Below are 57671 nucleotides of genomic sequence, written 5' to 3'. Positions count from 1 at the left end.
TCTTTCAAACCCTCCGCACGAAACATGGCATACTTCCATTCGCCAAGATCATTATCGCTTTCTGCTATAGCCTTGTCGGAATCCAGAATATTCTCATCCAAGAGTTTACGCAGCGAGAGTTCATCCTCAATGTTCATAAAGATACTCATGCTGCCCATGGACATACGCCAAAGCACCGAGAGCCAAAATAGATAAGCAACGCGTGCATCAACATTCTTCTTTTTTGGAGCGGAATAGAACTGCGCATACGCCGATTCCAATACACCAAAGCGCTTTTCGCAAACCGAGCAGAACTCATTGTCAAATTCTACTTGGTTGATATTCTTCTCGATGTCCTCATCCGTCAAGTCTTCAGCATCCTTCTTGCCTTCCCCCATAGCGAAACGCCACGCAGGAACTTCATTGCCATAAAACTGACAATTCTTTTCTGGAGTATTCAGGAAATCATGATTCAAAGCCTCACGGCCACGATTCCCTTTTCCATCCCACGAGAAAGTAGGATGTGACAGAAAGTTCGGAACCATGTGCGAACCCGTTTTGTTGGCAGGTCGTATCCTGCAAAGCGTACAGCGGCAATCCAATCTCGGTACAACGAGGTTCTTGTGTGGTTTCAGAGGGGTAATAATACTTTTTATCTGAGCCTTGAACAGTCTTAGTTCGTCCTTCTCGTCTTTCGAATAATCACTCAGCGAGATCAAGGAATCAATCATTCCTATCGTCTTATTACTCTCTTCGATGGTAGACCCGAACATGTTATTATAAGCTTTGAATTGCAGACATACAATCGTTGACAGACAGTATTCCTTCAAGCACTCAAAGCTGTAATCTTCTGCAGCGAAGACCTTCATATATACCTCCGACAGTTCATCATAGAGACGAGCCATCAGCTCTGCATCCTTAGCTACTATGGCATCTTGTAATTCCTTGCACAACCACCTGAGTTTATCAAATCGTGATGTTTTCATAATTTCAATTTTGACACGTGCTGTTACTTCAGAAAGGGTCAGGGACATTACTGTTTCGTTTCTGTCATGAATTTTGGATTGTGAGCCTTCGCTCATGTGTGCGTGCACGCTTACTCTTACAGTTCTTACAGATTACAGCCGCAGGTCTTCGACCAGCGGTTACCGATGTGACACCCCTTTGGGGTGTAAGAAAGCGATGGGTGGGGAGGGTCAGATGCCTGTCCACTGATCCTCCTTCAGCCATTTCCATAACGGGGTGACAGATATTAACTTTCCGTTTTCCTTGATCGTTTCCTCTTCATCCTTGGTTACAATCATCAGGTGTTGCACATCCTGATAATCCGCCAATGCAAGAAGAGCTGCTGTCTCTCGCTTGCAAGTGTCCCGGTCAGCTATAGAATAGGAAACCTGTATGGCCATACTTTCTTCCGGAATGAAAAAATCCACTTCCGTTTTAGGCGTATTGAAAAAATAGCATCCGTCGCCATACTTGCGTCTAAGGTTGACCGCTACGATATTCTCCAAGAGTGATGTTGCCGGATCCAGGAGGAAAAGGGCAAGCAGACCATTGTCAATGAAGTAATACTTGCGGTTCATCTCCTTGTCTTGAAGTTTCCCGACATAATTCTCAAAGGGCAGCAGCAGCCACGATTCGTCCATATAACGGATGTAGTCGATTGCGGCATCGGTGCTCATCTTCTTTCCAGTGCTGGATACAATACTTGCCATTCGGGAATATGAAATAGGCTGTTTGACGCTCTCAGCCAGTTTCCGTATCAGCACTTTCAAGGCAAAATCGTTGCGAATGCCATGGCGTGCCACAAGGTCGCCAAAGAAGATCTTGCTGAACAAGCTGCTCAACCACTGACGGCTGTTAGGCATCAAGGCTGTTTCCGGCATGCCTCCCTTGCGGAAATACTCATCTGCCAAGCGCACTATCTGCTTTCGGTGCTTAAACTCCGCATTTTTCTGCGTGAGATCAATGTCGTGTGCCTTCAGATATTCCTCAAAGGAATAGGGAAACACCTCTTGCACCAAATATCTGCCACCTAAGGTCGTGGCAATCTCATTGCTGAGCATCTTGGCATTGCTTCCGGTGATATAAACCTGATATTTCTGGTCAGCCAACCTGCGGGCAAACTTCTCCCACCCATTAACGAGTTGAACCTCATCGAGGAAGAACAGAGGCTTGTGATCATACATCTCCTCATAGCAAGTCTTGATGAGTTCCAAGTCGGTGATGTCAAGCGAATCAATACGGTCATCTTCAAAATTGAAGTATAGCACCTCATCTTGCAGATGTCCCTGTGACAGCAATTCTGCTATGCGCTGATACATCAGGTAAGATTTGCCTGCATGTCTCAACCCAACAAGCACATAATTCTGCCCGTCAAGAAACTTCACCTGACGAGGAATGAGCTTCACTCTGGTAACATATTGCTGATACTCTGCAATAAGAGTCTTTATCAGATCTTTAGTCATAACAATATCTTTTTATTTGGTGCAAAGGTAATATTTTTATCGGATATAAACGACAAATATCCAATAATTTTATCGTTTATATACTACAATTTGCTGATTATTGATTACAAATTGATTACTGATGACTGATTACTGATGATTGATTACTGATTATTGATTCATTTGCGGGCGTAATTGTTAACGCGCAAATCGAGATTGATTTGCATTTGATGCGTGCGGGGGAGTCGAACCCATCTGCATCATCAACGTGTGCGGAGCGTTGAAGTATGCATCTCCATCCTTTACTTCGACAAACTCAGTACAAGCTGTCAGCTCAGGAACCGGGAGGGTTGCTGGCAGTCACTCTGAGAGTAAGAGGAGTGGCTGCTATGATTCTTTACTTTGATGTTCCGTAATACTTTGCGTACCATTGTGCAAAAGCACGCAAACCATCGCGTAAGCTGGTAGAAGGCTTAAAACCGAAGTCAGCCTCTAATGCTGATGTATCAGCATAAGTGACTGGAACGTCTCCTGGCTGCATAGGTACCAACTCCTTATGACTCTCAAAATCATAGTCAGCAGGAAGGACTCCAGCTGCCAACAACTCGTCTTGGAGTATCTGGACAAAGTCCAAGAGATTCTCGGGCGAGTTGTTGCCAATGTTGTACACCTTATAAGGTGGTACTGGCAGACCGTCTTCGCCTGTTGCCTTTTCTGGGGCGTGCTGCATCACTCTTACTACGCCTTCCACGATGTCATCGACATAGGTGAAGTCACGTTTGCAGTTACCGTAATTGAAAATCTTGATGGTTTCGCCTTTCACCAGTTTGTTGGTGAAACCAAAGTATGCCATGTCAGGGCGACCGGCTGGACCATAAACGGTGAAGAAGCGGAGACCGGTGGATGGGATGTTATAGAGTTTGCTATAGGCATGAGCCATAAGCTCGTTGCTCTTCTTTGTGGCAGCATATAGGCTTACGGGGTTGTCCACCTTGTCGTCTGTCGAATACGGCACTTTCTTGTTGCTACCATAGACCGATGATGACGAGGCATAGACCAGATGCTCCACCTCGTGGTGGCGGCACGCCTCGAGGATGTTGTAGAACCCGATGAGGTTGCTCTGGATGTAGGCGTCGGGGTTGGTGATGCTGTAGCGCACGCCTGCCTGGGCGGCGAGGTTGACCACTACTGCTATCTTGTGTTCGGTGAAGATTGCCTCCACGGCTGCCTTATCGGCGATGGAGGCGTGGACGAAGGTCCAATCGCGCTGCAGCGACTCTATCTCCTTCAGGCGCTCATACTTGATGTTGACATCATAGTAGTCGGTGATGCTGTCGATTCCGATTACTTTAATGTCCTTCACATCGTGAAAAAGGCGCTTGACGAGGTTGCTGCCGATAAAGCCGGCGGCGCCTGTGACGAGGACGGTCTTGCCCTCGAGGGTTACGTTGTATTCTACCATTGCTGTTTATTTGACGATTCCGGGATATTGTTGTTGTACTTCCTCATAGCTCTGCAGGTTGCCGATGTCATAGCGGCGGCCGGGCATCTCCATGGCATGGACGGCGGTATGGCGGCAGAGCCAGGCGATAAAGCTGCCGGGGGCGTCGGTGCCGCAGCCGTCGGCGATGGCTGCGGGGATGCGGGCGGCATCTTCTGCGGTGTAGTAGTAGAAGGGCGGGCACACCCAGTGGCTCTTGGGGCGCGCGGGCTTCTCTTCCATGGACATGATGCGGTCGCTGTCGTCGATTTCGAGCACGCCGCACTTGTGGAGGCGTTCCACACTGGGCTCTTCGAAGCGCATCACGCACGAAGTCTGCTTCTTGTCTGCATAGCGCACGAAGTGCTGCAGGCTGAAGTCGAGCACATTGTCGCCGGCGATGACGAGCATGTCGCCCGTGAGGCCGAGGCTGTCCACGGCAAACCGGATGTCGCACACGGCGCCGAGGCGGGTCTCGTTGGTCGACGTGCCGTCATCGACCACGGTGATTTTCTGGCGTTTGCCTGCCGCCCACTCCTGGAAGTGGCGGGCAAACTTGTGGTTGCTGATTACGATGTATTCGTCGACAAGGCCGGCGCCGTTGATGTCGTCGACGAGCCAGTCCAGGATGGTCTTGTCCTGCACCTTGAGGAGGGGCTTGGGGAAGTTTTCGGTCAGGGGATAGAGCCGGGTGGCATAGCCTGCCGCAAGAATAAGACACTTCATTGTTGTTTTCTTTAGAGGATTAGGCCGTCGGCACTGTGGCAGACGACGTACTGGTATTTGCCCCGAAGCTGGGGAAAGGCGCGCAGGTACTGTTCTTCCACCTGGCGCCCGATGCTCTCGCTGTAGGCGGGGTCGATGAGGGCCATGCAGCATCCCTTGAAACCGGCGCCGGAGAAGCGGCCGCCGTAGATGCCGTCGGTATGGGTCATGATGTCGTAGAGGGTCTTCAGCTCGGGTGAGCCGGTCTCGTAGTTGTAGATGCTCGAATGGCCGCTCTCAAAGCTCAGGCGGCCGAAGGTGTCGAGGTCGCCGCGGCGCCAGGCTTCGGCGCCCTGTTCCACGCGCGCGAACTCGGTGTACCAGTGTTCGGCTCGCTTGGCCCAGTTCTCGGGCAGGCGGTGGCGGTACTCGCGGAACACTTCGACGGGGACCTCACGCAGGTGGGTATCGCCAAACTTGCCGTACTCCATGCCGGCGAAGGCCTTGAGGGCGTAGGCGGCGCTGCGGCACTCGTCCACGCGCATGTTGAACTTGCTGCCGGCGAGGGTGCGCTCCACACCGCTGAAGAAGATGGCGATGGCGTAGGGCTTCATCGAGGGATGGGTGGGGATGAGTTCATAGTGGTCGTCGAGAGTGTCGAGGTAGAGCAGATGGTCTTTGCGCGAGAAAAGCTCGCAGCTCTGGTCGAGCTTGCCGGAGCTTACGCCCACATAGCGGTTCTCCACAGCCACGGCCATCTCGATCATCTCGAGGTCGGTGAGCCTGATGCCGTTGACACGGCAGAGGGCGCTGAGGTAGACCAGCGTGACGGCCGCCGATGACGACAGGCCGCCGATGGGAAGGGTGCCCTGGATGACACCGCAGAGGCCGACGCTGAGCGGATGGCGCATGCCGAGCTCGAGGGTGGCGCCGCGCAGGTAGTCGGCCCAGTCGTTTTGGCGCACCTCGGGCACGCTGTGGATGTGCCACTGGGCGCGCTTGTCAAACTGAAGCGAGCAGAGCTCGATGACGCCGTTGTGTTTGGGTTTGTAGGCGAGGTGGATGCCGCGGTCGATGGCCAGGCCGGTAATCTTGCCCAACTGGTGGTCGCTGTGGGCACCTATGGGGCACACGCGGTAAGGACAGAAGGCCATGCCTTCGGGATCCTTATGGTAGAGTTCAAAGAACTTCTCTTCACATTGTAGCATAGTCGTTGCGGGGGTTAAGGGGTCAGTCGCGGCCGAAGATGTCGCGGGTGTATACCTTGCCGGCCACGTCGTCGAGGCTCTCGTCGTAGCGGTTAGCGATGATGGCCTTGGAGCGGCGCTTGAACTCGTCGAGGCTGTTGACGACCTGGCTGCCGAAGAAGCTGGTGCCGTCTTCGAGCGTGGGTTCGTAGATGATGACCTCGGCGCCCTTGGCCTTGATGCGCTTCATGATGCCCTGGATGGCTGACTGCCGGAAGTTGTCGGAGTTGGACTTCATCGTGAGGCGGTAGACGCCGATGACGCACTCGTGCTCCTTGGTGGCGTCCCACACGGCGTTCTCGTTGTAGTAGCCGGCCTTGCGCAGCACGGCGTCGGCGATGTAGTCCTTGCGGGTGCGGTTGGACTCCACGATGGCGGTCATCATGTTCTGCGGCACGTCCTGGTAGTTGGCCAGCAGCTGCTTGGTGTCCTTGGGCAGACAGTAGCCGCCGTAGCCGAACGATGGGTTGTTGTAGTGGCTGCCGATGCGGGGGTCCAGACCCACGCCCTCGATGATGGCTTTTGAGTCGAGACCTTTCACTTCTGCGTAAGTATCAAGCTCGTTGAAGTAGCTCACGCGGAGGGCGAGGTAGGTGTTGGCGAAGAGCTTGACGGCCTCGGCCTCCTTCATGCCCATGAAGAGGGTGTCCACATCGGGCTTCAGCGCGCCTTCCTGGAGGAGGGCGGCGAAGGTGCGGGCGGCTTCCTTGAGCATCTCCACATCGGTGACCGACTCGATGGCGCGGTTCTCATCGGCAAAGTCGGGATGCGACATGATCTTGGGGTAGCCCACGATGATGCGGCTGGGATAGAGGTTGTCGTAGAGGGCCTTGCTCTCGCGGAGGAACTCGGGCGAGAAGAGCAGGTTCAGCTTCTGCACGCCGCGCTGCGCGTACTTCAGGTAGAGGCTGCGGGTGTAGCCTACGGGGATGGTGGACTTGATGACCATGACGGCATCGGGATTGACCTCCAGCACCAGGTCGATGACTTCCTCGACATGGCTGGTGTCAAAATAGTTCTTTACGGGGTCGTAGTTGGTCGGGGCGGCGATGACCACGAAGTCGGCGTCGGCATAGGCCCGGCGGCCGTCGAGGGTGGCGGTGAGCTGCAGCGGCTTCTCGGCCAGGTAGCGCTCGATATAGTCATCCTGGATGGGTGAGATACGGTTGTTGATCTTCTCCACCTTCTCGGGTATCACGTCCACTGCCGTGACACGGTGGTGCTGCGAAAGCAGCGTGGCTATACTCAGGCCGACGTAGCCGGTTCCGGCAACGGCGACACGTATGTCTGCAAAATTACGCATATAATAAATTGAGATAAAAGTTGTGCTGAAAGGGGATGGGCTGGCCAAGGCTGTAGCGAGGGTGGCAGTAGCTGTTCTAATGGTTGTCGTCGGTCACCGTGATGACCGTCTTTGTTTACACCTTATTATATATATAGACAGGGGTTGGGTGAGTTCAGCCTTCCACAACCTCAAAATCTTCGTTGTGGACACCGCGGATGGCTACGGCGTAGCCGGCAAACTCCATGACGAGTTGGCGGTCGCGGTCAATGCGTACGATGTAGCCCTCCAATCCCTTGAAGAGACCGGTGAGGACACGCAGCTTGACGTGGTCCTTGGCAAACTTGACAAAGGGGTCGCGCAGGAAGGTCACATTGTCGGGATGACCGGTGATAGCCTGCATGAAGGGTTGCATCATGCGATGAGAGATAACCGCAGGATGTCCTGTGCTACAGTTCTTAATGAGATGAGTTTGAGGATGATAGGTGCTGAGAAACTGCTGCAGTTCAGCCGTATGGCCCTGCAGGAATACCAGACCATTGATAGTGGGCAAGAGTTTCTTGACGACACCCTTGCCATTATTTTTGGGTTTGAATTTGTAAGAATAGTGGACAAAACACTCGTGCCGCGCCTCAGGGTGGGCGGCATTGTAGGCGTCGACCTGACGCTTGAAGAGTTCGACCTGTTTGTTATGGATATGGACATATCCCCAAGGAGCTTCTGACAATGACGCAGAAGCCATGCTGGGGGAGTCGCAAGATGATACATTTTCTATTCCCGACCCCGATGACAACTCGGCTTCGGTAACGTGGATGCCCTTTGGAAAACAGGAGGTTACACCACTGTTTTCGTCGGCTATAGAAAGAGTGATAGAGCAATCCTGCGTCATTTCCTCGTTCTATTTTATGTCATTGATGATGAAAAGCGTGTCGTTCACTACTCTATTGTGGAGCGGCAGACGAGCGCTATCATTGTCGGCAATCCCCGTATCAGAGAATAACGCCGATAGTGCAACGACCTTGTTCACAATAACATAAATATTAAAAAAAATCAGTCCAGTTGAGATATAGCCAGACAATCACAATTGTCATAACCTTACGTTCCAATAAAATATTGCCGTCTTCTCTAACTGTATCGACAAACGCCGCAAGCGGCGCAGTCTCATTTGGCAAAGTTAACACTTTTATTCCACTTAAAGAAAAAATGCTAAAAAAATATTTTCGTTTCCTGCATTTTTATACAGCAGGCAGACAGGGGGATGGCTGCCACGACTGCCTATACATTATTATATATATAGACAGACAGACGAGCATCGGAAAAAAGTGGGGCTTGATGTACAGACTGGCGACACTTCATCAATGACCATCGAGCAGCACCAACCGAGAAAAGCAGCTGATCCGAAAAACGAGGGACCGCTCCCTACCCTTCTGCCAGCAACCGCTGCCACGCCAGGATGGGTCGTCGTCACATCTGCCATCGCCATCAGGATTCTATAAGGTGTCTTGGGCGTCGGCGAAACGCAAGATGATGTTACATTTGTGTTACGGCAACATTACGAATGATAACTTTTACGGCGCAATAAGTACGTTTTTGACACGACAACGATAAAAAATGTAAATGTTTTATATTTTTTCCACCATTTTTCATTGTTATTATAATAATTATCCTTATCTTTGCAAAAAATATGGGATCCATGTGATATGGTGAAAGTATTTACTTTAATTTGTTTTAGTAGATTAGTTTTTAAGTAGTTTGTTTTAAAACCGGTTATCGTGATGATAGTCGGTTTTCTTTGTAATAACAAAAGTGTATAACATGAAAAAGGCTCTGCCTGAGTGGCAAAGCCTGATTTTTGTACTCGGTAAGGGAATCGAACCCTTATGCCAAGATTGAGAATCTTGTATCCTAACCGTTAGATGAACCGAGCGTTAGGTCGTATCATGGAGAACGCTTGCTGCGGAAGGAGGGGGATTCGAACCCCCGGTACGGTAAACCCGTACGTCAGTTTAGCAAACTGGTGGTTTCAGCCACTCACCCATCCTTCCTGGGGGTTCAAGTTTCCTTTAACCGAGCATTGTTCTCAAATGCGATGCAAAGGTACTAACTATTTCTGAAACCTCCAAACATTTTCCATTCTTTTTTTTGAATATTTTTAATGCTTCAGCGGCTTGCAGCCTACAATTGGCTAAGTTTCATAGAGTTGTATTAAACTTATTTTTAACATTGCCATTGGGCGATTTACATTGCCAAAGCTCCGCATCGGATACATACACCCCAGAAGCGTATTTGCAAGCAGAAATGACCATCGACGGAATCATGGAGGGTATCTCTGCGAAATTTATGACCATCTCTGCAAGAATTATGATTACCTCTGCGAGATTTATGACCATCTCTGCGTCCAGCGCATTTATCCTGCGCTTCTTGGAGCATACTCCCCCACCCGCCACGCAGCGCGCGCGGGTGACGGAAGAGACATTCACCGAGGCAGACAAATACTTTGTGCAGACCTCTGCCGTTTTATAGTGTGTGGCGTTACACTTACGACGCCAGTTATAAACTCTAACAACTATGGCAACTATTAAATTGAAATTCAGGACTTCATCGAAAGATGAAAAGGAGGGTACACTGTGTTACCAGGTCATTCACAAGCGCAACGTGAGATGGATTACGACAAGACACGGCATCCGTGCCAGCGAATGGAACCGTCGCACAGCCTCCATCACGCTCACCGGCAATCGAGAAAGAGACTGTCAGCTGCGGCTGATACAATCGTCGGTAATCTGGGAGATGGAACAACGGAAGCGAATCATCAGACAGATGGAAACGGAGACCAAGGACTATACCATCGAGATGCTCTTCCAGGCGTTTGAGCATCTGCCGGAGTGTGTCACCGTGTTCGACTTCATGCTGAAGCAGATAGACAGGAAGCGGGAGATGAAGCGCTTCGGCACCGCGAGGACCTATGCCAACACTCTGCGCAGCTTCCGAGAATTCCGAAGCGACAATGACCTCACGTTCACCGAACTCACGCAAGAAATGATGGAGCTATACGAAGCCTGGATGACCCATCGCGGGCTGAAGCAGAACACTATCAGATTTTATCTGCGCACGCTAAACACACTGACACGCAAGGCTATCGACGAGCATCTGATGGAAGACCGTCAACTCTTTGCCAAAGTGCGTCTGTCGTATGTGAAGACGACAAAGCGTGCCATCACCGAGAGCCAGATAAGGCGCATCGAACGGCTCGACCTATCAGGAAAGCCCGCGCAAGCGCTGGCGCGCGATATGTTTATGTTCAGCTTCTATATGCGTGGCATGTCGTTTGTGGATATGGCTTTCCTGCGCAAGGCAGACCTGAAGTATGGCATGCTGAGCTACTGCCGACGAAAAACCAACCAGCACCTGACCATCGCGTGGCATCGGGCGCTGCAGGACATCATAGACAGATATGCCCACCTCACCCGCAACACGCCTTATCTGCTGCCCATCATCACCCGAACAGACGGCACGGAGTACAAGCAATATCGCAACCGGGAAGAGTGTATCAACAGGGCACTGAAGAGCATCGGTGTGGCTGCGGGACTCAAGATTCCGCTCACCACCTATGTGGCACGACACTCGTGGGCAAGCATTGCGCGCAATATGAATTTCTCCATCGCCATCATCAGCGAGGGCATGGGCCACCAGTCCTACCGCACCACCCAAATCTACCTCGACTCCATCGACACCGCACGCATAGACGATGCCAACAACCGCATCATTCGCAGGATAAGCATGGGGAAATAAACGGACAGATGACAGACCGACGACATACACCCACACCCATGTCGGCAGTTATGAGCAATGCGAAGCACGCAGCCTCATCCTATTGGCAAACAATGGTTTGCAGTACTCTCCAAACCACATATAAAGTAAATGCGAACCATGAATTGCCAAATTCAAAGTTTGATTTCACCGTTTCAGAGTTTGCATTACGCGGTTCAAACCATGAAGTCATGATTAATGTCATCGGCGAAGAATTGCCGCTGCGTATTACCACCAAGCAAGAGATGGGCAGCGCCCGCACATTGACCACCTCCGTCCGCACGTTGACCACCTCCGTCCGCACGTTGACCACCTCCGCCAGCCCCGTGACTACGCCCACGACAAACCACGAAAAAAGCGGCCAAGACACAATGGTCTTGACCGCTTTCTATATATACGTTTATCTATTGGTTTACATCATGCCAGGCTGGGCGGGCATAACCGGAGCCTTCTCATCGGGCTTGTCGACGATAAGGCACTCGGTGGTAAGGAACATACCAGCGATAGAAGCCGCGTTCTCAAGAGCTACACGAGCAACCTTGGCTGGATCGATGACGCCAGCAGCACGCAGGTCTTCATAGATGTCCTTGCGAGCGTTGTAACCGAAGTCGCCCTCGCCCTCACGTACCTTGTTGACTACGACAGCACCCTCGCCACCGGCGTTGGCTACTATCTGGCGCAGAGGCTCCTCGATGGCGCGGCATACGATATTGATACCAGTCTGCTCATCGGCGTTGTCGCCCTTGAGATCCATGAGGTCCTGCTGGGCACGGATATAGGTGGTACCACCACCGACAACGACACCTTCCTCGATGGCTGCACGAGTAGCGCAGAGTGCGTCGTCAACGCGGTCCTTCTTCTCCTTCATCTCTACCTCAGAGTTGGCACCCACATAGAGCACTGCTACACCACCAGCCAACTTGGCCAGACGCTCCTGCAGCTTCTCCTTGTCGTAAGAACTCTTGGTGGCAGCAATCTCGTTCTTGATCTGAGCCACACGGTCCTTGATGTTCTCCTTGGCACCGTGACCGTTGACAATAGTAGTGTTGTCCTTGGTTACATTGACCTTGTCGGCAGAGCCCAGCATTTCGAGAGTAGCCTGCTCGAGCTTGAGTCCCTTCTCCTCGCTGATGACTACACCACCGGTAAGTACGGCGATATCCTCGAGCATGGCCTTGCGACGGTCGCCAAAGCCAGGAGCCTTGACAGCGCATATCTTCAAGCCACCACGCAGACGGTTGACAACCAGAGTGGTGAGAGCCTCAGAGTCTACATCCTCGGCGATAACCAGCAATGGACGGCCGCTCTCAGCAGCAGGCTGCAGGATAGGCAGGAAGTCCTTGAGGTTGGATATCTTCTTGTCGTAGATGAGGATATATGGATTCTCCATAACGCACTCCATCTTGTCGGCATCTGTCATGAAATAAGGTGAGAGATAACCGCGGTCAAACTGCATACCCTCTACGACACCGATATTGGTGTCACGGCTCTTGCTCTCTTCGATAGTGATTACACCGTCCTTGCTGACCTGACGCATAGCATCGGCGAGCAGCTTGCCAATCTCAGGATCGTTGTTGGCAGAAACGGTAGCCACCTGCTCAATCTTGTCGTAGTTGTCGCCAACCACCTCGGCATTGGCCTTGATGTGCTCTACCACCTTGGCAACAGCCTTGTCGATACCGCGCTTCAGATCCATAGGATTGGCACCGGCGGTAACATTCTTCAGACCCTCGTTGACGATAGCCTGAGTAAGGATGGTGGCAGTAGTGGTACCATCACCAGCATCGTCGCCAGTCTTGGAAGCCACGCTCTTAACAAGCTGGGCACCGGTGTTCTGGAACTTGTCCTCGAGCTCCACCTCCTTGGCCACGGTAACACCGTCCTTGGTAATCTGGGGAGCACCAAACTTCTTCTCGATAACTACATTGCGACCCTTAGGACCGAGAGTTACCTTTACTGCATTGGCCAACTGGTCAACACCCTGCTTGAGCAGGTCACGGGCATCTGTATTGAACTTGATATCTTTAGCCATGATTCTATTTCCTTTCTTATTGTTATAAATGAAAACGGTAAATACTAATTATTCCTCAACAACAGCGAGCACGTCGCTCTGGCGCATCATCAGATACTTTTCGCCGTCATACTCGATTTCGGTACCTGCATACTTGCCATAAAGTACCACATCACCTGCCTTGAGTATCATGGCATCATCCTTGGTGCCCTGACCTACGGCTACGACCTTGCCACGCTGTGGCTTCTCTTTAGCTGTATCGGGAATAATGATTCCACCTACTTTTTCCTCGGCTGGTGCGGGAAGAACCAGCACTCTGTCTGCTAATGGTTTAAGTTTCATAATCTAATATTTTTAAGAGATTTATATTTTTTATTTTATCAATCTGCCATCTTGTCTGCCAAAACTGTGCCAATCCTGTCAGTCATGACAAAAAAAATAACAATTCACTGCATTTTTATGGGTAGCTTGTCAGCATTGCTCCTAATTGTGTCACATTTTGGCGTCCGCAATGGCAGTATTCCCAGGCATCACTGCCTGCTCCGCACCGCCTGCCCGCAAAGAAAAAGAGGGAAAAAGTTGGCAAGTCGCGATATTATCCGTAAATTTGCGAATATATATCTTAAGCACCTATACTCTCACGACTATGGCCCAAAACTATAAGAACATCAAAATTTTTATCAGCAGCACGTTCTGCGATATGGATGCCGAGCGCGACGCCATCATGAACCGCGTATACCCAGCAGTGGCACAAGCGTTGGCTCCCAAGCACATCCACGTTGACTTCATCGACCTGCGCTGGGGCGTAAGTACCCAGCAAATAGCCGAAAACGAGCGCGAGAACCATGTGCTGCGCGAGTGCATAGACAGCATCAACGAGTCGAGACCGTTCTTCATAGGACTCTTAGGCGACAGATACGGTTGGGTTCCGTCGCAAGAGAGTTGGGACTGCATCATCGACGGCATGAGTGACCATGAAAAGCAGTTCATCAACCAAGACACTGCCGAAGCCCGCAGTGTGACAGAGCTGGAAATGCTCTTCGGTTCGCTCATAGACAGTGACAATCTGCATCGCAGTCTGTTCTGCTTCCGCAACCCTGCGGTATATGAGCACATGGACAAGGAACACCTATTTATATATATACAGGACGACGAAAACGCGCAAAGCCATCTGGCCAGACTCAAGAAGCACATCATCGAAACCATGTCGAGCCACCAGCTCAAGCGCAATGTGTGCCAGTATGATTGTCAATGGGACGGCAACCGCCTGTGCGGCATGGATGGACTGGTGGACTTCCTCACCCAAGCGATTGTCCAGGAGATAGAACTCTATGAGTGTGAGAGCGAAGAGGGAAACCCCGAGAATGAATACGACTCGACTGCCGCGCGCTTTGATGCCATCATGGACCACCATGACGCCAACTTCTGCGGGCGCGAAGACTTTGTCGCCAACCTTACCGATGTGGCAGCCACCACCCAAGCTAAGGCCATCATGCTGACAAGCCATTATGGTCTGGGCAAGACTGCCCTACTCTCCCACTGGTATCGGCAGCTGTGCAAGGACGACCGATTTCTGCCCTACATCTACTTTGCCGACCGTCAAGGCAATCATGGCAAAGTGGAAATGCCACTGAAATACTGGTTGGCTGATGAGCGTACCGGTGCCACGCAACGTTTCGGCGCTGAATCCCAATACGATTTGGGGTTGCTGGCCAACAAACTGGAAGAAGCCACTGCGGCTGACAGCCGGCGCAAACTGCTCATCATCGACGATATACATCTGCTGGACAACTACCACAAATGGTTTGACCCTCGGCTCTTTGCCGACGACACCCTGATAATATGTACTGCCGACAGCGAACAAGCCCCTCGTTTCGAGCATCTGTGCGACAACATTTATCTCTTGCCTCCGTTGAGCACGGACACTGCGCGACAGCTCGTCGAGACACGACTGCAGCGGGTAGGCAAACAACTGCAACCCGCCGTGATGGAAACTCTGCTGAGCAAACAAGAGGGGAAAGTAAAGCCTGCCGGCATACCGCTATGGAGTGTGATGATGACCAGACAGTTGGTCTTGCTCGACGGCAATTACTTTGCCCAGCAGCGCAAACGCCAAGAAGAAGATGCCGAACTCAAGATACAAAACTCTCTGATAGACATCATCGCACAGGCGCCTGTATATCCCGAGCAGCTATTCATGACTTGCGTAGAGTCGGCTGCCACATTCGTAGACAGGCAGTTCGTCTTGGACGTGCTGCGCTTCATCGCCATCACCGAATTCGGAATCCGCCCGCAAGACCTGAAGGCACTGATGGGCGAGAAATGGGACAACCTGAAATTTGCCGAACTCAAACGACACATGGGAAGCCTGCTGGCAATCGATGAAGAGAGCGGCACGATAGACTTTGCTTACAGTAATTTCAGAAGCGAGATATACATCCAAGCCGGAGAGCAGCTCGCTCCCTACTTCGCTGCACTTATCACTCATCTGGGCGACATCTCTAAAAACGAGATTGACAACAACATCATTGGCAACGAGATACCCTATCTTGCGGTAAAATATGCCACTGCCGCCGTAATGGACTACATTCTTGACAACGACCGCGGTCATCTGCGCGACAAGAGCGTCTATGCGCTGGCAGACCTGACATTCAGAAAGTCACAAGTGGTAAAAGCATGGATGGAACTGGCAGCAGAGCGAAAGCCCAAGGAGACGATAGCGCTTGCCACCCAGATTATAAGAACCCACATGGGCTGCCGGCACTACACCGCTGCGGCCACGGTCGCCTCATGGGTTATACCCAAGATAGACAGTGGCAAACTGGACCAGGAGGCACGCCGCGACTACTATACCTTGGTAGTTCTCTATATGGAGTCGCTCTATCAGACGGGACAATATGAGAATGCCGCATATCTGTCAAACCATCTGCTGTCAGAGTGCTACAACGAGCTGGACAACCCAGACTACTACGAGATATGCGGCATGGCAATTCTGGTAAAGACACGCATCGAAAGCAAGAACCCCAACGAGCATACCCTGGGGTGGGCTGCGAAGGGCAACGACCTGATGGACCGCCTGGTGCTGGAAATGCAACAGGTGCAGATGATTACTTACCTGCGCGAGTTGAGCGAGATATATCTCACCACCCCAGGAGTAAACGAGTCAGAAGCGGAAAACAGGGCACAGTTTGTTGATGATTACCTGTCGGCTCCGCAATGGATGTACCATCTATACTTTATGATTGCGCCGCTGAGGAAACATGCTGAAATGCTGGAGCAGCATGACGATTTCGCCGCTGCTATCCTACGCCAACAGGCTGATGACTACGAGCAGACCCTGCTCAACGCCTATCCCGACAATCCCCTCTTCAATGGAAACTGCACTATCCCCTGTGAACAAGACGGGCACGAGCCCGACAGCCTCTCCCGTAGTTTCCCTGAGAGTCTGAACCACTACTACAGCCAGAAGAACCCGTCGATAGAAGACACGCTCAAGCTGCAGATTGCCTTTTATCGTATGTGCTGCCATACCGAATGGAAACTGAAAGAAAACAGAAATCGTGGAGACAAAGAGCAAGAACTGCATGAGTTACAGAGACTCAGCCTCGACATAAACCATATGCAAGCTACAGGTGTAACATCACCGTTGGTCATGATGGGCTATTCGTTGGCAAACAGCTGCATGGCCTACTACTACGAACAAATGGGCGACAAACAAAACATGATGTATCACAACAAGCAGCATGAATACGCACTGTGCGAAGCCTACAGTCTCTATCCCAACATCGCAGAACTGAAGCGCCGCTATGCTGCCGCGATTGACGAGACCGGTCGCCTCTTCCTGATGCTGTATGACAACTTCAAGGCAGCCGAAAAGTGCTATGCCAAGGCCAACGAGAAGTTTGCCCAGCTCTTTGAGCAATCGCAGGAGGGAACACTCGTGGACGATATGGCGCTGAGTACCTACAATCTTACGACCATCTATCTGATGCAGAAGGACTATAACAAGGTGTGCGATACGTCGGCGAGGCTGCTGTCTATACCGCAAATAGAAAGCCGCATCGGACAGCAGGACTTCTTGGCTGGCATCTACGAAAATCTGTCAATGGCAAAACTCGCCATGGGCGACTCTACCGCGGCCAAGGAATACCAAGTCGCAGCCAAAGGCATCTACAAGCGTCTGCTCGAGGAGCATCCAGACAACGAGAAATACATGAGAGACGTGGCAATAAGTTGTATACGCCAGACCGAGCTGCTGATGTCTATCGGCGGAAAGGTGGATGATGCCATCGCCGAAATCAACGAGGGCGAGGATATGCTGCAACGTGTGCTGACACTCATCCCCAACTCGCCCAAGGCCATCAACAACTATATAGGTCTGCTGTCGTGTAAGACAAAACTGTATATACGACTGCACAACAGCGACAGGATGATAGAGGCATACGACAAGTTTGAGGCACTTACCCTCAGAAATATTATCGAGACACGCAACCCACAGCACATCCCGCTCATGCTCAGCGAGATGGAATCGTTTGTCGTCACTGCACAACAGTCCAAATGGGAGGAGATGGCACATGCCTTCATGGAAGTAAAGCAGCAAGCGCTGAAGCACCTGGTAGAAAACCGTCTGATAAAGCCGCAATAGTCCAAAGGCACCCTGGGGAATAAGAAAAACCGGCACAGCAATGATGAGTTTGGCAAAAAATGAGTAATTTTGCAACATATTATTAGCATTGAGAATATGGAACTGAGACAACTCAAATACTTTCTGAAACTTGCCGAGACTCTGAACTTCTCTTCGGCTGCCAAGGAGCTGTTTATTACCCAAAGCACGCTGTCGCAACAGATTCTCAATCTCGAACGCGAATTTGACCAACCTCTCTTCGTACGCAACAGCCACGAGGTGCAGCTCACTGAGGCTGGGCGGCTGCTTATGCCCCACGCCCAAGAAAGCATCAATGCTGCCGAAAACTGCATAACTCTTGTGCAGGAACTCAAGCACATGCTTGTGGGCGAATTGAATGTAGGAGTGACCTTCTCGTTCAGCAATATCATGGCCGAGACCATGGCTGAGTTTCTGAAGAAATATCCCAATGTCAAGCTCAATGTATGCTATGACTCCATGGCTGTGCTTATGGAGAAACTGCGGCACCATGACCTGGATCTGGTCCTGGCGTTCAAGCCCCTAAAGACCGACAACCGCATCGACAGCGAGGTCTTGTTTCATACGCACGCTTCGGCAATAGTCAATGAGTTTCACCCACTGGCCCGCCAGTCGAAAGTGACGCTGGAAGAATTGCAGAAATATGGATTGGCGCTGCCCGCGATAGGCTTGCAGGCTCGCAACGCTTTTGAGAAGGTGATTGAAGGTAATGACATCACCTTCAAAATCAAATCGGAAATCAACAACGTGAACCTCCTGTTCAAGCTCGTCAAACAGACCAATTATGTGACCGTGCTGGCGGCGTCGACCGTCATCGGCGAGAGCGGCGTCTGCGCCATTCCGATAGACCTGCCCGAAGCCGACATGGAAGGATGTATCCACACCATGAAGAACGGATATACGAAGAATGCCGCACGCGAGTTTATCAATATGCTACACCCCCCCGCAACTCTGTGGAAAGAAATAACCCTGCCCAATGGATAAATCACATTGAGCAGGGTTATACCTTATTATATATATAAGCCTGTATCGGGAAGCAGACTTAATCCATACGATTCCGATAGTCTTCGTAGGTGAACTGGCGCAGCACTTCCAATTCATTGTCGGTATGCAACAGGGCTATCGACGGATGGCTGATGCCATTGAACATACAGGTCTTGACTGTGGTATAATGCAGCATATCCTCAAAGATAACATTCTCGCCTACTTGCAGTTCATGGTCAAACTGCCACATTCCCATAAAATCGCCCGACAGACAACTGTTTCCTCCGATACGATAAACATGAGGAAGGGATGCGTCGGCATCCATGGGCAAGGAATGAGCTCCACGTATTTCAGGTTGGTAAGGCATCTCGAGACAGTCGGGCATATGGCAGGTAAAGCTGACATTGACAATAGCTGTACGAATGCCCTTATTCTCAACCACATCTACCACTTGTGACACCAATGGTCCTGTCTGCCAACCGAAAGCGCTACCCGGCTCAAGTATGACATGAAGATGGGGATAGCGGGCATGGAAGCCTTGAAGCAAACGTATAAGCCTGTCGACATCATAGTCGGCGCGGGTCATAAGATGGCCACCACCGAAGTTAAGCCACTCAATCTGCGGGAACCACTTGGCGAATTTCTCCTCGATATGCACCAAGGTGCGCTCAAAGACATCAGGTCCGCTCTCACAATGGCAATGACAATGGAAGCCACGGATATCGGACGGAAGAGTGGCAGGAAGTGCATCGGCCATAACACCAAACCGGGTGCCTGGCGCACAAGGATTATAGAGGGCAGTACCCACCTCGGAATACTCGGGGTTGACACGAAGTCCCATCTGGATGGTAGAGTCTATCTCCCTGACCCGCTCATGATAACGGGAGTACTGAGAAAGAGAATTGAAGGTAAGATGGCTGGAGCAACGGGCGATATCATCAATTTCATAATCGGTATATGCAGGCGAATAAGTATGCGCGCGCGCGCCGAACTCATGAAAAGCCAGCATAGCTTCGCCCAAAGAACTGGCTGTAGTCGAAGAGATATATTCACGGAATATAGGGAAAGTCTTCCATAGAGCGTAGGCTTTGAACGCCAATATAATCTCCACGTCGGCTTCGGAAGCCACACGCTGTATCAGCGCCAGATTTCTACGCAGTCTCTCTTCCTCCAGAATGTACATTGGGCGATGGATTTCGCCATATGTCAGTCTATTTACCTTCATCACTGTCTTAACCTAAGTCTATATTTTGGTGCAAAGATAATTTTTTATTTGATTATAATTGCAGATTTAATGGTTTTTTCATACATTTGCATCGTAAAAACGAATGCAGATGAAACTAGTCATAATGACCAAGTCCACTTTTTTTGTGGAAGAAGACAAAATACTAGCCAGCCTCTTTGATGAAGGTATGGACAATTTGCACCTTTTCAAGCCAGGTTCATCGCCCATGTATTCTGAGCGTCTGCTCACATTACTCCCTAAAGATTTTTATAAGAAGATAACCGTCCACGAGCATTATTATTTGAATAATGAGTACCGTCTGGGCGGTATACATATAGACAACCCTGCCGACATTGCCCCCAAAGGTTTCAAGGGTCAGCTGGGGCGTACATGTTCAGACCTGAGCATGTTGCGACAGATGAAGAAGGAAAGCAACTACGTCTTTCTGAAGAATGTCTTCGACTGTATGGAATTCCCGGAAGAGAAATCCAACTTCAATCTTAATCAATTGGAGGATGCGGCCAAAGCCGGGTTGATAGACAAGAAAGTATATGCCTTGGGAGGAATGAGTCTGGAAAGGATTCGCATTGCCAAAGCCTTAGGTTTCGGCGGTGTAGTGATATGCGGAGACCTGTGGAACAGATTTGACATACACAACCAGATTGATTTCAAAGAGCTGATTGGTCACTTTCAGCGTTTACGCAAAGCAACGAACTGATAAAAACCACTTGTATAATTAAAATAACGCATAAAAATGAGTGAGAAAAACTCTTTTTTGGTGTTCTCGGGAACAAACACGAGATACCTTGCAGAAAAAATCTGCGCAAGTCTGAATTGCCAGTTGGGTAACCTTATCATTACCAAATTCTCTGACGGCGAGTTTGCTGTATCGTACGAAGAGTCTATCCGTGGTCGTGATGTATTCCTGGTGCAGAGTACATTCCCCAACTCTGACAATCTGATGGAGTTGTTGTTGATGATAGACGCAGCCAAGCGCGCATCGGCAAGACACATCAATGCGGTAATTCCCTACTTCGGATGGGCACGTCAGGACCGCAAAGACAAGCCACGCGTAAGCATTGGCGCCAAACTTGTGGCCGACCTGCTGAGTTGTGCCGGTGTAGACCGCGTCATAACAATGGATTTGCACGCCGACCAGATTCAAGGATTCTTCGACGTACCCGTAGACCACCTCTACGCATCTGGCGTCATCCTCCCCTACCTGCAGAGCTTGAAACTCAAGGACATGGTTATCGCCTCTCCCGACGTAGGTGGCTCAAAGCGCGCCAACTCGTATGCCAAATATCTGGGCTGTCCACTGGTGCTGTGCAACAAGACCCGCGCAAGAGCCAATGTGGTAGAAAGCATGCAAATTATCGGTGATGTGAAAGACAAGAATGTTATCATCGTTGACGATATGGTTGACACCGCTGGTACCATTACCAAGGCTGCCAACATCATGAAGGAAGCCGGCGCAGCCAGCGTGAGAGCCTGTGCTTCACACTGCGTAATGAGCGGCCCCGCCAGCGACCGCGTACAGCAGTCCGAACTGGAAGAGATTGTATTTACAGACTCTATCCCCTACACCAACCGCTGCTCCAAGGTAAAGCAGTTGTCTGTAGCTGATATGTTTGCAGAGACCATACGTCGTGTGGTTGAAAACGAAAGCATCTCTTCACAGTATCTGTTATAATGAAGATAACTTATAAGACACTACTTATTGGAGTGGCAATCGTCTTGTTTATGGGCGGTTGTCACTCCAATGCGTCTAAGGCCCCTGTCGAAAGCAGTGTAGCGAAAGACACGATAGCCAACGTACAACTCTATGACCTGCAGCGCAACACCACCAACCTCTATGACGAGATAAGCAAGAACAAACTTACCGTAATAGACTTCTGGGCATCCTGGTGTGGTCCTTGCCGTATGGAGGCGCCCAACCTGATAGAGATATACAACGACTATAAGGACAAGGGGCTGGGATTTGTCGGCATCTCGCTTGACGGCGAATACAAGAAGTGGACGGAAGGCATCGAACAGTTGCAATTGCCTTGGCCGCAATACTCGGACCTCAGACAATGGGATGACACTCTGGCAAGAATGTATAACATTGAAAGTATTCCACACACTATCATCGTCAACAGCAAAGGCGAGATTCTGGCCCAAGGACTGAGAGGCGACGAGTTGAGACGCTTTATCGACACCCAACTATAAAACGCGGAGTATGGCTGTATCCATGATAATAGCCATAACGCAAAATATACAAAGAGAAAAGGAGACATTCACCACATTCGGCGATTGTCTCCTTTTCTCTTTGTTGTCCAGTACGTGCTATTTGATAATTTCGGCTATGGCTTTAGCCATCTCGGCCGCACCTTTGGCTGATGGATGTACGCCATCGCTCAACATAAACTCCGGCTTAGAAGTCATACGCTCGCGAATGTCTATAATCTCACACTTGTTCTTCTTGGCCAACTTGCGGATAATGGGGATAATCTCGTTTTCAATCACCGTATTATTGATGTCATTCGGATTGACCATCTTGTTGGAAGCAACCAAGGGAAGCATCAGATAAATCTTAGGAGAAGAAGGCAGACGCTTCAGACTGTCTATCATCTGCTGCATATCATGGGCATACTCCTTTCCATATTGCCAGTTATGGGCTTTGGAATCATTGGTACCCAACTTAATGATGGCAATATTGGGATTGAAATCAAGAGCCTCACGCCATGCCTGCTCCTTCATATAAGGATGGTCACCCTTGTTGAGCATGGTACGGGCGCCGACGCCATAATTCTCCACATGATAGCCTTCGCCAAGCAAATTCTGCATTTGGGCAGGATAGCCAAACTGAGAGCGCATATCAATACCCGAACCGTCGGTGATGCTATTACCGATACAAGCTACTCGGACGGCATCGCGGCGATGACTGGGCAACTGGTTGAGCCATGAGGTAAGATTGCCAAGCATCTCATCGTGATACTTGAACTTGGAATTAAATCCAAACCCATGTCCACCAGAGGGATAAATATAAAGTGCGCATTTGCCACCCTTGGAACGCATGGCAGAATAATAAGCCACGGCATTGGTCACAGGAGGAACGCTCACATCGTCATTGGCCAACAAGAGAATGGCGGGCGGGGTAAGATGACGCTGCACATGGAGCTGATTGCTGAATTCCTTGACGAGCTCTGGATTATGCCATTCCTTTCCCAACAGGTTTTTAGCCGAACCGGCATGACCTTTCTTCTCGTCCATCGAGATGACGGGATAGAAAAGGATGGAGAAATTGGGACGATGGGCGAAATCGGCATGGGTAGAGATAGTCGAAGCAAGATGTCCGCCAGCCGAAGAACCCATAATTCCGACATCATAGGGATTGACATGCCATACATCAGCACTATCGCGCACCATCTTCATGGCAGCCATAGCATCGCCGATGGGAAGCTGGCGGTTACCATGTGGCAAACGATACTTCAACACAAAGCAGGCTATTCCCTGCTGATTGAAATACTCTGCCCAGTCGGTGCCTTCATGCTGCATAGCCACAATCCAGTAGGCTCCACCAGGGCAGACTACCACGGCACGACCGGTGGCCTTCTCAGCAGAAGGAAGGAAACAACTGAGGGTGGCCTTGCCATCCTCGCTCACCGGCACTACAAACGAACGGCTCGTAGATTGAGCCTTGACCATTATCGCACATAAAGCGATGAGAATGAATAAATAAACTCTTTTCATTGTTTTGTTAGATTATCTTTTTATTCTTAATTTTCATGGATATTACGCTCCTCGCCCACACCCTAATAACGATGCCCAAGCGGAAGATGCCGCCAAAGGCAATTGGGCACAAGGCGCCAGAAAAACACCAAAAGGCGATAACGCCAATCGATAACCACCACATGGCGCCGACGGTATATGCTGCGGACGATGTGGCGGGCCACCACTTCAGGCTTCATCTTCATGGGAAAGCCAGAACCGGCAATGAGCGCAGTGTCAACAAAACCAGGACGGATGTCAGTAAACCGAATGGGGAGTCGCTGGGAATAAGCCAACTGCTCCAAAGCCTGGATATAGGTATTCTGAAAGGCTTTGGTCGCACTGTAGGAAGGCGCCGGAGCAAGTCCTTTCACACCAGCTATCGAAGAGATAATGGCAATATGCCCTCCCCCATGCGTTTTCATATACTGAAAGGCAACATTGACAAGCCGGCAAAATCCCACCGCATTGGTATTGACGGTATTCATCTCTATCTGCGACTCCAAATCAAGGTTCTGCGAGCCGATACCAGCCGCATGGAAGTACAGGTCGACACCACCGAGGCGGTCTATAAGTGCCAAAAGACGGTCAGGCGCATCAGGCATGGTGACATCGCACAGCGCATAGTCAACACGGTCATCAGCCATTTCGCGAAGAGAGACAAGAGGCTGTTCTCTACGCGCCATAAGCCCCACTTGCCATCCATCACGGATAAGACGGCATGCCACTTCACGGCCAATACCCGATGAAGCTCCTACTATTATTGCCTTTTTCATCGTAACAAAATTACGAAAAATAGATGGAAAACAGAGAAAAACTGCAGATTATTTGTTTTTTCACGCGATTTCTACTATTTTTGCATTATATTTATATATTATAATAGGTATATCACACATAAATATGAATAGTTTTATAAAACAAGTATTGGCTACGGTAGTGGGCATTATGCTTTTCTTCCTCATTACCGGCGTTATTGCCACTATGAGCTTGGTGGGAATGATTGCATCAAGCGAAGCGACAAAGAATGTAAAGGAAAACTCTGTCCTGGTCATCAATCTCTCTGGCGTGATGAAAGAACGCAGCCAAGATAATGTCCTCAACAAGCTGACAAGAAATGCCACCAGCAATCCTGGTCTGGAGAACACCTTAGCCGCCATTAAGAAAGCCAAAGACAACAAAGATGTCAAAGGCATTTATCTGGAAGCCGGCTTGTTCAGCACCGACTTTGCCTCGCTCCAGGAACTTCGACAGGCTCTGGCCGATTTCCGCAAAAGCGGTAAGTGGATTGTTGCTTATGGCGAAACCTATACACAAGGTACATATTATCTGGCATCGGTTGCCAACAAAGTATATCTCAATCCCCAAGGCAGTCTGGACTGGCATGGCATCGCTGCAGAGCCTATGTTTGTCAAAGATCTGCTTGCCAAGTTTGGCGTCAAGATGCAGGTGGTAAAGGTAGGCAAATACAAGAGTGCCACAGAAATGTACACCGAAGACAAGATGAGCGACGCCAACCGCGAACAAGTCAAGAGATATATCGATGGTCTCTGGGGCAATATGTGCAAGGCGGTGTCAACGAGCAGAAGTATAAGCGTGGACAAGCTCAATGAATACGCAGACAACATGTTGCTCTTTGATGACCAGAAAACACTGATTAACCGCAAGCTCATCGACGGCCTGCTCTATACTGACCAAGTGAAGGGCGTAGTCAAGAGCATGCTGAAGATAGACAGCGACGAGTCTATCAACCAGATTTCCGTTGCGGATATGGGCAATGTCAAGGAATCTTCTACCGATGGAGAAGAGATTGCCGTTTATTATGCCTACGGCAACATTGTCAACACCCCACTTGAGGCATCAGGAGGCCTGTTGGGCAACGACGACTACATCGTAGCCACCGACGTGTGCAAAGACCTGCAGAAACTTGCCGACGACGAAGATGTCAAAGCCGTTGTATTGCGCATCAACTCTGGCGGCGGAAGTGCTTATGCCTCTGAGCAGATGTGGCACCAGATAGAGATGCTCAAGAAGAAAAAACCAGTGGTAGTATCTATGGGTGGAATGGCCGCATCGGGTGGCTACTACATGAGCTGCAACGCCAACTGGATTGTGGCTGAGCCGACCACACTCACCGGAAGTATCGGAATCTTCGGCGTCATCCCAGACCGAAGCCAACTGCTCACACAGAAGTTGGGCATAAAGTTTGACGAGGTAAAGACCAACAAGAACTCTACATTCGGCAGCAGCGCCCGCCCGATGAATGCAGACGAGCAGGCCATACTGCAGAGTTATATCAATCGCGGCTATTCCCTCTTCCTCAAACGCGTAGCGGACGGCAGAAAGATGAAGGTCGAGCAAGTGAATGAGATTGCACAGGGCCATGTCTATCTCGGTCAGGATGCAATAGGTCTGAAACTGGTAGACGAATTGGGCGGAATAGACCAAGCCATTGCCAAAGCTGCAAAGCTCGCCAAACTGGACCAATACTATACAAGCAGCTATCCCGGCGAGCCCGACTTCCTTGCGGCTCTGCTTACCGACGTACAGGAAGGCAACTATCTTGACGAGCAGATGCGTGCTGGACTTGGCGAATACTATGAGCCATTCAAGCTCCTCAAGAGCCTGAACAAGATAGATGTCATCCAAGCCCGCATGCCCTTTTACATGAATCTGAGATAACAATGAGAACCGAAGGAGATTTTATCAAAATCAACGAATGGCTTTCACCGCTAAGCTGGCTCTACGGCTTAGGGGTGAAATTCCGCAATCTGCTGTTTGATACCGGCGTATTGAAATCACAGTCGTTTAACACGCCGGTTATCTCCGTAGGCAATATCACCGTAGGCGGTTCCGGTAAGACACCACATGTGGAATACTTGATACGTCTGCTGCAAGACTACGTGCCCGTCACCGTATTGTCACGTGGATACAAGCGCAAGACCAAAGGCTACCAACTGGCCAACGCCCACTCTACCATGAGTGACATCGGCGACGAACCGTATCAGATGAAGATGAAGTTTGACTCTATACACATTGCTGTAGATGCCAAACGCACACGAGGAATAGCACATATCATCAACGACAAGGAGACACGCGACACCGGAGCCATCCTCCTTGACGATGCCTACCAGCACCGCTATGTGAAGCCGGGCATCAACATTCTGTTGGTCGACTACCACCGACTCATCATCTACGACCGTCTGCTTCCTGCAGGCCGACTCAGAGAGCCAGCCACCGAGAAGAAGAGAGCAGACATCGTGATTGTCACCAAATGTCCGAAGGACCTGAAGCCAATGGAATACAGGGTGCTGACCAAGGTTATGAATCTGTTCCCATTCCAGGAACTCTACTTCACCACCATCGACTATGACAACCTGAAGGGAATATACAACGGCAAAAGCCTAAGCCTGAAGGAGATAGCCAACAAGAAGATTGTCTTGCTCACAGGCATTGCATCTCCCAAACAGATTGTCACAGACCTGTCTCCGCTCTGCAACAGCATAATCCCTATTACCTTCGGCGACCACCACGCCTTCACAGACAAGGATATCGAGTATATCAACCAGTGCTATCAGGAGGTAGACGGCGACAAGGTGATTGTAACCACCGAGAAGGATGCAACCCGCCTGACAGAGATAGAGGGACTCAGCGAGGAAATCAAGTCGAATATCTATGTACTCCCTATCCATGTCACTTTTATGCTCGGACAAGGAGAGAAATTCAACCATAAGATTCTGAGTTACGTACGCAAGAGCTCCCGTAATGCCAAGTTGCTCAAGGCCAAAAACGAGCAGCCTGCCAAAAACAGCAGCAAGCCCGTCAACAAGCCACGGACCATAAGTTTTAAGAACAATTGATTCGCGTACGCAATGCCACTTCCCGGCACAGGACTACTATAACTAATGATTAAACGTTCATAAACAATAATGACTGATATTTCAAAACTGGGTGAGTTTGGACTTATCGACAGACTCACCAAAGACATCAAGCCCAAAAACGATTCAACAATCTACGGTGTAGGCGACGACTGCGCCGTACTCAATTATCCCGACACCAGAGTACTGACCACAACAGACATGCTGATGGAAGGCGTCCATTTTGACCTGACCTACATTACCATGCAGCAGTTAGGCTACAAGGCTGCCATGGTCAACCTCAGCGATGTCTTTGCCATGAATGGCAGTCCGCGACAGCTGCTGGTCAGTCTGGCAGTAGACAAGCGTTTCGATGTAGAAAGCATCGACGACTTCTACACCGGCCTCAGACAAGCCTGCGACAAGTGGAATGTAGATATAATAGGTGGAGACACCACCTCTTCGCGCACCGGTCTTGCCATAAGCATCACTTGCATCGGCGAAGCACAGGAAAAGGACATCGTCTATCGCAACGGGGCTTCAGAGACCGACATCATCTGCGTGAGTGGTGACCTGGGGGCCGCCTATATGGGTTTGCAGCTGCTTGAGCGCGAGAAGAACATCTTCTACGAGCAATACGATGCTCTGTCACAGAAGGTAAAGAAAGCCGAAAAGAGCGGTGACAAAGATGCACTAAAAGCCCTCAGCAGCGAGGAAGAGGCACTGCGCATGTATCAGCCCGATTTCGCCGGCAAAGAATACATCATTGACCGACAGTTGCGCCCCGAAGCCCGCGGTGACATCATAGCCCAACTGCACGAAGCCAACATACACCCCACAGCTATGATGGATATCTCCGACGGACTAAGCAGCGAGATACTGCACATCTGCAATCAGAGCCATTGCGGGTGTCGTATCTATGAGAACAAGATACCTATCGACTACCAGACTGCTGTCATGGCTGAAGAACTGAATATGAACGTGACGACCTGCGCACTTAATGGTGGTGAAGACTACGAACTGTTGTTCACTGTTCCCATTGGCGACCACGAGAAGCTGAATGGAATGGACAACATCAAGCAGATAGGCTACATTACTAAAGAAAGCCTGGGAAAAATGCTCATTACAAGAGATGGAAATGAGTTTGAACTTACAGCCCAGGGGTGGAACCCGCTTAAACATTAATTCACATTTAAGCCCTATAATGCCGTTTTTCACACCACAACTGTTAACAAAGTGAAATTCGGCATTATTTTCTTAGGCATTATGCTTGTAGTTCCAGAAAATGTTGTACCTTTGCACACGCAAACAAGAAACAACGATGGTGCCATAGCTCAGTTGGTAGAGCAAAGGACTGAAAATCCTTGTGTCCCCGGTTCGATTCCTGGTGGTACCACGAAAGAAAGCAGTTAAGTTTTACTTAACTGCTTTCTTCTTTTTTCCCGTTACCAGACTCACCATATATTATAGTGCCACACTTAGTGTCTTCATAAGAAAGGAGCACACACTACCAGCCCAGGAGTATTTGACCCCAGGAGGCCGTTTGGACTTTGCCTTTTTCTAGAATTAAGACTGGGCATGCAGATGGTAGCCCGCTTGTCTGGCGCAGTCATTGCTATCAGTCAGGAGTTCATCCCTACCGACTTTCTAAGCCCCTTCAGTGCCGCCGTGACCATCATTGGCGGCTCGTATCGGACGATACTCACATCCGCATCGAACGCCACGCACATCCGTACCGTCCGATACGTGCATCCGTTTCGGACGGTACGCGTCGGCCAAGTCACCGACCATGCCTCCAGAACAGCTCATCCTAACACTGTTGGTCGAATACATGAAATGCGTCACTTATGAACTCGAAGTCACTATCCCTCTCTACAGAAACCAAAAAAGGGATAAGCCATTCTGTTACGGCCTATCCCTTGGATATAATCATCATCCTTGATGCTATTCTGTCTTCAATTGCGCGTCCTTGTTGCTACGATACTTGGCAAAGTACTGGTCGATTACGGCACGTTCCTCGGGAGTGACCGTACCCAGACGACGCATGATGCCATAATAACAGTTGCGCACCTGCTCACTTATCTGCTGACGGCTGTGTGTGCCAATAGAGTCACCCTGATAGGGACGATATATGCTCTCCAGCCTGGCCGCGATAACCTGCTTGACACTATCAACATTGCAGCCCGATGGCACGACGGCAGACAGCGTATCGACTTCGGCTACCTGCTTGGCGGTATCTGCCGCTACCGTGTCGGGCAAGATATAGGAGGTGGCCTCTTCGGGCGTTTCATCCGAACCGAAGCTGATGCCACTCTGGGCGATATAGACGATAGCCCCCACTATCACTGCGGCACCTGCCACCAACGCTGCCCACTTGAGACCTCGAGAGAAATCTACCGACGGACGACTGTCAAGGGCCGTTGCCACGTCTTCGGCATACATATATCTGTCTGTTCTGCCCAGACTGCAACACTTGGCAATAACCGGCGCAAAGTTGTCGGGCAATGTCATCTGCCGCAACACCAGTCCCAATGAGTAGATGTCCGACCGGGTGTCTACCGCCACGGTCTCGTCTTTCTGCTCAGGAGCCTGAAAACGGGTAGATGTAAACGGGGCCTGAATTTCATCGGCAAACGGAGGACGCAGGTCTAACAGTTTGACATTGTCGCCCTGCTTCGTAATAAGGATGTTCGACGGCTTCAGATTGCGGTGGACCATAAAGCGCTGATGGATGCTCTGTAGTGCATCTATCAGTTGTCGCGCCACCCGCTCTTGTTCCTCTTCCGTATGTTGTTCTGCCAAATAATCGGTTATGGAGCGCCCTTCTATATACTCTTCCACGATGCACCGCCCCAAACGGGCGTCATCTATCAGTTCATAATAGACGGGAAGATAGGTACTGTGCAACTTGGCCACAGCCTCATACTCTTTCTTGAGCAAGGCTACATACTGGCGGCGCTCGACATATTCCTCCTTTAAGGTCTTGGCAATATATGTTTTGTCATCTATGGTAAAACGAAGTAAACGGAAGATTCCCTTTGAGGGTATCTCTACATATTTTATATTAGATAAATCAAATTTGCTCATGCTACCAAATTCTAAATACGTTATCTATGGCTACAAATTTACGAAATGTTTTAGAGATAAGCCCCATTTTGTTTTGTATTTTTTTATATTATTCCTAATTTTGCCGTATGATATTCTATTTTTCAGGCACAGGCAATACAAAATGGGCCGCAAAGCATGTTGCAGCACGCTTAAACGAAGAGTTGAAGTTCATCCCCGATGAACTTTCTACCGACATGACCTACACCGTCAATCCGGGTGAAAGCATAGGTTTTATCATTCCTGTCCACGGATGGCGTCCGCCGCTATTGGTGCGACGCTTCCTATCCCAATGCCAGTTCATTCATACCGACAAAGTATATACCTATATTATATATACAGCTGGCGACAGCATCGGCAAGGCTGTCGAGATATTCGAAAACGACCTGAAGCATCACGGGCTGACTGTCGATGCCGCACTCTCGCTCATCATGCCCGAATCGTATGTGGGTCTGCCATTCATGGATGTAGATAAGGTAGAAAAAGAAAAGGCCAAGAAACAGAAAGCAGCCGAAGAGTTGGAAGTCTTTGTCAGCGATGTCATCCTCCCCAAGAAGCAGGACATACGGAAAGTCATCAAAGGTCCCGTGCCGTCATTCTTCAGTGGGCCTATAGGCAGTTTCTTTGTCAATCGCCTGATAACCGACAAGCGTTTCCACGTAGAAGCAGACCGTTGCCTACAGTGCGGAATGTGTGCATCCGTATGCCCGGTCAATGATATCGAAGGCGGAAAAGGCAAGATGCCCTCATGGAAACACAATGGCCAATGTCTTACCTGTTTCTCCTGCTATCACCACTGCCCTACCCACGCTATCGAATTTGGTCGGCAGACACAGAAAAAGGGACAATACTATTACGACAAGAACAAGTAAGTCAGAGGTATTTCTTGAATGAAATGCCAATGCGCCTGGGAATAAGAAACATGATGTCTACGGGTGCCAACGGCAAGAACCCGAGACAATGGCGCATGGCCATCCATGCCGTCTCGATGCTTTTGCGCAGACTGGCTGTCTTGTTCTCACGGCCATACTTGCCGAAAGTACCACCAGCCATTACCTCACGCATAATCTGCCGCCCCCACCGGCTGTCGGCCTTTGTGAGCGTGAATGGAAAACTGTCGCGCGGTAACCCTATGCTGTCGACCATCAATGCGCCGACAGCCCTGAAGCCACGATAATAACCCATCTGCCGGAGGCGGGCGGCAAGTAGGTCTACATCATAATTACCCTTATTCCTATCCAGCATCAGGGCCAAATCGCAGATTTGCCGCAAGCCTACCCCTTCGACCAGCAGATGGTTGAACAGGTGTTTGAAAACAACCAGAATATCCATTACTGCCGACAACGTATGGACATCGACATCATTTATCGGCAATGTATGGGGCGATGTTGCCTCGTCGGCTATCCATCGGTCAAAACGATGCTGATGACCGGCAAAGCCAAAGGTCTCTATACGATGATGAAGTTCGAAGCGGGTCTTCTGATACGAGAATTCTGCATGCTTGTCCAACTGGTCGTCCACCACTGGAACGTTCAACTTGTCTGCCATCAAGCGTTTGGCTGAATCATAATGAGACAGAGGCACATAGAAATCAATGTCGCCCGTACTGCGCAGACTGACCTGAGGATAATAGCGTGCTGCAATTTGACCCTTGAAAACCAGATAAGGTATCTGCGCCTCTGAGAGGATTTGGCCTATCATTGCCACATGAGCATCTCTGGTGGCAGCGTGGCGCTTATGCCCCATGAGGATAGACATAATCTCCATCGCCCCCTCGTCATTGGTACGCACATTATTGGAAAGCAAGGCCTGAGCTACGAGTGCCGACACGGCCTGTTGCCGCGAAGCCCGAAAAACGGGGCTCAGCAGTTCTTCATCATAAGAGACCGGCAGTTCTTCGTTATGCCACAGAGCACTTCGCACAAGCCTCAACAGTTCTTTATGTATCAGTTTTTCTTCCATACGCGGTCTTATCTTTTGAGAAATGCCATAAACTGTGGCAGTTTCCACATCATCTTCATCACCTTCATAACTTTTCCCGACAAGTGAAACGACTGGTAGATGGCCGTATCTTCACGCCACATCTGGCGCCGGCGCGAACTGTCGGTCGACAATCCGCCCATATCCATCTTTACGATATAGCGACGAAGATAAACCGTATGAATACGATTGACATAAAGATTGCGGAACAACCAATCGGTATCAGCAGCAATCTGATAATGTTCGTTGTAGGCACCATAGCGGGCAAAAACATCGCTACGCACATAACAAGTGGGATGCAACGGCAGCCACCCCGCGCGCAACTTCCACCGCCTATTGGTTCCGCTTATCCAGTTGCGTATCACTCTGTCGCCTCTGACAAACAAGCCATCACCATAAACCATATCGGCAGCCGAGACGGCCATCGCCTCGGCCACTTGCGAAATGACAGTGCTGTCATAGAGTACATCATCTGAATGGACCAGTCCTATGACATCGCCCGTAGCCAGGCGCAACCCTTTGTTAATGGCCTCGTACATGCCGTGGTCGGGCTCGCTAATCAGGTGGGAAATATGGTCTCTATACCGGTTGATGACATCGAGTGTACCATCGGTAGAGCCTCCATCGACCACGATATACTCGATGTCGGCATAATCCTGACGGATTACGCTCTCTATCGCCCTGCCTATAGTGTGGACGCGATTGAGACAAGTGGTTAAGATGGTAACTTTCATCCTGACGACTATGGATAGGTTTATACTTTCAATTTGGATATGGATATGCGCTTGATTTCTTCCTCAATGGCTTTGGGGTCATTGCCGCAACGCTTCTTGACCTCATAGACTTTGGCATCGGCAAGAGTACGATACCACCATCCTTGCAGAAAATGCCAGAGAAATCCCTCCTTGCCATCGAGGAAACCCAATCGGAAGAAATAACGATAAACAAACAGGGCAAAAGCACGCCAGAACAATGGGAGACGGGCGTATTTGAGTTTCTTGGCACGCACACCGGCTGAATGGGTGCCAATATTAAGAATCTGTTGGGGGCTATGCTTCTGACACTCTATGGTCAGCAGTTCGATGGCTTCGCGCGTGGCATACCAGTTATGCTTGGCCGTCCACTCGGTAAGCGTCATCAGGCTGGCATTGTAGAAGGGATATGTCATATCGGCCGTCGTACCCTCCGTGAGATAGATATGTTCGTCCATCAGCTTGTCCTCTATTCTCGCCTTGCCATACCTGAACAGACGCAACAGTACCAACGGAATGATGCCATGATTGATTTCACGGCCCATGAAATTATAGAGACATCTCAGGGTATAGCCATTGACTCCCGAAGGGGTGGCAGGCAATCGGCGTTCTATCTCGTCTATCAGTTTGTCAGTGAGATATTCGTCGGCATCCAATCGCAAAACCCACTCAGTGGTAATAGGAAGATTGTCCAACGCCCATTGAAACTGCTTGGCATGTGACTGAAACTCATGCCTCACGGCTACAGCTCCCATCTCCGTGGCCAGTTCTACCGTGCGGTCGGCGCTATAACTGTCAACAACATACACCGTACGGGCAAACTTCTGGGCATTCTGCATTACCCTTGCGATATGCCGCTCTTCGTTGAGCGTAAGGATGATTACGGATATATCTTGCATAGAGTCAGCTGTTTAATACACGTTTCTTGATAAATCGGGCAGGATTGCCACCTACTACGGTCCATGCCTCGACATCTCTGAACACACAGGCCCGAGCTCCCACTACGGCACCCTCGCCAATGGTCACCCCTTTACCGATAAAACACCCCGCAGCCACCCACACAGAGTGTTCTATCCTGATGGGGGCGGTTATCAATGGATTGGTCGATTGGCTAATGTCATGGGATGCGGTAAAGAGTTGGCTTCCCTGGGATATCACGACATTGTCGGCGATGGTCACCACATCCTTATTATATATCTCGACACGAGGGGCCAGACAGCTGTGGTCTCCGACCTGCAGATTCCATGGTGCCCAGATTTTGCACGATGGATAGATGTCGGCCGTACACGACACGCGCGCACCAAAAAGCCTCAACAGCCAAATGCGCAACAGATTGAAGCAAGGCAAAGCCAAGCATCTGAACAAAGTCATATTGACCAAACGCCACAGAAGCTGTTTCTTGTGGTGGGGCTTAACCTCATTGTAATGTGAGAGATCTACATGCTTTATTTCTTCCATCTTCTTCATTGATTATCTTTCTCAATATACCCGTAACGGTAGGCCAAATCCGGATATTGCATCATCTTATAGATATAATAGATACAAGCAAAATAGAGAACAAACTGGAATCTCATCGAAGATATGGGCGAGAACAGGCTATCCCATATCAATCCGATTAGGCTGCTGGTCAGCACAAAACTGAATATGCTCTGGCGACGCAAGGCAATGACGCCACATCGGATGAAGAATGCAATAATCAGGACAGACAGCAGCATGGCCAAGACACCATTGTATACGCCATAACCCACTATGACCGAATGGGTAGGTATGACATCTATATTCAGCTTGCGCTTATCTATGCGGGCGCCCTGTATCTCCAGCAACATCGTATTATAATACATACCTGGGTCGCGCGCCCATGCGCCCCATCCCACCCAAGGAGAGTCGGCAAAGGCATTGAGTCCTACGAAGGGCTCGGTGCGTCCTATCTTGAGCAACTCCAGCACATTGTATGGATTGTCCATCTTGGCTATCTGCGTGTGAGCATTGCCTCCATATATCTTGCCCGACAACACGCTGTCGACATACATCTTGTAGGAATAGGCACCAACAGCAAGGACCAAAGCGGCTCCCACAAATACCTTCTTCTTGTTCCACCTTATGCGCTCGTACAGAAACAGGGGTATCAAGCCACTGACAAGGAGTATAAGTCCATTGCCTCGCGCACCGAGCACAATGGAAATCGCTCCGAGGACGATAAACACGATTGACGCCTTAAGGTTTTTGAATCCCAACCAAACCGACAGCAGGACAGCAGCGCTGTTGATGAGTGGGCTTATCTTGAACTTGAAATAAGCCATGGCTATTCCCTCGCCAGACTTGACATCCTGAAAATCAACATCCATCTCTCCAAGTCCGAAGAAATCGTTGACTCTGAAAAACAAGATATTAGCTATCAACGTGCCCACCAGGAAGAAGACTATGTTGGACCTATTCTTGAAAAACAAGCCCAAGACAAACAAGAACTTCAGATAACACATCGCCGTGACGGCCACTCCCCTGGCAGCATTCTGCAAAGAGTTGTCCACAAGTGTCTCGCTGACAATCTGGACAACCAACAAGGCTGCGAAACACTTGGAGAGTCTCATTATCTCGGCATCATGCTGGAAGACACCTAATCCGCGGTTCTTCATCACATAAAGCCAGAAATAGAAAATCACAAAGATATCAAAGGCAGAGACGTTTCCAACGAATTCAAAACGAATCTGGTCGAGTATACAGAGGATGACTATGGAAACAAAATTCATCATCTCCCACCCTCCTTGTTATGGTTAAACCTGTCGGCAATCATTGCAAACAGCCTGCTACGCTCTTGCCTGTTGACACAGACCAACATAAAAAGCGCGGGGACCACCAGGGCAATAGCCAACACAACGGCTACAAGCCCAAGGAGCGAGTCGCCGACATACAGATGGATGACGCTGACAATGACATAAGACGCTGCTGTCAGCACAACTGCCCCCGTCAGTACCTTAGTGATATAATCGCGATAGCTCACACCCACCATCCGATGCAAGAAGAAGACGCGCACCATCTGGGTCATTCCAAAGACTATCGCCAAAACCAAATAGGCGCTTTGCGGAGCTGCTCCCATATACAACACTATCAGGACAACGGGAATCACCAAAAGCAGGGTTATGGCCTCTGCCACCTGATAGCGCTTCACGGTGCCTGTGGCTTGGATAGCAGTGTTGACTGGCGCGGCAAGTGCATTGACCAGTGTGGCCCAAAGCATCATCTGCAGCAAGGCCGAAGTGGTGGCGGGCACCTCCACCAACCATATTCCAAGCAGATAGTCGGGCATAATCAGAAATGGCAATGAAACCATCAGCATGATACCCACCGAGAGTTTGGAACTGTAATAGACCAGCTGGGCCATCGCTCCACGGTTCTCTTCTGCATAATACTTGGTAATCTGAGGCTTGGCAGCCATCATAAAGTTTGCACCAAAAGTGGAAAGTGAAGCATTGACCTGCTGGACGAGCGCATTGGCCGCATTGACGACAGGGCCGAAAAACAGATTGAAGAGTATGGGGATGCCCTGGGTATGCGCCACATAAGCAAAGGCTCCTGTGAGCGACCAACCGGAAAATCCCAACATCTCGACGAGCAGAGACTTATCCCTCGGCTCACGCGTCATCAATATAGAGAAATGCTTCTTGCAGAAATACCCGTAATACACGCGCACCCCGACCTGTATCAGACATAGCAATACGGCATAGGCTACGAGGCGGTCGCCGCCCCAAGCCAACAGGACAAAAGCCGTCGCAAGGACGGCTAACGACTGCACCACAGAGATATACGCAAAGACGACCATACGCTCGTATGAGATGATGAGCGCATTGTAAGGCAGGCTCAACACGTCGATGACAGCGGCAACTATCGTAAGTTGGCAGACAATATTGGCTGCCAACAATCTGCTCTCGGGGATATAAAGCACATAATTGACAAAAACGACACCGACAATCTCGCCCAACGCAAATATCAATAACGCCAGCAAAGCAAAGATATACCTGCTGGTAGCAAACACACGGCGAAGCATCATGTCATCGCCCTTGCCCATATAAAAGTTGAGGAAACGCTGAGCGGCATTGACCAAAGAAGCATTGATGAAGACAAAGAATGTCACAACGCCTCCCACAACGCTGTAAATGCCATAGTCGACCACGCCCAAGGCTTCAAGAAAGAGTCGGCTGGAATATATCCCCACCGCAATAGTCAAAAACATACGCGCGCTCAATGCGAGTGTATTCTTAGCTATTCGTTGGTTGTTATGTAGGGTTGACTCAGTCATAATCAAGGCATGTTCATGCTTGTGCGACACAAGACAGGCGCTTACATAGATTGCTTGCACAATCCCAACCCCATCTATCTGTCGGCTATCGCATACAAAGGTACAATTTATAAATGACAAAAAATCACATTTCCTTGATTTTTCATAGTCTTTTCGTTAACTATTTAAGTTTAATTTTATAACTTTGCCCTCAAACAAAGGACTACAATGGATAAAAGTACACTCAGAATAGTATTTATGGGTACTCCCGAATTTGCAGTAGAGTCATTGCAGACATTGGTAGAGGGAGGATATAATGTGGTAGCAGTAGTAACCCAGCCCGACAAGCCTGTAGGCCGTCATCAAGACACGCTACAGGCTTCGCCAGTTAAAAGATATGCATTGGAACACAGCATCCCCGTGCTCCAACCGGTCAAAATGAAAGACGAGTCATTCATCGAACAGCTTCGCAGTTTCAACGCCGACATCCAGGCTGTCGTTGCCTTCCGCATGCTGCCCGAAGTGGTATGGGGGATGCCCAGATTTGGCACCTTCAACGTGCATGCTGCCCTCTTGCCGCAATACCGCGGCGCAGCCCCTATCAACTGGGCGGTAATCAATGGAGAGACTCTGACCGGTGTAACAACTTTCTTCTTGGACAAGGACATTGATACAGGTAGAATCATCGACAAGAAGACCTTTGACATACCTGATGATGCTGACGTTGAATATGTCTATGACGGCCTGATGCGTCTTGGTGCCCAACTGTGCAAAGAGACGATAGACAAGGTCATCGAGTGTGACGGAGACGTGCCCTCCGTTGCCCAAGAAGACAACGACTGTCTGAAACCGGCACCCAAGATATTCAAAGAAACATGTGAGATAAATTGGAATCAACCAGCCAAGCAAGTATATGACTTCATCCGAGGACTGTCGCCCTATCCAGGAGCATGGTCATCGTTGGAGCAATCGGTTGAGGCGTCAGCCAAGAACAAACTGGTGCTCAAAGTATTCAAGACAGCGAAGACAGGAAGAAGTACTGGACAAAAGGCGGGAACAATCATGGTCGAAGGCAAACAGATGTTCATCGCCTGCGCCGACGAATGGCTGGAGATTATCAACCTGCAGATTTCCGGCAAGAAGCGTATGAATGCAAACGATTTTCTTAACGGCATGCGTACCATCGAGGACTATCATTGTACAAAGTAAAATAATTATGAAACAAGCAGAAGATATAAAGAATGCAGTTGAGGTGCTGCGCCGTGGAGGTGTAATACTCTATCCTACGGATACCGTGTGGGGCATAGGCTGCGACGCCACCAATGCAGAAGCGGTGGCCAAGGTGTATAAAATCAAGCAACGTGACGACTCCAAGGCCATGATATGCCTTGTCGACTCAGACGCCCGATTGCAACGCTATGTACGTGAAGTGCCGGCTGTGGCATGGGACCTGTTTGAACTGGCAGACAAGCCTACCACCGTAATCCTTGACGGTGCTGTGAACCTGGCTCCCAATCTTATAGCCGAAGACGGTTCCATCGCTATGCGCATCACTCGCGAAGAGTTTTCCAAAGAACTGTGCTTCCGTTTCCAGAAGGCCTTGGTAAGCACCAGCGCCAACATAAGCGGACAGCCAGCCGCCGCAAACTATTGCGACATATCACAAGAGATACTCGACGCCGTCGATTATGTTTGCTTCTCACGCCGACAAGAGCACAAGCCTCATACACCTTCGAGCATCATCAAACTCGCATTGGACGGAGAGGTTAAAATCATAAGAAAATAAGCAATCACGGACGATGACAAACGTAGCTACAGAATCAGACAAAACGATAATATCCAAGTTGGTAAAGTGGAACAAACAGCACTTATCCGATAGACAGAGCACATTGATTCTGTCATTCTTTATCGGTCTCTTTGCTGCCATCGCCGCTTTTATCCTGCATAGTATAATCAAGGAAATCCAGCACTTGCTTACCACTGGATTTACAATTACCAGCTACAACTGGCTATACTTGCTTTTCCCTGTCATAGGTATATACCTTACCTCGCTGTTTATCAAGTACATCGTCAAAGACAATATCTCTCACGGTATCACGCGTGTACTCTACGCCATATCGACCAAGAACAGCCACCTGAAGTCACACAACTGCTGGTCATCGGTGGTGGCGTCGGCTATCACCATCGGCTTTGGCGGTTCGGTAGGAGCCGAGGCGCCTATTGTACTTACCGGTTCTGCCATCGGCAGCAATCTTGGACAGATGTTCCATCTTGAGAAAAAGAACCTTATCCTTCTCGTCGGATGTGGCGCAGCTGCTGCCATTGCCGGAATCTTCAAGGCCCCTATTGCCGGGCTGGTTTTCACTCTTGAAGTATTGATGGTTGACTTGTCTATGGCGTCGTTGCTGCCAATCCTCACCTCATGCGTAACCGCCACTTGCTTCTCCTATATTTTTATGGGAGGCAGTGCCCTCTTCAATTTCCATCTTGACAGCATGTGGGGACTGGACCGCGTTCCCTCCGACATACTCCTTGGCATGTTCTGCGGACTGATAAGTCTCTACTTTATGCGTACAATGACCGCATGCGAGAATTGCTTTGCCCAACTTGCCAAACGGCCATACCTGAGATTGCTTGCTGGTGGAATGGTGCTAAGTCCGCTCATCTTCCTTTTCCCATCACTCTATGGAGAAGGATACAGCGCCATCAACACACTGCTTAACGGAAGTACACCCGAAGAGTGGAATCACGTCATGGACAACTCTCTCTTCTATGGACATGGCGACCTGCTGGTCGTTTATGTCGGATTGGTATTGCTGACCAAAGTCTTTGCCACATCAGCCACCAATGGCGGTGGCGGCTGCGGTGGTACCTTTGCGCCATCCCTGTTTATCGGCGGATTCAGCGGCTTCTTCTTTGCGCGAATATGGAACATGTATCAACTGGGCCCCTACGCTCCCGAGAAGAACTTCACGCTATTGGGTATGGCAGGAGTGATGGCAGGAGTGATGCACGCCCCGCTTACGGGAATATTCCTTATCGCCGAACTTACCGGTGGCTACCAGCTCTTCATGCCACTTATCATTGTGAGTGTAGTTTCCACCCTTACCATCAGCATCTTTGAGCCACACAGCATCTATGCCATGCGATTGGCACGACAGGGAAAACTGCTCACCCACCATACCGACAAATCAATCCTTACCCTGATGAGGCTTGACAGTCTTATCGAACGCGAGTACACATCCGTCACGCCCGACATGCCACTCAGCAAACTGGTGAGAGCATACAGCGACAGCCATACCAGTTTCCTTCCCGTGTTGGACAAAGGCGGAACCCTACTGGGAGAAGTCAACATGACACGCAACCGACATATCATCTTCAGAACAGAGCTGTACAATCGGTTCAGAGTAGAGCAACTTATGTCCGACTGTCCTGCCAAGATTGGCGAAAACGACCCAATGGACGAGGCCATGCATAAATTTGAAAACACCAATGCCCAGTATCTCCCTGTAGTCGATGTCAATAACCGTCTGGTAGGCTACATCGACCGCACGCGAATGTATTCGCTATATCGCAAAATGGTTGCAGACTTCTCGGCAGAATAAGAAACCAAAGATATACAAAATCTTCCCATTCCTCAACATCATCATAGGGTCTTTTACGATAAAAGGCCCTATTTTTATACCTATTTATAATATATAGGGCAATAACGGAAAAATAATTACAAAGTCTGGCCGATAATAATTACTTTATTGCTAACTTTGCAGAGTTTTACGTTTAATCAAAAAAGAGAATGTTAAGGTTTAGAAAAATTACATTGGTCACCACCATGTTGGCCCTGGTGCTCCACGCCTTTGCACAGGGGCCCAACAACAGTGGAACTTACTACCAGGCTGCCACTGGTAAGAAAGGTGCCGCACTGAAAACAGCACTCTACTCCATTATCAGCAATCACAGAACCATAAGCTACGATGGTTTGCTGAGCTACTATGAAAAGACCGACAAACGTGCCGACGGGAAACTGTGGGACATGTACTCTTGTACCACCAACTACACTTTCAGAGACAATGCCGGAGGGTACAAGAAAGAAGGCGACTGCTGGAACCGTGAACACTCGGTACCACAAAGTTGGTTCAGCAAAGCCTCGCCTATGAAATCAGACATTGTCCATGTGGTTCCCACCGATGGTTATGTCAACAATCGAAGAGGCAACCTTCCCTTTGGTGAAACCCAAAAGCCAACTTACAGTTCAAACGGCGGTTTCTGTAAAGTAGGTCCTTGCTCTACCGAAGGCTATTCGGGTACTGTATTCGAGCCAAACGACGAATACAAAGGCGACTTTGCACGTATCTATTTCTATATGGCCACTTGCTACGAAAACAAGATTTCGTCATGGTCCAACACTGCGGTATTTGCCGGCAACAAATACCCTGCCTACAAGTCATGGTTTATCAAGATGCTACTGCGCTGGGCGAAGCAAGATCCCGTAAGCAAGAAAGAGATAGACCGCAACAATGCCGTGTATGGCTGCCAGCAAAACCGCAATCCCTTCGTCGATTATCCTGGACTGGAGGAATATATCTGGGGCGGAAAGCAGAATGTCGCTTTCAGCTATGACAACTATGACAACAGCACCGATCCTGGTACTGACCCAGACCCCAACCCCGATCCTGACCCCAATCCTGACCCGGACCCAGATCCCAACCCGGACCCAGATCCCAATCCGGACCCAGACCCCAATCCGGACCCAGACCCCAATCCTAATGGCGTTGTCTTTACGTTAGTCAAGTCTGAGACAGAGATTAATGCCGGTTCGTATTATATCTTGGTATTCCCAGGCAACGACAAGGTAAAATCATGCGCACTGTCAGACCTTACCGATGGCAAGAACTTCTATACTTCTGCCGACGTAACTATCGGATCCGACGAGACCATCACAACTACCGTAGACGAAAAGGGCAAGCCCCACCAGCTGCTTCTTGGCGGAACCAAGGGCGCCTACACCATCTACGACGTCATGGGCAAAGTATATCTTTCACAGACCAGCAATGACAATAAGCTCTACACCGCTACTACAGCATCCGACAACAAGACGAAATGGTCTATCAGCGTAGAGGCCGGTTACAGCCATATCACCAATAACAACTGGACCTCACGCGAGATACAGTTCAATGCCAACAGTCCACGCTTCGCCTGCTACACAGGCAGCCAGAAAGACCTGATGCTCTACCGCCGCACAGTGACCGACGGCATTGACACACCCGCCACGTGGCAACCTACAAGAGTAACGGTATACTCTATCACAGGTATTGCCGTGCGCCGCAATGTCGAGCGTTCGGTAGCACTTACAGGTTTGCCCAAAGGCATCTACATACTCAATGGCAAGAAAGTTGTAGTCAACTGACACGCAGCCTATCATAAAAATAGCCCGAGTTGAGATTTCAACCCGGGCTATTTTTATGTTGGATGTTGTCAATACGATGACAACCCTTATTCCATTACACGATATCCCATCCTACAGCAGAAGCTCCAAGAACGGCGGCAGCAGAACCATCGAGGCCGCTAACCAGGAACTTGGCCTTACCCTTGAAGATGTTGAGGATATGGTCGTTGTAGCTCTTCACGATAGGATCCATCAGCAGGGCACCAGCCTTGGTAAGACCACCGAAGAAGATAAAAGCCTCAGGAGAAGAGAATGCAGCAAAGTTGGCACAAGCCTCACCAAGAATTTCACCGGTGAAGTCGAAAATCTCCTTAGCCAACTTGTCACCCTTGCCAGCGGCAATAGCCACATCAAGAGAAGTGATATCTTCGGGATTGAGCTCACGCAACAGCGATTCATCATCGCGTGTCTCCAAGAACTCGCGTGCAGAACGAGCGACACCCGTGGCAGAGCAGTAAGTCTCCAGACAGCCGCGACGACCACAACCGCAAGGACGACCGTCAAGGCGTACAATGGTATGACCGAGCTCACCGGCAAAGCCATCACAGCCATAAACCAACTGACCATTGACTACGATACCCGAGCCAACGCCAGTACCGAGGGTAATAACGATAAAGTTCTTCATACCACGAGCCACACCGTAAGTCATCTCGCCGATGGCAGCCGCATTGGCATCATTGGTGAGGGCTACAGGGATACCCAGAGCATCAGAGAAGAGCTTGGCCAATGGCACGACGCCCGTGCGACCCCACTTCAGGTTAGGCGCAAACTCGATAGTACCATTATAATAGTTACCATTAGGAGCACCTATACCCATAGCCTTGATCTTGCCGATACCACCCACCTGATCTATAATGATCTGGAGAGCCTCAACTGCAGCCTTGACATAATCATTGACATCGTCATAAGCCTGCGTCTTGATAGCTGTGGTCACCTTGATATCACCACGGCTGTCGACAATTCCAAATACTGAGTTGGTTCCACCCAGGTCCAAACCGATTACATACGGTTTCATTTCATTCTGTACGTCCATTTTATAATTATCTTTAGTTATTGATTTTGTTCTAATAGACAAAGGTAAATATATTTTCCATAAAACCACAAGAAAAGCATCAGTTTTTTAGCCTCAGAGGACATTTTTCCAAGTTATAGCGTTTTCTTTCAAGTTAATTTATTAACTTTGCATCCGCTATGCCGTTTCCGTTTCAAATAGACATATTAGGGATGATACTCAAAGGAGTCCTGATTGGTATCATTGCATCGGCGCCTATGGGCCCCGTAGGAGTCCTATGTATCCAGCGCACCCTCAACAAAGGGCGTTGGTATGGATTTGTCACAGGCATAGGTGCCGCCATGAGCGACATCATCTATGCTATGCTAACGGGCTTTGGTATGAGTTTTATCATGGACCTGATAACCAATCCTACCAATAAGTTCTGGCTTCAGATTAGCGGTAGCGCTATACTGCTGCTCTTCGGTGTCTATTGTTTCAAGGCCAACCCAACCCGCAACATCCACCGGGGCGGCACCAAGAAAGGGTCTCTGACACACAATGCCATCACGGCTTTCTTCGTAACCCTTTCCAATCCTCTTATCATATTCCTTTTCATGGGCACATTTGCCCAGTTTGCCTTCGTTATCCCCAACCATCCATTCGAAATGTCATTGGGCTATATCAGCATTGTGATTGGAGCCCTGATATGGTGGTTTGGTCTGTCCTGGCTCATCAACAAGATAAGAGGAAAGTTCGACGACAATGGTATTCTTATAATTAATAAGGTAATAGGAAGTCTGGTGATTGCCTTCTCTTTACTGGTACTCATCGGTACTGTCTTCAACCTCTATACAATCAGTTACTGAGAAAATGTTTGTTGCAAAAGAATTAAGGAAGAATTCGATAGCCGAATATCTTCTGTATATGTGGCAGATGGAAGACCTCATCCGTGTTTACGGCTGTTCGTTGCCTGTCATCAAACGTGAGTATATCAACAAGTTTGACTTCACCGAAGAGCAAAAGGAGGAAGAGCTTGACTGGATAGGCAATCTCATCAGGATGATGAATGAAGAGGGTAAGCGCGAATACGGTCACTTGCAGATTAACGAGGTGTTACTCAAGGATGTTTGCGACCTCCATCACCGCTTGTTACAGTCTTCCAAATTCCCATTCTACAATGCAGCATATTACAAGGCATTGCCCTTTATTGTGGAATTGCGCAACAAGGGCGATAAGGATATCAACGAAATCGAGACATGTCTCGATGCCCTCTATGGCATCATGATGCTGCGCCTGCAGAAGAAGGCCATCTCACCCGAGACCGAAAAGGCCATCAAGGAGATTACCACGCTGGTGGGTCTGCTTTCAGACTATTACATCAAGGACAATACCGAAGGACTCAAATTCGAAGACGACTGATTATGAATATACTTATCACAGGATGCAACGGACAGTTGGGCAACGAAATGCAGCTCCTGCAGCAAGCCAACAGCCAACACACATTCTTCAACACCGATGTAGCCGACCTCGACATTACGGATGCCAAGGCCATCAGTGCATTTGTCAACGAACATGAGATAGACGGAATCGTCAACTGTGCAGCCTACACCGCTGTTGACCGCGCAGAGAGCAATGAGGAGCTTTGTACTCTTCTCAATGCCAAGGCTCCTGCCTATCTGGCAGAGGCCATCGAGAGCCGCAAGGGTTTCCTGGTACAGATTTCCACCGACTACGTATTCGACGGAACCAAGCATACGCCATATACCGAGACCGACACGACTTGCCCGGATAGCGTGTATGGACGCACCAAGCTCGCCGGCGAAGAGGCATGCATGACCCGTTGCCACCGCACGATGATTATCCGCACCGCCTGGCTCTATTCCACCTTTGGCAACAATTTTGTCAAGACAATGATTAAACTGGGACAGACCAAAGACCGTCTTGGCGTAATCTTCGACCAGATAGGCACTCCCACCTACGCCCGCGATTTGGCAGCCACCATCATGACAGCCATCAACCAGGGCATCATCCCGGGCATCTACCACTTCAGCAACGAGGGAGTCATCAGCTGGTACGACTTTACCAAAGCCATCCACCGCATAGCCGGCATCCAGGGATGCAAGGTAAGCCCGCTGCACACCGAGGAATACCCCACCCCAGCCCACCGCCCGCACTACAGCGTGCTGGACAAGACCAAGATTAAGAATACTTACAATATAGACATACCCTACTGGGAGGAAAGCCTGGAGGAATGTATCAAAAAACTGCAAACAACATAATAGAATGAACGAAATAGAACGTAGAAGGACCTTTGCCATCATCTCACACCCGGATGCCGGTAAGACCACGCTTACAGAGAAGTTCCTGCTCTTCGGAGGACAGATTCAGGTGGCTGGAGCTGTAAAAAGCAACAAGATAAGAAAGACTGCCACATCAGACTGGATGGATATAGAGAAGCAGAGAGGAATCTCGGTCTCTACATCGGTCATGGAGTTTGACTATCTGGACTACAAGGTAAATATCCTTGACACCCCTGGTCACCAGGACTTTGCAGAAGATACCTACCGCACGCTTACAGCCGTAGACTCTGCCATTATCGTGGTCGACTCTGCCAAAGGTGTGGAGACCCAGACACGCAAGCTGATGGAGGTGTGCCGCATGCGCAACACGCCGGTTATCATCTTTGTCAACAAGATGGACCGTGAGGGCCGCGACCCCTTCGACCTGCTCGACGAGTTGGAGAAGGAACTGCAGATACATGTGCGCCCACTGTCATGGCCCATCGGCCAGGGACTGAGATTCAAGGGTGTATACAATATCTTCGAGCAGCAGCTCAACCTGTTTACCCCCAACAAGCAGAGGGTTACAGAGAAGATTGCCGTAGATGTGGCCAGCAGCGAACTCGACCAGCATGTCGGTGAACGCGAAGCAAGCCAGCTGCGCGACGACCTTGACCTCGTCGATGGCGTATATCCCGAGTTCGATGTTGAGACCTACCGTAGCGGCGATGTTGCACCCGTCTTCTTCGGCAGTGCCTTAAACAACTTCGGTGTACAGGAGCTGCTCGACTGCTTTGTACAGATAGCACCGAGCCCACGCCCCACCAAGGCCGAAGAACGTATGGTCGAGCCCACCGAGCCCAAATTCACAGGCTTCATCTTCAAGATTACAGCTAACATCGACCCCAACCACCGTTCGTGTATCGCCTTCTGCAAGGTCTGTTCGGGCAAGTTCCAGCGCAACCAGCCCTATACCCACGTACGTCTGGGCAAGACCGTAAGGTTCTCATCACCTACGCAGTTCATGGCACAGCGCAAGTCGACCATCGACGAGGCCTACCCAGGCGATATCGTCGGACTCCCCGACAACGGAATCTTCAAGATAGGCGACACGCTGACCGAGGGCGAGCTTATCCACTTCAGAGGACTCCCCAGCTTCTCTCCCGAACTGTTCAAATACATCGAGAACGACGACCCCATGAAGTCCAAGCAGTTCTACAAAGGTCTGGAGCAGCTCATGGACGAAGGTGTGGCCCAGTTGTTTGTCAATCAGTTCAACAACCGCCGCATTGTGGGAACCGTAGGTCAGCTGCAGTTTGAGGTAATCCAGTATCGACTGGAAAACGAGTACAATGCCAAGTGCCGTTGGGAGCCCGTGCATCTCTACAAGGCCTGCTGGATAGAAAGCGATGACGAGAAGGAGTATGAAAACTTCAAGAAGCGCAAATACCAGTATATGGCCAAAGACTCTGAGGGTCGCGACGTGTTCCTGGCAGACAGCGGCTACGTGCTGTCAATGGCCCAGCAGGACTTTGAGCACATCAAGTTCCACTTTACTTCTGAGTTCTAATCCCTTAGATACCAACAGCCAATCGCAATGTTCATCCCCATGGGCATTGCGATTGTTTTTTATTCCCCCAAGCCCATCTTCACTCTTCCGGCCATGATGGTGGCATACACAGCCTGCTGGCCATACTTAGCCCTGACCTGCCTGAGAGTAATTGCGAAGTTGGAAATAGGTAATTCGCAGTATGAAACCATGAAATCAAACCTTGAAATCCACAAATCAGACCTTGAAGTCAACTTATATGCAGTGAAAAAGAAGATGTAAAGAGATGCCTATACATCTGCCGCATCCACCCCGTGATAGGCCAGCAATCCTGCCATAGGCGTACGGGCCACGGTGCCCATCTTCAGCCCCTCGCGCTCTATGGCCTCAGCCAACAGGTCGCGGAAATAATAAGCCACGCTACCCACAAAACTCACGGGAAGGTCGGGGCGACGGTAGGGCTTCAGGTTGTAACGCACAAACGAGCGGAAACGCTCAAGAACCATGTCGTACACATGCTGATTGTCCAGGTGACGATGGATAAGCGGAGCAAGAGATGCCAAGAAACTGTTGGCTCGCGGCTGCTGGTAGATGCGCTGGATAACCTGGGGATAGGAAAGCTGGCAAGAGGAGTAGAACTCGTCACGAAGCTGCTCGGGAAGCTGGCCTTTAAGCAAGTCGTGCAGGAAATGTTTGCCCAAATCGGCCCCACTGCCTTCGTCGCCCAAGATGTAACCCAAAGGAGGGGTATTGGCAGCGATGCTCTCGCCATCATAGAGACACGAATTGGAGCCGGTACCGAGAATACAGGCAATACCCTCGGCGTGCTGGCACAGGGAACGGGCGGCGCCAAGAAGGTCGGACCACACGTGGAGCCCAGGAGCAAACGGGGCAAAGACCCGGGCAAGGATAGCACTGACGATGCCTGTGCCCACGGCATTGCAGCCAGCACCATAGAAGTAGATATCGAGCGTGGAAACGACGGCCCGTCTGCGGGTAACCTCTTGAGCCACAGCATCAAGCTGCTTTACGATATCATCCTCACTCTGATGGATGGGATTGATGCCCCCAGTCTGCATACGTACGACCGTTCTGTCGTCGCAGACAAGCGCCCAATCGCTCTTTGTACCTCCGCAATCAGCAATAATTATCATTACTATCCTATTTTTGGTTTAATAGTACAAAATTAATAAAAATATCCTTACACAATTCGATTCTTTTGAGTAAATTTGCATGTATAATGAGAGATAATATGAAAACAAAGATATTCATGCTGCTACTGCTGCTCACAGTGGCAATGCCCTCAATGGCCGTCTTAAAGGAAAAGGACCTGTCGCACACTCTGGCCATCCTACGTCAGGAGCTCACTGACTACAGAATAGAACTGGAACGCCAGACGGGATACCTGAAAGAGCAGCAGGACCAGATGACTATGAACATGTATTCAATCATCAACCAGTGCAGCCAGAATTCGCTGATGCTATACTCGCAGAAGTCGGGATATATATTTGACTTGACCTACGCCTGTCATGAAGCTACAGAGATGTATCATGCGTTCAAGAAGTCGGTTATTCCCTTTGAAAACTATCTGCAGCGCTCCACGAGCGAGATAGCGCGGTTTGACTCCTTGGTAAATGTACTGAGCCAGATGAGCGACCGCACGCTGAGCGAGCACGCCGCCATAGACCGCAATGTCTGCCTCACCCTGTCTATCAACATACTCAGAACGCTGAAAAGCAACAACGAACAGATGAGTATGTACATCAAGTATTATCACAACACTGAGAGACAGCTGAGCAGTCTGAACGACTACGCCATCAAGCGTTATGGTGACATACAGGCCAGCATATTCAACAATGCCGGCGACAACTACTTCACCATACTCAGGCATATCAGTACCAACGTGAGCGAGACAACCGAAACGCTCTCGGAGAAATACAAGCCGCAGGCCAAGCGCAAGTCGCAATGGAACAGCAGGCTTATGTTTGGTCTGCTGGTAATCATCCTGTTTGGCGGTATCATTTCCATTTCGCTCAACGTGCTGCTGTTCAGGGTAGCGATAACCCGCCTGTTCAAATCACAGCGCCTCATGCAGAGGGTGACACGTCTGCTGAAGACAGACAACATCAGTGCCACACACGAAACGTTTATCGGCAAGCGCACGTGTATCACCATGGCAGCAACGGTAGTAACCTTTGCCATCGTGCTGGCCATCATCAGACTGGCAGCCGACCAGAACTTCCTGATTATGGCCTGCAATCTGCTGGTAGAATATGCCTGGCTGTTGGGCGTGATACTCATCTCGCTGCTTATCCGTCTGAGCACCAAGCAGATAAAGAGCGGTTTCCGCATCTATGCCCCTCTGATTGTCATCGACTTCATCATCATCAGCTTCCGCATAGTACTGATTCCCAACATATTCACCAATCTTATCTTCCCACCCGTTCTGCTGGCCTGCACCCTGTGGCAGTGGAATGTCATCAAGCGACATGGTCACAACATCCCCAAGACCGATGTCTATTATACCTATCTTTCGCTCATCGTATTCGTGGGTGCTACCATCTGTTCATGGATAGGCTACACTCTGTTGAGCGTTGAGATGCTGATATGGTGGATAATGCAGCTTACCTGCATCCTGACCATCACCTGCCTGAAGGGCATCATCAAGGCGTACGCCGAACGCAACGGTATCTTGGCCAAACCCATCACGCAGAAATGGGCTTATAGGCTTGTCTATACGGTACTTCTGCCGGTAATGGGCGTGGTGTCGGTAATATTCTCCATCTATTGGGCTGCCGACATCTTCAATCTGAGTGATACGACCATGCGTATCTATACCAACAACTTCATAGACTCCGACAACATAAGAATAAGCATCCTCGGCATCTTCATGGCGTCCATCCTGTATATTGTCTTCGCGTATGTCAACAAGACAAGCAAGGATTTCCTAAAGCTCCACTTCGAGAAGACCGACCCCACGACCGCCGCGAGCAAGAACGTCATGGCAAAGAACGTGCTGCAGGTTGTGGTATGGGGCGTATGGCTGATGCTGGTATTGAGTATCTTCCACGTGAACAGCACCTGGCTCGTGGTCATCTCAGGAGGTCTGTCTACCGGTATCGGTTTCGCGATGAAGGACATCATTGAGAACATCTACTACGGCATATCTCTCATGGCGGGACGCATCAAGGTGGGCGACCTCATCGAATGTGACGGCATAAGAGGCACGGTGAGTTCGATATCCTACACCTCTACACTCATGGACACAACCGACGGCAGCGTGATTGCCTTCCAGAACTCCCAGCTCTTTACCAAGAACTACAAGAACCTGACAAGAAACCACGGCTACGAGGTGGCAAGCATACCATTCGGAGTGGCCTATGGCACTAATGTCAATACGGTGCGCGACTTGGTATGCAACGCGGTGAACAAGCTGAAATGCAAGGATGCCACAAGACCTGCCAAGATGGTATTTGCCAACTTCGGCGACAACAGCATCGACTTCAAGCTCATCGTGTGGGTTCCCGTGCTGACCACCACCTACGCCAAGGGCGAAATCATGGAAACCATCTATAATGTACTGACTGAGCACAACATAGAAATTCCGTTCCCACAGCGCGACATACATATCATATCCAACGGAGACGATGCCTGATGCGGTATCTCTCCCTACCAGTTATAAAAGAATATAGTCAACTAAACATAAGCAAGCTATGCAACCACTATTCATTGCCGGTCCATGCGTCATCGAGAACATGGAACTATTGGAAACAGTAGCAGAGAAGTTAGTAAGTATCAACAAGAGACTCTCGACAGAGATTATCTTCAAGGCATCATTTGACAAGGCCAACCGCACCTCCATCCGCTCGTTCAGAGGGCCGGGACTGGAGAAGGGGCTGACCATGCTCAATGACATCAAGACCAAATACGGACTGCGAATCCTCACCGACATACACGAAAGCTGGCAAGCGCAACCTGTAGGCGAAGTAGTGGACGTCATACAGATACCGGCTTTTCTCTGCCGCCAGACCGACCTGCTGACATCTGCCGCCAAGACAGGTAAAATCATAAACATCAAGAAGGCACAGTTTCTGAGCGGAAAGGATATGCGCTACCCCGTGGAGAAGGCGATGGATTCGGGCGCCACCGAGGTATGGCTCACCGAAAGAGGAAACAGCTTTGGCTACAATAACCTTGTGGTAGACTTCAGAAACATCCCCGACATGAAGGAGATAGTGCCCACGGTGGTCATGGACTGCACACACAGCGTGCAGCGACCAGGCGCTGCCAATGGCACAACGGGCGGCGACCGACAGTTCATACCCGCCATGGCCAAGGCAGCCAAGGCCTTCGGCGCCAATGGCTACTTCTTTGAGGTACACCCCAATCCGGACAAGGGACTCAGCGACGGCCCGAACATGTTACCATTGGACAAACTGGAAAACTTAATCAAAGAACTCTTATGACAACACAACCCACACAAATACGCCAATACGCCAAGCAGTGCCTCGAAGACGAGGCACAGGCTCTACTGGAACTGATTCCACAGCTGGACGAGAATTTCGACAAGGCTGTCAACATGATTTACAACTGCAAGGGTAAAATCATCGTGACAGGTGTAGGCAAAAGCGGACATATCGGAGCCAAGATTGCCGCAACGCTGTCGTCAACGGGAACACCCGCATTCTTCATCAACCCATTGGATGTTTTCCATGGCGACTTGGGAGTGATGACTTCGGATGACATCGTGCTGGCGCTGAGCAACTCGGGACAGACCGACGAACTGCTCCGCTTCATCCCCATGGTACTGCACATGAACATACCCATCATCTCGATGACGGGCAACGAGAACTCGCTGCTCGCAAAATACAGCAATGCCCACATCAAGGTGTGGGTGAAGAAGGAGGCTTGCCCGCTCAACCTCGCCCCGACAAGCAGCACCACCGCCGCACTGGCAATGGGCGACGCTCTGGCAGTAGCTCTGATGGAGGTAAGACATTTCGAACCTCGCGATTTCGCCCAGTTCCACCCAGGTGGCGAGTTGGGCAAACGCCTGCTGACCACAGCTGAAGACGTCATGATAAGCCACGACCTGCCGGTAATCGACAAGGACATGAACCTTGGCGACGCCATCATACTGGTGAGCAAAGGCAAATTGGGTCTGGGTGTATCGACAGAGAACGACAAGGTTATCGGTCTGATCACCGACGGCGACATACGCAGGGCTATGGAGAAATGGCGTGAGAAGTTCTTTGACAAGAAGGTGAAAGACATCATGACGACAACACCCAAATCGGTATTGCCATCAACCAAGATAACCGAGATACAACGCATCATGCATCAATACAAGGTGCATACAGTATTGGTAGTAAACGAAGAAAACAAACTACTGGGCGTGGTGGACCACTACAGTTGCATGATTTAATACATTACAAAACCAAAGGTGAAACATATCATAACAACAATCATAGTATTGTTAGTCTGTGTCTGTGCCAACGCACAGACATCAGACTCTGTTATCGTAAACAAACTGAAGGAGAGGGGCGTAAGTTTCTCTCACAACAATTCCGTAACCTTGCTTGCTACGGGGCGGGAAAAGTTTGAGGATATGTTTCAAGCCATCAGGAACGCCCGCCACTCCATACATCTGGAGTATTTCAACTTCAGAAATGACTCGATTGCCCGCGAGCTGTTCCATCTGCTCGAAGAGAAGGCCCAACACGGTGTTGAGGTCAGAGCGCTTTTCGACGCTTTTGGCAATTCTTCCAACAACCGTCCACTCAAGCAGAGCCATCTGGACACCATACGCGCCAAAGGTGTAGAGATATACAAGTTTGACCCCATCGTCTTCCCCTGGATAAACCACGTCTTGACACGCGACCACCGCAAAATTGTGGTCATCGACGGACGCATAGCGTATATCGGCGGTATGAATGTGGCAGACTACTACATCAAGGGAACGGAAAAGGTTGGCTCATGGCATGACATGCACTGCCGTCTGGATGGCAACGAGGTAAATACGCTGCAACGTATCTTCCTGAAGATGTGGAACAAGACTACCGGGCAGAATGTCCATGGTGCCCAGTATTATCGCGGTGACTATACCGACACCTCTTACTTTACAGGGCTGAAACCAGACACCACGGAGAGTCGGGGGAAAAAGGTTGTGGGCATTATCAATCGCGAGCCTCGCACAAGCAATGATATAATCAGGTATTTCTACGAGAACGCCATCAACTGTGCCCAAGACAGCATCAAGCTCATCAACCCCTACTTCACATTGAACAGGAAACTCAAGAAAGCGTTCAAGAATGCTGTCAAGCGTGGTGTAAAGGTAGAGATAATGCTCTCTACCCACAGCGACATCCCTCTGACGCCAGATTGTGGCTTCTACAATGCCCACAAACTGATGAAACACGGTTGCAGGATATGGATGTACACGCCTGGGTTCCATCACACCAAGATCATCATGGTCGATGGGAAAGTGTGCACCGTGGGAAGTGCCAATCTGAATGCACGCAGTCTGAGCTGGGACTATGAAGCCAATGCTGTAATCGTGGACAGCCATACTACCCGCGAATTGGATAATCTCTTCGAAGACAACAAGAAGGACTGTTTTCTCCTGGACGAACAGAAATGGGATGAATGGCGCACCCCGTGGCAAAAGTTCAGGGGATGGGTAGGACATCTCTTGTCGCCATTCTTATAAGAAAAAAGTAAGGAATATCAGATATTTGCGATATCTACATATCCATGCGTGACAGCATAGATAGTAAGGGCCGATACGCTTCGCGCATCAAGTTTGTCCATAATGTTCTTGCGATGAGAGATGACTGTGGTCAAACCAATATGCAGCTTGTCGGCAATCTCCTTGTTGATATACCCCTCAACAATCAATACCAAAACTTCTATCTCCCTATCGGTAAGTATTCCGGCATTACCGGCAGGAACATCCATAGGCAGGTTGCGTCCGCGAGAATGGGCATGCTGCTCCAGCATAAGCAGCGACTTGACCAGAATATCCTCTGACACATTGACATTAATACTATGAAAACCCGTAAGGCTTTCACTGGAAGTGGTAAGCACTATCGTCTTGCGGCTATGCTCCAGGAAGAACATGCGGTGGGCAAGGACGATATTGACCGAAACAAAGAAGTGGAAATACCTGTCTGGGACAGAAGCCTCAAACTCATTGAAGGAGCCATAGAGTTCGACATCCATAATAGGCATAATACGCTGGAGAATAGTCTTCAATCCTATTGCTGCCAACGTATTACCATCTATTACGGCAATGGCCGGTCTATGTCCTTTCTCCATCATCATCGTGACCAGAAGCGATAGGTTATATCCTGCATGTCACCCGCAGCATCCAGTTTGTAGAGACGCTGGTTGGTGGTCTTGCACTTGAGAGAACCAAGATGGGCTATGTATGGACCCACCTTGATATAATCAAAGACGTTCTTGGATGCCTGGGAAGAGATACGGAGTCGCCCACTATACCACGCTACTCTGTAATGAGGGTATTTGGCGTGGATATAGGCAGCAAGCTGGCTAAGATAGGAAGGGTCAGAATCTCCACCCATGAAACAGATGCAGGTAATGTTGCTGCCGAACTTGGCAATGAACTCATCCAGCACTTCTGTCGTCAATGGAGCACCCACATCCTCCCAAAGAAACTTGCTGTGACACCCGGGACAGTGGCACGGGCAATTACTGATATTAATTGCCAGTGTCACCTCGTCGGGTATCTCTTGGAAAACGATGCCTGTATTAACGTACTTTAGCATAGTATCTTCTTTCTGCCTCAGCCTGTCGGGCCTGTGAGAAATTGCTTACGCGCTTGAGATAACCTATGATGCGCGTAAGATAATCTACATTCTTGCTCTTGCAGACAGGACACTCTTTGAGGTATCTCTTGTCGATGTGTCCACAGTCATTACAAACGGTATTGGGGATATTGAAGGTGAAATAGTTACAGCCTTCCTTGGCAGCTACCTTAAACAACTGCAGGTATTGGTCTTTGCTCAAATGCTCTTCAAGATTCATGTGCAGAGCCGAACCTCCAGTAAGATGTTCGATATAAGGAGCGCCATGGAGTTTGAACTTATCAATCACAGTCAGCGAATCATCTTCCACCGCATAGAAATAAGAGTTGTAGCAATCACGGGGAACGAAATAGCCATCCTCCCTATCCCACTTGGCATGCTTAACACCCACATTCTCGGCAGGTATCATCTCGCAGTTGAACATGACTTCCTTGCTGCGGTATTGCTTGTTGTACTTCTCAACCAGTCCCAAGACTGTCTGAACGAACTCCAGATACTGGGGATTGTCATTAATCTTCAGTCCCATAAACTCGGCAGCCTCTACCAGACCATTGACACCGATGGTGAGATACTGACGGCTCAAGTTGATGTAACCTGCATCAAACAGCGGAAGCATACCATTCTTCTGAAGTTCCTTGAGGTTTTCGTTATAAGCCAACTGCACCTTGTGGCAGAGATCAATGACATGAGAGAGGTATTCCTTATAGTCGAGATTGTGATTGACAGCATACTGTATGCAACGATTCAGGTTGATAGTGAGCACGCTCTTCGAACCGGTCGAAACTCCACCGGCTCCCAGCGTATAGCTGAACCCATTGTCTTGTATCTCGTTACGCAGACGACAGCAAGAGCTGAGGCTGTCGGCATTGTCGCTGAGATATGTGAAGAAGCTGTGACCCTCGGAGTACATCTCGGCTGCAAACTCTCCCCACTCCTTGTCCTTACATTCACCATTCTCGGTAAGCATGGCCATGGTCTCGACAGGGAAGGTAAGCACCGTCTTGGTGCGCTCCTCGTTGAACCACTTCATGAATCGTTTCTGCAACCATGACAGTCCTTCCCAATCGGGCTGACTACCATCGGGGAAATAGAAATTGCCAAAAAGACTGTCGAAATAGTACCTGTCATAATAGGAAATATTCCAGAAAACAGCCTGATAGTTACGTGCGCCGGTGGGCTGGTTAAGAGAATAAACTATCTGCTCAAAGCTGTCGGTTATCACCTTGTCAATAGTGCGCTTCTTCAACGACAAATCAACCACCTCATCAGCTCGCTTGTAGTAGTCCTGGCCGAACTCCAGTCCAACGAAATAGTTCATATACATCAAGAACTCCGGTGTAGCGCATGCGCCAGAGAGCATAGAGCTGACCATAAACACCATATTGATGAAACCACCACAGAAAGACTTGAGGTTGGTGGGAGCGGTAGAGTTGCCGCCTATTGACGACGTGCCACCTATCAGCCAAGGGTACATGGTGATGGATGCGCAATAGTTGGCAAGCGATGTCTCATCATTCTTATATATAAAGTGGTGTGTGAGTTTGTCTATATATTCGTCCGACAGTTCCTTTCCGTACATCTTTTTGATGCGGTCGGTAAGAAGTTTACGATTAAGTCTGATAAAACTTGACTTGGGCAATTCGCCGATAAGTGTAGCGATATTCTTGTGCTCCACATTGGCATTGGCATCATACTTGGAACCTGTAGCGGCATTGGAAGCCTGCATATAATCGGTCAAGAACTTCAGGCGCTCCAAGGTTTCGCGGTCTTCAGTATGCTGCTGACGATAAAGCATAAACGACTTGGCTACCTTGAAGAAACCTTCTGCCATCAGAGCCTCTTCTACCTGGTTCTGAATATCTTCCACCTTAATATTATTATAGATATTAAGACGGCTGATAAGTTTTGAAACATTACCAAGGTCGATTGGCCCATTCACGGAGTCAAATGCCTTGATGATAGCGTTCATAATTTTGTCCATGGAGAAACGGTCTTTACCACCGTCTCTCTTGGTAATGGTGAAGTTCTTTATT

The 57671-nt window shown here is 49.7% G+C and carries 48 protein-coding genes and 3 tRNA genes (1 of these 51 running past the window's edge); 25 read left to right on the top strand and 26 right to left on the bottom strand.

What is annotated here, in order from left to right:
- From CIK92_RS14060 to CIK92_RS08485, 9 genes are all read right to left on the bottom strand, one after another.
- On the bottom strand, positions 1-965 hold the 5' portion of the coding sequence (locus CIK92_RS14060; protein ID WP_254046031.1) for a YecA family protein. The gene continues 820 nt to the left of window position 1, outside the view; the window shows 965 of its 1785 coding nt (coding positions 1-965); it begins with the start codon at positions 963-965; the stop codon falls past the left edge of the window.
- A 210-nt stretch (positions 966-1175) separates the two neighbouring features.
- The gene (locus CIK92_RS08520) at positions 1176-2447 is read right to left on the bottom strand and encodes an ATP-binding protein (protein ID WP_094388796.1); all 1272 of its coding nucleotides are present in this window, start codon (positions 2445-2447) and stop codon (positions 1176-1178) included.
- Between the two features lie 376 nt (positions 2448-2823).
- Positions 2824-3888 (bottom strand): NAD-dependent epimerase/dehydratase family protein, encoded by a 1065-nt coding sequence (locus CIK92_RS08515; RefSeq protein WP_094388795.1) that lies wholly within the window; start codon positions 3886-3888, stop codon positions 2824-2826.
- 6 nt (positions 3889-3894) lie between these two features.
- A complete protein-coding gene (locus CIK92_RS08510) occupies positions 3895-4632 on the bottom strand; it encodes a nucleotidyltransferase family protein (RefSeq protein WP_094388794.1) in 738 nt (245 codons plus the stop codon).
- 11 nt (positions 4633-4643) lie between these two features.
- Positions 4644-5819: a galactokinase family protein gene (locus CIK92_RS08505; RefSeq protein ID WP_094388793.1), complete on the bottom strand. Its 1176-nt coding sequence runs from the start codon at positions 5817-5819 to the stop codon at positions 4644-4646.
- A gap of 22 nt (positions 5820-5841) precedes the next feature.
- Positions 5842-7161 carry a UDP binding domain-containing protein gene (locus CIK92_RS08500; protein WP_094388792.1) on the bottom strand — a complete coding sequence of 440 codons (1320 nt, stop codon included), beginning with the start codon at positions 7159-7161 and terminating at the stop codon, positions 5842-5844.
- A 154-nt stretch (positions 7162-7315) separates the two neighbouring features.
- A complete protein-coding gene (locus tag CIK92_RS08495; protein WP_144289385.1) occupies positions 7316-8029 on the bottom strand; it encodes a hypothetical protein in 714 nt (237 codons plus the stop codon).
- Positions 8030-8995: 966 nt separating this feature from the next.
- Positions 8996-9067 (bottom strand) — tRNA-Glu (locus CIK92_RS08490).
- A gap of 30 nt (positions 9068-9097) precedes the next feature.
- Positions 9098-9185: transfer RNA gene (locus CIK92_RS08485), tRNA-Ser, on the bottom strand.
- A gap of 253 nt (positions 9186-9438) precedes the next feature.
- Here CIK92_RS08485 and CIK92_RS08480 point away from each other — a divergent pair.
- Complete coding sequence (locus tag CIK92_RS08480; protein ID WP_094388790.1) at positions 9439-9663, top strand: hypothetical protein; 225 nt, start codon at positions 9439-9441, stop codon at positions 9661-9663.
- Between the two features lie 45 nt (positions 9664-9708).
- Positions 9709-10929, top strand: coding sequence for a site-specific integrase (locus CIK92_RS08475; RefSeq protein WP_094388789.1), 1221 nt, complete (start codon positions 9709-9711; stop codon positions 10927-10929).
- Between the two features lie 430 nt (positions 10930-11359).
- Here CIK92_RS08475 and groL read toward each other — a convergent pair whose 3' ends face one another.
- Positions 11360-12979: a chaperonin GroEL gene (groL, locus tag CIK92_RS08470; RefSeq protein ID WP_022310155.1), complete on the bottom strand. Its 1620-nt coding sequence runs from the start codon at positions 12977-12979 to the stop codon at positions 11360-11362.
- Between the two features lie 48 nt (positions 12980-13027).
- Positions 13028-13300 (bottom strand): co-chaperone GroES, encoded by a 273-nt coding sequence (locus CIK92_RS08465; protein ID WP_022310156.1) that lies wholly within the window; start codon positions 13298-13300, stop codon positions 13028-13030.
- A 304-nt stretch (positions 13301-13604) separates the two neighbouring features.
- Here CIK92_RS08465 and CIK92_RS08460 point away from each other — a divergent pair, with 304 nt between their 5' ends.
- Positions 13605-17603 (top strand): DUF4062 domain-containing protein, encoded by a 3999-nt coding sequence (locus tag CIK92_RS08460; RefSeq protein WP_158214766.1) that lies wholly within the window; start codon positions 13605-13607, stop codon positions 17601-17603.
- Positions 17604-17699: 96 nt separating this feature from the next.
- A complete protein-coding gene (locus CIK92_RS08455) occupies positions 17700-18605 on the top strand; it encodes a LysR family transcriptional regulator (protein ID WP_094388787.1) in 906 nt (301 codons plus the stop codon).
- A gap of 58 nt (positions 18606-18663) precedes the next feature.
- On the opposite strand, the gene nspC is transcribed toward CIK92_RS08455, so the two are convergent.
- Entirely contained in the window at positions 18664-19830 is a 1167-nt protein-coding gene (nspC, locus tag CIK92_RS08450; RefSeq protein ID WP_094388786.1) for a carboxynorspermidine decarboxylase, read from the bottom strand.
- Positions 19831-19939: 109 nt separating this feature from the next.
- On the opposite strand from nspC, the gene CIK92_RS08445 reads away from it, so the two are divergent.
- From CIK92_RS08445 to CIK92_RS08435, 3 genes are read left to right on the top strand one after another with little or no spacing between them, the layout of a single operon-like run.
- Positions 19940-20548 (top strand): thiamine-phosphate pyrophosphorylase, encoded by a 609-nt coding sequence (locus tag CIK92_RS08445; RefSeq protein ID WP_022310161.1) that lies wholly within the window; start codon positions 19940-19942, stop codon positions 20546-20548.
- 36 nt (positions 20549-20584) lie between these two features.
- Complete coding sequence (locus tag CIK92_RS08440; protein WP_022310162.1) at positions 20585-21523, top strand: ribose-phosphate pyrophosphokinase; 939 nt, start codon at positions 20585-20587, stop codon at positions 21521-21523.
- Positions 21523-22041 (top strand): TlpA disulfide reductase family protein, encoded by a 519-nt coding sequence (locus CIK92_RS08435; protein WP_254046030.1) that lies wholly within the window; start codon positions 21523-21525, stop codon positions 22039-22041. Before CIK92_RS08440 ends, CIK92_RS08435 begins: the two co-directional genes overlap by 1 nt.
- A gap of 117 nt (positions 22042-22158) precedes the next feature.
- Here CIK92_RS08435 and axeA1 read toward each other — a convergent pair whose 3' ends face one another.
- Both axeA1 and CIK92_RS08425 read right to left on the bottom strand, forming a co-directional pair.
- Positions 22159-23520, bottom strand: coding sequence for an acetylxylan esterase AxeA1 (axeA1, locus tag CIK92_RS08430; protein ID WP_254046029.1), 1362 nt, complete (start codon positions 23518-23520; stop codon positions 22159-22161).
- Positions 23521-23627: 107 nt separating this feature from the next.
- Positions 23628-24359, bottom strand: coding sequence for an SDR family oxidoreductase (locus CIK92_RS08425; protein WP_094388783.1), 732 nt, complete (start codon positions 24357-24359; stop codon positions 23628-23630).
- A gap of 124 nt (positions 24360-24483) precedes the next feature.
- Between CIK92_RS08425 and sppA the strand changes: the two genes are divergently transcribed.
- From sppA to CIK92_RS08405, 4 genes are all read left to right on the top strand, one after another.
- A complete protein-coding gene (sppA, locus tag CIK92_RS08420; RefSeq protein ID WP_094388782.1) occupies positions 24484-26262 on the top strand; it encodes a signal peptide peptidase SppA in 1779 nt (592 codons plus the stop codon).
- A gap of 2 nt (positions 26263-26264) precedes the next feature.
- Complete coding sequence (gene lpxK, locus CIK92_RS08415) at positions 26265-27440, top strand: tetraacyldisaccharide 4'-kinase (RefSeq protein ID WP_094388781.1); 1176 nt, start codon at positions 26265-26267, stop codon at positions 27438-27440.
- 69 nt (positions 27441-27509) lie between these two features.
- Positions 27510-28622: a thiamine-phosphate kinase gene (gene thiL / locus CIK92_RS08410; RefSeq protein ID WP_094388780.1), complete on the top strand. Its 1113-nt coding sequence runs from the start codon at positions 27510-27512 to the stop codon at positions 28620-28622.
- 138 nt (positions 28623-28760) lie between these two features.
- Positions 28761-28833 (top strand) — tRNA-Phe (locus CIK92_RS08405).
- A 548-nt stretch (positions 28834-29381) separates the two neighbouring features.
- Here CIK92_RS08405 and CIK92_RS08400 read toward each other — a convergent pair.
- Positions 29382-30524, bottom strand: a complete 1143-nt coding sequence (locus CIK92_RS08400) for a protein kinase (RefSeq protein WP_022310169.1) — start codon at positions 30522-30524, stop codon at positions 29382-29384.
- 107 nt (positions 30525-30631) lie between these two features.
- Here CIK92_RS08400 and CIK92_RS08395 point away from each other — a divergent pair, with 107 nt between their 5' ends.
- The gene (locus tag CIK92_RS08395; protein ID WP_094386944.1) at positions 30632-31414 is read left to right on the top strand and encodes an EFR1 family ferrodoxin; all 783 of its coding nucleotides are present in this window, start codon (positions 30632-30634) and stop codon (positions 31412-31414) included.
- Position 31415: 1 nt separating this feature from the next.
- Here CIK92_RS08395 and CIK92_RS08390 read toward each other — a convergent pair whose 3' ends face one another.
- From CIK92_RS08390 to CIK92_RS08365, 6 genes are read right to left on the bottom strand one after another with little or no spacing between them, the layout of a single operon-like run.
- Positions 31416-32504, bottom strand: a complete 1089-nt coding sequence (locus tag CIK92_RS08390; protein ID WP_094388779.1) for a nucleotidyltransferase family protein — start codon at positions 32502-32504, stop codon at positions 31416-31418.
- A gap of 8 nt (positions 32505-32512) precedes the next feature.
- A complete protein-coding gene (locus CIK92_RS08385; RefSeq protein WP_094386942.1) occupies positions 32513-33256 on the bottom strand; it encodes a glycosyltransferase family 2 protein in 744 nt (247 codons plus the stop codon).
- A 20-nt stretch (positions 33257-33276) separates the two neighbouring features.
- Entirely contained in the window at positions 33277-34173 is an 897-nt protein-coding gene (locus tag CIK92_RS08380) for a glycosyltransferase family 2 protein (RefSeq protein WP_094388778.1), read from the bottom strand.
- 4 nt (positions 34174-34177) lie between these two features.
- On the bottom strand, positions 34178-34732 hold the full coding sequence (locus tag CIK92_RS08375) for a putative colanic acid biosynthesis acetyltransferase (RefSeq protein ID WP_094387012.1): 555 nt from the start codon (positions 34730-34732) through the stop codon (positions 34178-34180).
- 5 nt (positions 34733-34737) lie between these two features.
- A complete protein-coding gene (locus CIK92_RS08370; RefSeq protein WP_022310175.1) occupies positions 34738-36024 on the bottom strand; it encodes a hypothetical protein in 1287 nt (428 codons plus the stop codon).
- Complete coding sequence (locus CIK92_RS08365) at positions 36021-37502, bottom strand: MATE family efflux transporter (RefSeq protein ID WP_158214765.1); 1482 nt, start codon at positions 37500-37502, stop codon at positions 36021-36023. The genes CIK92_RS08370 and CIK92_RS08365 overlap by 4 nt, the downstream gene beginning before the upstream one ends.
- Before the next feature lie 273 nt (positions 37503-37775).
- Between CIK92_RS08365 and fmt the strand changes: the two genes are divergently transcribed.
- The 4 genes from fmt to CIK92_RS08345 all read left to right on the top strand — a co-directional run bounded on the left by fmt (position 37776) and on the right by CIK92_RS08345 (position 42951).
- Positions 37776-38756 carry a methionyl-tRNA formyltransferase gene (gene fmt, locus CIK92_RS08360; RefSeq protein ID WP_094388776.1) on the top strand — a complete coding sequence of 327 codons (981 nt, stop codon included), beginning with the start codon at positions 37776-37778 and terminating at the stop codon, positions 38754-38756.
- 7 nt (positions 38757-38763) lie between these two features.
- The gene (locus CIK92_RS08355; protein ID WP_022310178.1) at positions 38764-39333 is read left to right on the top strand and encodes an L-threonylcarbamoyladenylate synthase; all 570 of its coding nucleotides are present in this window, start codon (positions 38764-38766) and stop codon (positions 39331-39333) included.
- Positions 39334-39346: 13 nt separating this feature from the next.
- Entirely contained in the window at positions 39347-41152 is a 1806-nt protein-coding gene (locus CIK92_RS08350) for a chloride channel protein (RefSeq protein WP_022310179.1), read from the top strand.
- Between the two features lie 188 nt (positions 41153-41340).
- Positions 41341-42951, top strand: a complete 1611-nt coding sequence (locus CIK92_RS08345; RefSeq protein ID WP_094388775.1) for an endonuclease — start codon at positions 41341-41343, stop codon at positions 42949-42951.
- A gap of 94 nt (positions 42952-43045) precedes the next feature.
- On the opposite strand, the gene CIK92_RS08340 is transcribed toward CIK92_RS08345, so the two are convergent.
- Positions 43046-44023 (bottom strand): ROK family protein, encoded by a 978-nt coding sequence (locus CIK92_RS08340; RefSeq protein ID WP_022310181.1) that lies wholly within the window; start codon positions 44021-44023, stop codon positions 43046-43048.
- A gap of 158 nt (positions 44024-44181) precedes the next feature.
- Between CIK92_RS08340 and CIK92_RS08335 the strand changes: the two genes are divergently transcribed.
- The 5 genes from CIK92_RS08335 to CIK92_RS08315 are packed head-to-tail and all read left to right on the top strand — an operon-like array spanning position 44182 to position 48094.
- Entirely contained in the window at positions 44182-44850 is a 669-nt protein-coding gene (locus CIK92_RS08335) for a LysE family translocator (RefSeq protein ID WP_022310182.1), read from the top strand.
- Positions 44851-44854: 4 nt separating this feature from the next.
- Positions 44855-45403, top strand: a complete 549-nt coding sequence (locus CIK92_RS08330; RefSeq protein ID WP_022310183.1) for a DUF4924 family protein — start codon at positions 44855-44857, stop codon at positions 45401-45403.
- A gap of 2 nt (positions 45404-45405) precedes the next feature.
- A complete protein-coding gene (gene rfbD, locus CIK92_RS08325; protein WP_094388774.1) occupies positions 45406-46263 on the top strand; it encodes a dTDP-4-dehydrorhamnose reductase in 858 nt (285 codons plus the stop codon).
- A gap of 4 nt (positions 46264-46267) precedes the next feature.
- Positions 46268-47833, top strand: coding sequence for a peptide chain release factor 3 (locus CIK92_RS08320; protein ID WP_094386934.1), 1566 nt, complete (start codon positions 46268-46270; stop codon positions 47831-47833).
- 27 nt (positions 47834-47860) lie between these two features.
- Positions 47861-48094 carry a hypothetical protein gene (locus CIK92_RS08315; protein ID WP_094388773.1) on the top strand — a complete coding sequence of 78 codons (234 nt, stop codon included), beginning with the start codon at positions 47861-47863 and terminating at the stop codon, positions 48092-48094.
- 8 nt (positions 48095-48102) lie between these two features.
- Here CIK92_RS08315 and CIK92_RS08310 read toward each other — a convergent pair whose 3' ends face one another.
- The gene (locus CIK92_RS08310; protein ID WP_094386932.1) at positions 48103-48966 is read right to left on the bottom strand and encodes a hypothetical protein; all 864 of its coding nucleotides are present in this window, start codon (positions 48964-48966) and stop codon (positions 48103-48105) included.
- Positions 48967-49064: 98 nt separating this feature from the next.
- On the opposite strand from CIK92_RS08310, the gene CIK92_RS08305 reads away from it, so the two are divergent.
- The 4 genes from CIK92_RS08305 to cls are packed head-to-tail and all read left to right on the top strand — an operon-like array spanning position 49065 to position 54521.
- Positions 49065-51467 carry a mechanosensitive ion channel family protein gene (locus tag CIK92_RS08305; RefSeq protein ID WP_094388772.1) on the top strand — a complete coding sequence of 801 codons (2403 nt, stop codon included), beginning with the start codon at positions 49065-49067 and terminating at the stop codon, positions 51465-51467.
- Between the two features lie 58 nt (positions 51468-51525).
- Complete coding sequence (kdsA, locus tag CIK92_RS08300; protein ID WP_094388771.1) at positions 51526-52278, top strand: 3-deoxy-8-phosphooctulonate synthase; 753 nt, start codon at positions 51526-51528, stop codon at positions 52276-52278.
- On the top strand, positions 52275-53237 hold the full coding sequence (locus tag CIK92_RS08295; protein ID WP_094388770.1) for an SIS domain-containing protein: 963 nt from the start codon (positions 52275-52277) through the stop codon (positions 53235-53237). The genes kdsA and CIK92_RS08295 overlap by 4 nt, the downstream gene beginning before the upstream one ends.
- A gap of 18 nt (positions 53238-53255) precedes the next feature.
- Entirely contained in the window at positions 53256-54521 is a 1266-nt protein-coding gene (cls, locus tag CIK92_RS08290; RefSeq protein ID WP_094388769.1) for a cardiolipin synthase, read from the top strand.
- Positions 54522-54538: 17 nt separating this feature from the next.
- Here cls and CIK92_RS08285 read toward each other — a convergent pair whose 3' ends face one another.
- Genes CIK92_RS08285 through nrdD form a run of 3 tightly spaced genes read right to left on the bottom strand, consistent with a single transcriptional unit; the run spans position 54539 to position 57670 of the window.
- The gene (locus tag CIK92_RS08285) at positions 54539-55135 is read right to left on the bottom strand and encodes a response regulator transcription factor (RefSeq protein WP_371591382.1); all 597 of its coding nucleotides are present in this window, start codon (positions 55133-55135) and stop codon (positions 54539-54541) included.
- Entirely contained in the window at positions 55132-55599 is a 468-nt protein-coding gene (gene nrdG / locus CIK92_RS08280) for an anaerobic ribonucleoside-triphosphate reductase activating protein (protein ID WP_022310193.1), read from the bottom strand. The genes CIK92_RS08285 and nrdG overlap by 4 nt, the downstream gene beginning before the upstream one ends.
- The gene (gene nrdD / locus CIK92_RS08275) at positions 55583-57670 is read right to left on the bottom strand and encodes an anaerobic ribonucleoside-triphosphate reductase (RefSeq protein WP_094388768.1); all 2088 of its coding nucleotides are present in this window, start codon (positions 57668-57670) and stop codon (positions 55583-55585) included. Before nrdD ends, nrdG begins: the two co-directional genes overlap by 17 nt.
- Position 57671 lies beyond the last annotated feature (1 nt).

It is taken from the genome of Prevotella sp. P4-67, from assembly GCF_002251325.1.
In the GTDB taxonomy this organism is placed as follows: Bacteria; Bacteroidota; Bacteroidia; order Bacteroidales; family Bacteroidaceae; genus Prevotella.
This window is presented reverse-complemented; position numbering and strand designations above follow the sequence as displayed.

Coding starts and splice junctions, on each gene's coding strand:
- thiL (WP_094388780.1), top strand. CDS start 27,510: ATGACTGATATTTCAAAACTGGGTGAGTTTGGACTTATCGACAGACTC.
- CIK92_RS08475 (WP_094388789.1), top strand. CDS start 9,709: ATGGCAACTATTAAATTGAAATTCAGGACTTCATCGAAAGATGAAAAG.
- CIK92_RS08345 (WP_094388775.1), top strand. CDS start 41,341: ATGTTAAGGTTTAGAAAAATTACATTGGTCACCACCATGTTGGCCCTG.
- CIK92_RS08515 (WP_094388795.1), bottom strand. CDS start 3,888: ATGGTAGAATACAACGTAACCCTCGAGGGCAAGACCGTCCTCGTCACA.
- CIK92_RS08370 (WP_022310175.1), bottom strand. CDS start 36,024: ATGATGAATTTTGTTTCCATAGTCATCCTCTGTATACTCGACCAGATT.
- CIK92_RS08395 (WP_094386944.1), top strand. CDS start 30,632: ATGATATTCTATTTTTCAGGCACAGGCAATACAAAATGGGCCGCAAAG.
- nrdG (WP_022310193.1), bottom strand. CDS start 55,599: ATGCTAAAGTACGTTAATACAGGCATCGTTTTCCAAGAGATACCCGAC.
- CIK92_RS08455 (WP_094388787.1), top strand. CDS start 17,700: ATGGAACTGAGACAACTCAAATACTTTCTGAAACTTGCCGAGACTCTG.
- lpxK (WP_094388781.1), top strand. CDS start 26,265: ATGAGAACCGAAGGAGATTTTATCAAAATCAACGAATGGCTTTCACCG.
- CIK92_RS08285 (WP_371591382.1), bottom strand. CDS start 55,135: ATGATGATGGAGAAAGGACATAGACCGGCCATTGCCGTAATAGATGGT.
- CIK92_RS08425 (WP_094388783.1), bottom strand. CDS start 24,359: ATGAAAAAGGCAATAATAGTAGGAGCTTCATCGGGTATTGGCCGTGAA.
- CIK92_RS08375 (WP_094387012.1), bottom strand. CDS start 34,732: ATGGAAGAAATAAAGCATGTAGATCTCTCACATTACAATGAGGTTAAG.
- CIK92_RS08505 (WP_094388793.1), bottom strand. CDS start 5,819: ATGCTACAATGTGAAGAGAAGTTCTTTGAACTCTACCATAAGGATCCC.
- CIK92_RS08390 (WP_094388779.1), bottom strand. CDS start 32,504: ATGGAAGAAAAACTGATACATAAAGAACTGTTGAGGCTTGTGCGAAGT.
- axeA1 (WP_254046029.1), bottom strand. CDS start 23,520: ATGGTCAAGGCTCAATCTACGAGCCGTTCGTTTGTAGTGCCGGTGAGC.
- CIK92_RS08380 (WP_094388778.1), bottom strand. CDS start 34,173: ATGCAAGATATATCCGTAATCATCCTTACGCTCAACGAAGAGCGGCAT.
- sppA (WP_094388782.1), top strand. CDS start 24,484: ATGAATAGTTTTATAAAACAAGTATTGGCTACGGTAGTGGGCATTATG.
- groL (WP_022310155.1), bottom strand. CDS start 12,979: ATGGCTAAAGATATCAAGTTCAATACAGATGCCCGTGACCTGCTCAAG.
- nspC (WP_094388786.1), bottom strand. CDS start 19,830: ATGAAGGTAAATAGACTGACATATGGCGAAATCCATCGCCCAATGTAC.
- CIK92_RS08520 (WP_094388796.1), bottom strand. CDS start 2,447: ATGACTAAAGATCTGATAAAGACTCTTATTGCAGAGTATCAGCAATAT.
- CIK92_RS08335 (WP_022310182.1), top strand. CDS start 44,182: ATGCCGTTTCCGTTTCAAATAGACATATTAGGGATGATACTCAAAGGA.
- rfbD (WP_094388774.1), top strand. CDS start 45,406: ATGAATATACTTATCACAGGATGCAACGGACAGTTGGGCAACGAAATG.
- CIK92_RS08435 (WP_254046030.1), top strand. CDS start 21,523: ATGAAGATAACTTATAAGACACTACTTATTGGAGTGGCAATCGTCTTG.
- CIK92_RS08365 (WP_158214765.1), bottom strand. CDS start 37,502: ATGTTTTTGACTATTGCGGTGGGGATATATTCCAGCCGACTCTTTCTT.
- CIK92_RS08465 (WP_022310156.1), bottom strand. CDS start 13,300: ATGAAACTTAAACCATTAGCAGACAGAGTGCTGGTTCTTCCCGCACCA.
- CIK92_RS08460 (WP_158214766.1), top strand. CDS start 13,605: ATGGCCCAAAACTATAAGAACATCAAAATTTTTATCAGCAGCACGTTC.
- kdsA (WP_094388771.1), top strand. CDS start 51,526: ATGCAACCACTATTCATTGCCGGTCCATGCGTCATCGAGAACATGGAA.
- CIK92_RS08510 (WP_094388794.1), bottom strand. CDS start 4,632: ATGAAGTGTCTTATTCTTGCGGCAGGCTATGCCACCCGGCTCTATCCC.
- CIK92_RS08495 (WP_144289385.1), bottom strand. CDS start 8,029: ATGACGCAGGATTGCTCTATCACTCTTTCTATAGCCGACGAAAACAGT.
- CIK92_RS08305 (WP_094388772.1), top strand. CDS start 49,065: ATGAAAACAAAGATATTCATGCTGCTACTGCTGCTCACAGTGGCAATG.
- CIK92_RS08320 (WP_094386934.1), top strand. CDS start 46,268: ATGAACGAAATAGAACGTAGAAGGACCTTTGCCATCATCTCACACCCG.
- fmt (WP_094388776.1), top strand. CDS start 37,776: ATGGATAAAAGTACACTCAGAATAGTATTTATGGGTACTCCCGAATTT.
- CIK92_RS08310 (WP_094386932.1), bottom strand. CDS start 48,966: ATGATAATTATTGCTGATTGCGGAGGTACAAAGAGCGATTGGGCGCTT.
- CIK92_RS08445 (WP_022310161.1), top strand. CDS start 19,940: ATGAAACTAGTCATAATGACCAAGTCCACTTTTTTTGTGGAAGAAGAC.
- CIK92_RS08385 (WP_094386942.1), bottom strand. CDS start 33,256: ATGAAAGTTACCATCTTAACCACTTGTCTCAATCGCGTCCACACTATA.
- CIK92_RS08330 (WP_022310183.1), top strand. CDS start 44,855: ATGTTTGTTGCAAAAGAATTAAGGAAGAATTCGATAGCCGAATATCTT.
- CIK92_RS08440 (WP_022310162.1), top strand. CDS start 20,585: ATGAGTGAGAAAAACTCTTTTTTGGTGTTCTCGGGAACAAACACGAGA.
- CIK92_RS08400 (WP_022310169.1), bottom strand. CDS start 30,524: ATGAGCAAATTTGATTTATCTAATATAAAATATGTAGAGATACCCTCA.
- CIK92_RS08350 (WP_022310179.1), top strand. CDS start 39,347: ATGACAAACGTAGCTACAGAATCAGACAAAACGATAATATCCAAGTTG.
- CIK92_RS08480 (WP_094388790.1), top strand. CDS start 9,439: ATGACCATCGACGGAATCATGGAGGGTATCTCTGCGAAATTTATGACC.
- CIK92_RS08295 (WP_094388770.1), top strand. CDS start 52,275: ATGACAACACAACCCACACAAATACGCCAATACGCCAAGCAGTGCCTC.
- CIK92_RS08340 (WP_022310181.1), bottom strand. CDS start 44,023: ATGGACGTACAGAATGAAATGAAACCGTATGTAATCGGTTTGGACCTG.
- CIK92_RS08355 (WP_022310178.1), top strand. CDS start 38,764: ATGAAACAAGCAGAAGATATAAAGAATGCAGTTGAGGTGCTGCGCCGT.
- CIK92_RS08315 (WP_094388773.1), top strand. CDS start 47,861: ATGTTCATCCCCATGGGCATTGCGATTGTTTTTTATTCCCCCAAGCCC.
- CIK92_RS08500 (WP_094388792.1), bottom strand. CDS start 7,161: ATGCGTAATTTTGCAGACATACGTGTCGCCGTTGCCGGAACCGGCTAC.